Genomic DNA, 57,671 nt, shown 5'->3' on the forward strand with positions numbered 1-57,671 from the left:
CCTCTTGTTGTGCCAACACCAATAGCACTTCGTTAAAACTGCGCTTGGTAAAATTAATCACATAAATACCGCCGTTATATTGTATGGCCGTTGGCGACAAGGAAGCGAGTTTTGCCGCCAAATTTTGCCGATCTAATGAAGTGTCTAATTCAATTACTAATTCATCCGGATGCGACTTGCCCAAGCCTAATGCCGAGTCGGGTTTACCGTTCCGCAAATAAATTACCCTGTCCGATACTTTTTCAACCTCGTAAAGTTGTTGCGAGCTAAGTACTACGGCAATAGGGTTGGTTGCCGATTTGGCAATTGACTTAATGTCTTCGAGCACCACTTGTTGCGCCAGCACATCTAAATTAGCCAAAGGCTCATCTAACAGCATAATTTCGGGTTTGCGCAACAGGGTACGCGCCAGCTCAAACCGCATTTTATACCCCGACGACAACTCCGCCCAATTTAAATTTTTAAAAGGCCATAGTCCCATTCGGGCAATCATCATCAGCACAATTAGCTCGTTATGCTGCCCTGTGTATCCATAGTGGGTAGCCACCATTTTTAAATTATCTTTTACGCTGCCGTAACGTTTGGGCGACCGGTGCCCTATATAAACTAATTCAGTGCGCAGCGTATATTGGCTTGCGTCAGGGGGTAAAAACGAATACACAAAATTGCCTTCGGTTAGTGCTAAATCGGAGGCCAACAAGCGAAGCAAGGTAGTTTTGCCATTGCCGTTCTCGCCAACCAAGCCATAAACACCGCCCCTTTCAATATTTAGCTGCACAGGACCTAATTTAAATTTACCTACACCGTAACTTTTAGTAATTTGATTGGCTGTTAAAATGGTTTGCCCCATTAGTTTGGGGTTTGGCATGGGTATAGAAGCCATTTCGGCTAATATTTCGTTGGCCGTAGTTAAAAACTGCTCGGTTTTGTTGGCATATTTATAGTCGGTTAGTGTAATTGCTTTCTGATAAAGTGCAAGGCTTTCGGTATCTAAAACAGCATCAAGCAGTTTTCGAAAGCCAAAATCGTAGTCGTTGGCCGAAAATAAATAATTAATGTCGGCAATTTGTTGCGTTACGCTCATGGTTTATTAAGGTTGTTGTTGGCGCTTGGTTGGTGCGTTAGGCAGCATGAAATAAATAGCATTTAAATACAGATGTGCTATATTTTTGTATGATTGGCTGGGCAAAGCTACTTATTTTTTTTCTCCTATTTTACTATCCGGAAAAATGTATTTTACAGCTCTCCCATAATCTAATTAAAAATAGCGGCAAAGGTAAATTTGTCCGAAAAAGAGGCAAAAAATAGCATCCATACTAAGCCATAATTAGCTTGGTTTTAGCCTTAAAAATTTTGGTAGTGGCGCATGAACAGTTTAAGGCGCAATTATGTTTTTTTTCTACCTTTGTACTATTGCTACACACTTATTTAATTTTCGTATTTTTAGCTCCTCTTTAATTTAAACTCACACTCATTTAATCATTTCTTATTGTTATGTTATTGCGCACCGATGCTTTGGTAAAAAAATATGGTGCCCGGACGGTGGTAAACAACGTGTCGGTGCAAGTGGCACAAGGCGAAATTGTTGGCTTGTTAGGGCCTAATGGTGCCGGAAAAACCACTACCTTTTATATGGTAGTAGGCCTCATTAAACCCGACCAAGGACATATTTATTTAAACGACACTATAATTACCCACCAACCTATGTACAAAAGGGCGCGCTTAGGTATAGGCTATTTACCCCAAGAAGCATCGGTATTCAGAACCCTAAGCGTTGAAGACAATATTAAGGCCGTGCTCGAAATGAAAAACTATACCAAAGCCCAGCAAACCGAAAAATTAGAACTGCTACTAAGCGAGTTTGGCCTACAACATGTGCGCAAAAACAATGGAAATGTGCTGTCGGGCGGTGAGCGCCGCCGTACCGAAATTGCCCGCGCCTTGGCCGCCGACCCCAAATTTATTTTGCTCGACGAGCCTTTTGCCGGCGTTGACCCTATTGCCGTTGAAGATATACAACTTATTGTGGCCAAACTTAAATACCGCAATATTGGCGTGCTTATAACCGACCATAACGTACAAGAAACCCTTTCAATTACCGATAGGGCCTATTTGCTTTTTGAAGGCAATTTGTTAAAAGCAGGCACCGCCGAAGAGCTTGCCGCCGACGAACAGGTGCGCCGTGTTTATTTAGGACAACAATTTGAACTCCGGCGAAAACAAATTATTATTTAAAACAAGTTCCCTATTTATAACTAACTCAAACAAAAACACAAAAATATGTTTTGTTTGTTGCACACCGCCGATTGGCATATAGGCCAACGCCTGCACGAAAATACCCGAGACGAAGAGCATAGTTTGTTTTTCAACTGGCTGTTGGAACAAATACAAACCCATCAACCCCATGCTTTGGTAGTTGCCGGCGATGTGTTCGATACGGCTTACCCTGCCAATAGTGCTTACAAGTTGTATTACAATTTTTTAAGTCAGGCACACCAAATTTGCCCACATATAATTATTGTAGCAGGCAACCACGACTCGCCGTTCACCCTAAACGCGCCCAGTCAGTTACTTAGCAGTTTTAATATTTCGGTAGTAGGTAATTTTAATAGCCAACAGCCGCAAAACACCATTATACCTGTTAAAAACCACCAAGGCAACGTAGTTGGCGTAGTAGGCGCAATGCCGTATATACGCATGAGCGATTTGCCCGCACCAACAAGCAGCAACGAAGATTATGCAGCCCGTATTGAGCGCATAAAAACGGGTATTGAGCAATATTATACACAAATGGCCGCTTTACTGCAACCTTATCACGAACAAGGCATCCCAGTGGTTTGTACAGGGCATTTATTTGCCGCTGGCGATTCGATTGAAGCTCCCAGCGCCGAACACGATATTTATATTGGCAACGAAGGCAAAGTTGGCAGCCATGTTTTTCCGGATATAGCCCAATACATTGCTCTTGGCCATATTCACAAGCCTCAAATGGTAGCACAAAATGCAAATATCCGCTATTCAGGCTCGCCCATCCCCCTCGATTTTACCGAACATGCCGACCCCAAGCAAGTAGTATTGGTAAAAATTGAAGGACAAAATCCGCCATCAATTACGCCCTTACTTGTACCAACTAACCGCCCTTTGTTGCGTTTTAAAGGCAACGAAACGCAAATACAGCAGGGTATAAGCCAAGCCCCCGCTAATCAAAGTTCATTAACGGCTTGGGCTGAGGTAATACTCGAAACGCCACATGGCTTAGTTTCGGGCAATTTGTTAGAAGAAATAAAACAAGACCTTAAAAATAAAAACATCGAACTGTTTGCCCTAAAAATCATCCGGATGCAGCCCATTGCTGAAAACGATTTAACTCCGGATGAAACTGAAAACCAAACATCATCCTACCTTAACGAAAGGTCGCATCATGATATTTTTAATCTGCAATTATCGCGCTTGACAGGCTCAGAAGAGGACAAAACCCAGCTTACACAAACCTACCTCGAATTATTAAACTGGATGGAAGAAGAAGAAGCAGGTAAGTAATTGATAAGCCTGCCTGCCTCTTTCTTTGTTTAACTGTTTATTTTGGTTTTCCTTTTAAGTCAAGTGCATATTTGACGGTAAACTGGCGGGGCGAATCCATAAGAGCAGGGCGCATGGCATATTCGCGGTTAAACAGGTTATTACACAAAAAAGACAAGGTGCTGTTTTCGCTAACATGAAACAAAATGCGTGCATCAACAATTAGGTCGCCGGTATTGTGTTCTTCGCGGAATTGGCGAACGCCGGGTAAAAACACGGCGAATGCCTCGTCAATGGCTTCCATAAAACTAAAATAACGCACGCCCAAACCAAAGCTAAGCTTTGAAATTCGGGTTTCGGCATCTAATTTAGCGGTATGCCTAAAACGATATTTTAGTACGTTTTCGTCGCTCGATGAAAGCAGTTTTTCAACTTTGTCAAAATCCTTAAATTTGGGGTTTGTCCAGGTGTATCCGGCTAAAAGTGTGGTTGGCGCGCCAAATAAACTGCCCTGCCCTACTACCGAGGCATCGAGGCCAAAAATGCGTGTATCGCCAATATTTAACGATTGGAAACCAACGGCTATTCCATTGGGGTCGGGCAGTACAATTACGGTTGTGTCGTACTCGGGCCAATATAAGCTTTGTACTAATTTTTGCACAATATTACTAGCCCCAAAAGTAAACTCCATCATGTTCGAATACTCGTTAATAAATGCGGCCACATCAACCAAGCCCTTCCACTCGCTAATGGCAAAGCCTTGTTTAACGCCTAATTCGGCGCTCCATCCGGTTTCTGATTTTAAGCTTGGGTTAGGAAAAATACCTATCGGAACGGTTAAAGCGCCAACGTTTACACCACCTAATTGCGTATCAACAAATTTTTCGGCAATCGTTGGAAATCGGTAAGCCTGCCCATACGAAGCACGTATATAGGTGTACTCGGCAGCCTGGTAATTTACGCCTGCTCGCAACACGGGTTTAGCTTCGCTTTCGCTTTCAATGGTGTTGCGCTCAAAACGTGCCCCCAGCGATAGGTTTAGCTTTTGGTAAAATTTTTTGTCTAACTGAACATAGCCTGCCAAATTTGTAGCCTGGTATTTGCCTTTATTTATAGTATCAGAAGCGTACAGTTCGGCATTAGTTTTTGCAAGGCTGTAAGTAATACCGGCGGTGGTTGTTAAATTTAATTTGGGAAAGCGTTTTTGAAATTGGCCTTCGGAGTAATAAAAATCAGATAAAGTACTTTGATTTGTGTCGTTGCGGTTATGGTTGATGTAGTAGCGGCCTAATAATTTTATCCGGATATTATTCCTTGTAAAATACTCTATAAATGGGTCAACAGATAGTTTTCGGCCTTTGTTGTTAATTTGCGGTGTGTTTGTCCAAAGCTGGTAAGCACCGGCATCGCCCACGTAGCCCGGTTGGCCTGGTTGGCCGTTATTTCGGTTCCATATTAAAAAGCTGGTACTGCGTGTTATCATGGTGTTGAGGTTTAGGCCAATAGCCAGCCCTGGCACAGTGGGTACGCGGTAGCGCAAATTAATATTGGCACGTGCGCGGCGGCTAAAATCGGTTTGGCGATGCGAGTCGCTTGAAAGCAGGTATAGCCCCGACACAAAATCTAATTGTTTAAATTTTTGCCGGTGCCCAAACGAGAAGCCCGTTTCAAAGGGTATTTCGCCGCCCCACCATGCTTTTTTTTGAAAGGCAGTATCGCCATTGGCCAATACGACTGGCATGTTGTTGGCATCGTACAGAATATCGTTTGTTAGGTTAGCTGGTGGGTTGCCCAAGGCGCTGGTAAAAAATGACAATTTGGTTTCGGGTTCGGTTTTAGGGTAGGCAGTTCGCAAATTGACGATGCCGTTCATAGCCGACGAGCCATATAAGGCCGATGAAGCTCCTTTTATAATTTCAATTTGGGAAATATTTTCGACTGGCAAAAAGCTCCAATCCGGAAAGCCAGCATCGGCAGTTAAAATTGGCAAATCGTCCATTAGCAGCATAACACGGCTTCCGGCACCGTAGCTGTAACCACTGCCACCTCTAATATTTGCCTGCCCATCTATTACATCTACCCCTGGAACTTTTTGTAGTGCATTATCAATGGCGGTGGTATTACTATTTTCTATTAGTGAGGGTTTAATCACCTCGAGCGATACAACTTGTTCGCCTAATTTTTGTTCAAATTTGCTACTGGTAATCACAACCGTTTCCAAAATTTCTTTTTTCTCGGTCATTTCTATATTTAGCGTTAAGGTTTGAGCAGCATTTAGCGCAACTACTCTTGTTTCGGTATTGTAGCCCACTACTGAAAATTGTAAAGTGTGACTTCCTGGTGGGAGTTCGATGGTATAATTGCCATCAAAATCGGTTTGTGTACCTGTTAAGGCATCATTTATTTTTGTCGTAATATTGACAAAAGGTAAAATTTCTGTCGTGGTTATATTTTTAATATTTCCTGTCACAATCGCATTTTGCGCCTGTAAAAAATGAAGCGAAAACAAGCACAAAATAAGAACAAAAAGTAGTTTTTTTGACATTGATTTGTTTTTTATAGGGGGTAACTTTTTTAGAAAAATACAAATATTTATGAAGGCTTATTTAATTACAAACCGTATCAAGGCATGTTTTTTAAGAATTATGTTATTTCTTAATACATATAAAGTAAAATTCGTAAATTTTGAGCAAAACTAAGCTTTAAAGCGGTACTAAGAGACTGTCTAAAAATTAAAAATTGGCATGCCAGTCCTAAAAATTGATAGGAAAAAAGTTATTAAAAGAGATGTGAATAAAAGACTATCAGTTTGACGTTTAAATAATAATTCATAGCTTTATGAAAATCAAACACATAAAGTAAAATGAAAACCTACCCAAGCAGTCTCACCGATAGTCAATGGAGTGCAATATTAGGCATTTTAGACGACAAACGGAAACGAAAACACAGTTTAAGAGAAATTTTTAATGCGCTGTTCTATTTGCTTAAAACTGGCTGTCAATGGCGCATGCTGCCGTTCCATTTTCCGTCATGGAAGCTTGTTTACTACTATTTTACCAAGTGGAAGAAGGATGGGACGATAGAACTCATCCATGAAATACTCAGGGATAAGACTCGAAAGCAAGCAGGCAGGGCTTCATCGCCAAGTGTTGGTATAATTGATAGCCAGAGCGTAAAGACAACAAGCGTCGGAGGCTTGTGCAGAGGGATTGACGGGGGTAAAAAAGTTAAAGGCAGAAAGCGGCATATTATTGTAGATACAATGGGACTACTTTTAGCGGTTGTGGTTCATGCGGCAAATGAGCATGACAGTAAATCAGCCCCAATGGTTATAGCTGACCTCAGAGGCAGGTTTTGCAGATTGGTAAAGATAGTAGCTGATGGCGGGTATAGAGGCGAGTTAATTGAAAATACCCGCAAAACGTTTGGGTGGGTGGTTGAGGTTGTAAGTAGATCGAATACAGCCTCGAAATTCGAAGTATTGCCAAAAGATGGATTGTTGAAAGAACTTTTGCATGGCTCGAAAGCTATCGAAGATTGAGTAAAGACTTTGAGTTCCAAACCGAAACGAGCCAGACAATGATCCAACTTGCCATGATAAAATTGATGCTTAATAGAATTAGAAAATAAAATTTAGATAGGCTCTGAATTGCAAGAAGATGGAAGAACTTTTTACAAACCGAATCAATCTTTACTTACTTCAATGCACATTTCAATTTTGTTTGCCATTTCAGAATTAGCGACAGAAATTAGAGAAGAAAAATTCCCTATGATTTTTGATGCACCTACATCTTCATTTGGGGAAAATAAAACAAAGCAATTCTTAAATTTGATTTACCAAACAGGAAACCAGAAAATTCTATTGATTAAAGATTTTCTACACATAGATAAAGACTCGAAAGTCTTTTCAATTAAAGACGAATTTAATAACGTTAAAAGAGATAAAGCATTTTGGGTAAAACTTGAGAGACCTTTTAACCCAAATAATTTGAAAACAATTAACTCACAAGTAATTACTTTGTAATATGGAAAACTTATTTGACAAATGGAAAACCAAAATTCCAAAATACAGTGAAGTACACAAAGAACTTTTCTCTTCGCTTTCACAGAAATTTGGTGCGGAAGGCGAAAAAAAAATAAATCTTGGAAAGCATTTTAGTACAAACTACGAATTGTATATGTATGCGTTTTTTTTAGGCTTGTATAATAATGAGTTTTCTCCAATTCCAAACGGAGAAAAGAAAATAGATTTCAGCCACCACATTCAACATTGGGGGAGTAAAACAACAACTTCCTATCGAAAAGACTTTACAAGTCTGCAAGAAAACATATTTATTGCTTTGGTTGCTAAAACAGAAATAGACATTCTTGCCTTAGAAAAAGGCGAAATAGAAGAAGACGAAATTGTTAAGCAACTTATTTACACAATGGAATCATATACAAACGGAGGTTTGATTTTGATTAAAGAAAAGATTGACGAAAATCCGAATTACTTTCTGCAACCAACTTCGTTTTTGGATATGATTTTGGATAGTAAAATAGAGAAATAAAATGCCGGCACCAATTTGCAAGCACATTGCCAATTCGCACAAGCCAACACACAGGCCAAAGCTTGCAAAAGAGTGTGGCTGCCCAACCCAAAAAGAATTTCAAAATATTATTTTCCTTGCTTTTTAAAAAATTAAAACACCCGACACACAAGCCAATAATGCAGACAGTTGACACATTTGGACACGACAAAAGGAAGACTGAAAAAAAGCCCGAACCGCTAACATGGGTAACCGTTGCACAACCTAAATTTCCTAAGCGGGTTTTTGGGCTAAACTGCCTGCCGTAGCTACATTTGCCGCGTTTTAGGCAAACCTCAATTTTGGGATAAATAAATTGCTGCCCTACATTTAAATACCCTCAACCGAGCCAATTGTTTATTCGGCGGTAAAAATTATCTTCCAGAACTAATTGGTCTAAACTTAGTTGGTAAAATAGTTGTGGGGTCAGTTGTTTTCGTCCTTGCATAATGCAGGCAAATGTACTACAAATTATTGAGTTTTCCTATTCTTTTTAAAAATATTTCACCAAATTTTTTTGTATATTAATTTTTCACTACCTTTGAGTTGTGCAACAGGCACAATGGCTTTACGGTTAGGCGGGCGGAAGTATTATTTTCAAACTAAAATTTTTATATAAAAGCTGAAAACTTATTGTAAATTTGTGCTTTGCCGATAAGCAATGTATAAGCCTGCAGGCAAGTATATAAAGTAAATTATCGAAACAAACCAGAATATCGTTAAACTAAAAAGTAATAAGACTAAAAAATGGAGCTAAAAGAAGAAATCGTGCAGATTGTGGACAAATTACCCAGTAATGTTTTGGGCGAACTTTTGCAATACCTTCGTCAGGTAGAAAAAACTACTGCGGAGAAAATGCGTCTTTCGCTCAACTTGAATACAATTTTGACGGAAGACCGAGAGCTACTTGAAAAATTGGCGAAATGATTGGCTATCAAGAAGTTCTTGAAATTCATCAATTTTTGATCCGCGAATTTGGCGGTTCACAAGGTGTGAGAGATGAAAACGGTCTAAAATCTGCACTCGAAAGACCTTTCAGTGGATTTGGCGACACAGAATTCTACCCAAGTCCCGAAGAAAAGGCAGGAGCAGTTTTGGAAAGTATCGTCACAAATCACCCTTTTATAGACGGCAACAAAAGAACTGGCTACGTTTTGATGCGTTTGGTTTTGATGAACTTTGGCAAGGATATAGAAGCCACACAAGACGAAAAATACGACTTTGTTGTCGCTATTGCATCAGGACGAATTGACTTTCAACAAATTGTAACTTGGGTAAAGCAAAGGATTGTGATCCGATAAAAGCAAAAATATCATTTTTTCCGGAAAATTTACAACTTGGAAATAAGCCGTATTTTAAGCATTTTGTTAAGCGAAAACGAAGGTCTCCAAACATCCACACCGCTGCCAACAATGGTAACCGTTGCACAACTCAAATTTTATTTAGGTGATTTTTGGGCTAAACTGCCCGCCGTAGCTACATTTGTCGCGTTTTGGGCAAACCTCAATTTGGGGATAAATAAATTGCTGCCCTACATTTAAATACCCTCAACCGAACCAATTGTTTATCCGGCGGTAAAAATTATCTTCCGGAACTAATTGGTCTAAACTTAGTTGGTAAAAAAGTTGCGGAGTAAGCTGTTTTCGTCCTTGCATAATGCAGGCAAGTATACTACAAATTATTGAGTTTTCCTATTCTTTTTAAAAATATTTCACTCAAATTTTTTTGTATATTAATTTTTCACTACCTTTGAGTTGTGCAACAGGCACAACGGCTTTACGGTTAGGCGGGCGGAAGTATTATTTCAAGGGAAGAATTTTCTAATAAAACTAAAAAATGTATTGTAAATTTGTCCTTCGTAAACCGCCCAACGCAAAGCCTTTTCCGTTAGCGGCTACTATAAAAAGACACAGTAACAAGACAAAGACATAAAAACGAAATGGCATTATTTAACATAGACAACAAAGACAAACTTGACCAGATAAAAGAATTACCTTTTAAACTTGAAAAAGAAATTCAAACTTTAACTGAACAAAATTTGACGGCTATTTTCGGACTTAACTTTGTGCGTTCTGAATTTTCTCTTGGCAATTTTCGCATTGACACATTGGCGTTTGACAAAGACGCATCAAGTTTTGTAATCATTGAATACAAACGAGACAAAAATTTTAGCGTAATTGACCAAGGCTATGCTTATTTATCTTTAATGCTTAACAACAAAGCCGACTTCATTCTTGAATACAACGAAAACAACAAAAATACATTGAAACGTGATGACGTTGATTGGTCGCAATCACGAGTTATTTTCATTTCGCCAAGTTTTACGACATACCAAAAAGAAGCAATAAACTTTAAAGACTTACCAATTGAACTTTGGGAAGTTAAACGCTACGACAACAAGACAATTAGCTACAATCAAATTCAGACTTCGGGTGCACAAGAAAGCGTTAAGACAATCAGCCGACAAGACGACACGATTGAAAAAGTTACACGAGAAATTAAAGTGTTTACAGAACAAGAACACTTGGACGGAATGTCGGACGAAATCAAAGAGCTTTACGAAAAATTCAAAAATGCAATTCTCAATCTTGACAGTTTAGAAGTTAAGCCGAAAAAACTTTATACCGCCTTTGTTGCTAACACAAATGTCGTTGACATTCGTTTGCAAAAAAATGGACTTAAAATGTGGCTTAACTTACAACACGGACAACTTGACGACCCGAAAGGAATTTGCCGTGACGTTTCGCAGACAGGACATTGGGGAAATGGCGACTATGAATTACAAATAAACTCAGACGACAATTTAGAATACATTTTAAGTTTAATAAAACAATCATTAAAAAGAAACAAAAAATAGCGAACCGCTAACAAAGGTAACCGTTGCACAACCTCCCTTTTCCTAAGCCGTTTTTTGGGCTAAACTGCCCGCCGTAGCTGCATTTGCCGCGTTCTGGGCAAACCTCAATTAAATGGAAGTCCCTTTTTTTGGATGCCTTAAAATGAACCTAATAAAGCCTGATAAAGTGAATTTTGAAAAAACCACCTTATTATTTCCGGATGATGATATATTTGGGCGTACATTTTTGGCATTATCCGGATAAATTTTAACAGTTTCTTCAAATTATAACTCAAAGCCGCCATTAAAACGTGTTTATTGGCTTGGGCCATTCCTCGTGCATTCACTCGTTTCATGTTGTGATGATTGATAAGCGTTCCCAGCACCGGCTCAACGGTTGAGCTTCGGCGTTTGGTTAAAAATCGGGTGTAGTTTTTGTCTTTGTTGAGTTTGCGGTGCATCTTGTCGTACAAGGGTTTGTGGATGCTGTCGTCTAACTTTTTGAATTTGCTTACCGCATCGCAACACAAGGCTCTGAGGGGGCATTTGCCACAATCGCTTTCGCTGCTGCGGTAAACGTTTTGCCCCGGCATGACTGTATATTTTTCTTCCTGCGTGCAACAAAGTTGTTTACCTTGCGCATCGTTACTTGAATACGCTAAACAAAACAAACCGTTAATAGGGCTTGGTGTATGTTTCGATGCTGTTGTAACTATACCACTTAATTTTAAGCAAGACCGAATAAAGCTACCGCGAATAAAAATTATATTCGTAATAACCTACAAAAACAGTTGGTTTTATGCAATAACAAGATTTGTATTGGTATTCTTTTGTAACATTGTGCAAAATAAAAGTTGGCATTGATACCCCCGCCAAAAACAAGACGTGTATAGTTTACGAGAGAAGGTAATTTAAGCCAACAGCGGGAGTTTCATCAGTATTGCAAATTGCCTTTTAACGTACAAACTTGATATAGAAGGCCAAAATGGATTTAAGAGTATGAAAGGTTTAAAAAAAATGGATTTAAGAGTACGAAAAGTTTAAATCACCTGTATTTTATGAAAAAGCTTGTGTTATTTATTTTAGTTTTATGCTTGGCTGCTTGCTTTAAAGAGTCATCAACTGTAGAAATAGATAACAACTATCTTATTGTAGAACAACCTTATAGAGCCTACTCGCCTGCCTGTGATAACGAGTTTAATGCAATCCTAAATACAGCAGCATTGTTTTATGGCAATACATTTAAGACTTTTGCAAAAGTAAAGAATAAAAATTTAGAGAAGTGGATTTTTCCTAACTGCGACCAAGGCGCAGAAGTTATTATTCCTTGGAACATGCCCTTGCCTCCGGATATGTATATTGGTATTCTAGTTTAAGAAGAAGATGCAATGAAACTAAAATGGATAAAGTCATTATAAACGATAATATAATATTAAAATAAATCAAATGGGCGAGTCAAACAAATCAAAAAGTAGGCTTTGTCCTATGTTTAAAGATCCAAAAACTATGAGAGCTTTTATTATTTTGCTTCTACTTTTTTTGGGAGTATCTTTCCGGACCTTTGCACAAAACGAAGGAGAAACCATTTTTAAATCTACTTGTTCGGCTTGCCACAAAGCCAGCAATGAACGCCTGGTTGGGCCAGGTTTGGCAAATGTTCACAAAAAACGCACCGAAGAGTGGTTTATCAATTTTGTCAAGTCGTCACAGGGCATGGTTAAAAAAGGCGACCCCGATGCTGTTGCAATTTTTGAAGAGTTCAATAAAACGGTTATGCCCGACCAAAACCTTACCGATGCACAAATAAAATCAGTGCTGGCCTATATTGTTGAAAACAGCCCAGCCGAAGCAGATGCAACAGCGGCCACCACAGATTCGAAAGCACCCGCCCAAGCAGCCGCAGCGCGCGTAGCAACAGCAGAAGACATAGTGGCAGGCCAGAATTTATTTATGGGCAAAACAAAATTTGCTAATGGCGGCGCTACCTGCAATTCGTGCCACCACGTCAAAAATGATAATGTGCTTGCGGGCGGCGCTTTGGCAAAAGACCTTACAGACGCTTATGGCCGACTCACCGCTGACGGGGTGAAAGGCATTCTGGGTGCGCCACCTTTTCCGGCAATGAAACAAGCATTTCAAAATAACCCGCTGACAGAGGATGAAATTTTTAAACTAACCGCTTTCATGCAAAGTGCTAATGATGAGCAGGGTAAACAACATCCAGTAAATTATGGAAGGTGGATGCTTTCTGCCGGACTCATTGGTGCTTTCATGCTTATGGGCGTTTATCCGGCATTATGGTTCAGAAGGAAGAAAAGAACTGTCAATACCCGGATTTACAACCGACAAGTTAAATCCAATAATTAATAATATATTATAAATTTACAAATAAATAAAGATAACATGAGTTGGATTGAAGACATTATCTCCCCTAAAACTCGCAAGTGGGAAGAATTTTACCGCAACCGTTTCCAGCACGACCGCATAGTTCGAAGTACCCACGGTGTTAACTGCACCGGAGGTTGCTCGTGGCAAATTCATGTGAAGGACGGAATTGTAGTGTGGGAAACCCAGCAATTGGACTACCCACTTCTTGAGGATTCGCTTCCACCATACGAACCACGTGGCTGCCAGCGCGGTATATCTTATTCGTGGTATTTGTACAGCCCATTGCGCATTAAATACCCGCTTATTCGTGGTACATTGCTCGATTTTTACCGCGAGGAAAAGAAAAATGCCGGAGGCGACCCGCTTAAAGCTTGGGAGAACCTGCAAAACAATAAAGAAAAACGCAAACGCTACCAATGGTCGCGTGGAAAAGGCGGATTCCGCCGGACATCGTGGGATGAAGTGCTTGAAATTATGGCTGCCGCAAATATTTATACGGCAAAAAAACACGGCCCCGACCGTGTTGCAGGCTTCTCGCCCATTCCAGCCATGTCTATGCTGAGCTATGCCGCCGGTGCGCGTTTCCTTCAACTATTCGGTGGGTTTAATTTGAGCTTCTATGACTGGTATTGCGATTTACCCACACACTTCCCCGAAATGTGGGGCGAGCAAACCGACGTGTGCGAAAGTGCCGACTGGTATAACTCCAAACTGATAGCCGACATGGGAGCATGCCTCAATATGACACGTACTCCCGACTGCCACTTCTTTGCCGAATCACGCCATAATGGAACAAAAGCGGTAGTGTTCTCACCCGACTTTAGCCAGGTGTGTAAGTATGCAGACCAGTGGGTGCCTGTGCATCCGGGTACTGATAACGCTTTCTGGATGGCTGTAACACATATCATCCTAAAAGAATATCATCACGAAAAACAGATACCTTATTTTATTAACTACACCAAACAATATACCGATAGCCCTTATTTAGTAAAACTTGAAAAAGAAGGCGACCATTTTAAACCCGGAAGATTAATACATGCCAACGAATTGGCAGAATGGAAAGATATTGAAAATGGCGACTGGAAATTCCTAAATATTGACGCTAAAACAGGCAATTTTGTTTCTCCTAAAGGCAGTATGGGCTACCGCTGGGATAAAGCTGGCGGCAGGTGGAATATGAAATTAGAGTGCGGCGAAACCGATAAATCATTTGATCCGGTGCTTACCATGCTTAACCAAAATGATGGCGTACTACAAACCGAATTTATTGAATATGGCCTTAACAAAACATTCTTGCGCGGTGTACCAGTAAAATATGTAGATACCGTGAATGGCAAAGTGCCAGTTGCTACAATTTATGACTTGCTGATGGGCCAGTATGGTGTTGACCGCGGTCTTGCGGGTGATTATCCGAAAGACTATACCGATAAAGATGCCTCTTACACCCCAGCATGGCAAGAAATATTCACCGGAATTGATTCAAAAACCGTTATCCAGTTTGCACACGAATGGTCAAATACTGCCGAGGTTACCAAAGGCAAATGTATGGTAATTGTCGGCGCAGGTATTAATCACTGGTATCATGCCAATCTTATTTACCGGTCTGCTGCCATGGCTTTGGCCTTGTGCGGCTGCGTGGGCGTTAATGGCGGTGGACTAAACCACTACGTTGGCCAGGAAAAATTAGCTCCGGTTGATTCATGGGGTGCTATCACATTTGCAAAAGACTGGGTGCCAACAGCAAGGCTACAGCAAGCTCCGCTTTGGCATTATATCAATACCTGCCAGTACAGATATGATGGCTTCCATTGGCATTACAACCCGGTGCCCGACAACGAATGGACAAAAAAACACACGGCAGATACAATTTTTACCGCAGTAAGAAACGGATGGATGCCTTACTACCCGCAGTTCAACAAAAACCCCTTGAACCTTCATAAAGAAGCCGCCGCCGCCGGCGCTAAAACGAATGAAGAGTTTATCAATTGGACAGTAGAACAGTTGAAAAACCGTAAACTTGAATTTTCTATCAACGACCCCGAATCGGAAGACAATTTCCCGCGTGTATGGTATATTTGGCGCGGAAACGCCATACACGGCAGTATGAAAGGACACGAGTATGCCTTTAAGCATTACCTTGGAACACATACCAATGCCATTGCAACAGATGCAGATGATAAAACGGAAGAAGTAAAATGGCACGATATTGCCCCGGTTGGCAAAATGGATTTGGTAGTGGATTTAAATTTCCGGATGGATTCATCAGCACTCTATTCAGATATTGTGTTGCCAGCCGCTTCATGGTATGAAAAAACTGACTTGAACAGTACCGACCTGCACTCTTTCATCCACCCGCTTGGGCAAGCTGTTGCGCCGGTTTGGGAATCAAAAACCGACTGGGATATTTTCAAACTTATTACCAAAGCAACCAGCGAATTGGCAAAAACTCATTTTTCTGAATTGCAGACCGATATTGTGATGACACCATTATCGCACGATTCTAAAGATGAAATTTCGCAACCCAATATCAAAGATTGGTTTAAAGGGGAATGTGAGCCAGTTCCGGGAAAATCAATGCCTAAATTTACCGTGGTAACTCGCGATTATACCCAGCTTTATGAGAAATTTATTACCCTGGGCGAAGGTATCCGCGAAAAAGGATTGGGTGCGCATGGCAACCATTATTTCTGCCAAGAAGAGTACGATGAAATGTGCGTTTCGCATCATTTCCCAAAAAGAAAATACGGCGACAAAGTTTTACCAAGTATCCAAGAAGATGAATGGGCAGCTAATGCAGTATTGCATTTATCTACCCTTGCCAACGGCAAATTGAATGTAGAGGCTTACAAAAATATGGAAAAGAAAACCGGACTTGTATTAGCTGACTTGGGTGAAGGAAGCAAAGACCTTAGGTTGCGTTACACCGACCTTTCTGCTCAGCCGCGCAGGTATAATACCTCGCCTTTATGGTCCGGATTGATGAACAACGGCAGGGCTTATGCAGCCTACACCTATAATGTAGAGAGGTTAGTTCCGTGGAGAACACTTACCGGCCGCCAGCATTTTTATCTTGACCAAGAATTGTACATCGCTTACGGCGAGCATTTGCCAACTTACAAACCGGCCCCAAGACCCGAAGTATATGGCGATTTGCGCGAAACATGGAAGAAAGGAAAAGCTCTGGCGCTCAATTATATTACACCACACGGCAAATGGCATATTCACTCTACCTATATGGAAAATTTAAGGATGCTAACTTTGTCTCGGGGTATTGAGCCTTGCTGGCTTAGCGAAGTTGATGCCGAAACATTAGGCATCAAAGACAACGACTGGGTAGAAGTTCACAATGACCACGGAGTTTATGTTACCCGTGCGGTTGTGAGTTCCAGAATTGCGCCGGGAATGTGTATTGTGTATCACGTTCCGGAAAGAACAATCGTTCCCAAATCGCAATTGCGGGGAAGGCGCGGCGGCGGACACAATAGTGTTACCCGCACGCACTTGAAGCCAAACTACTTAAATGGTGGCTACGGGCAATTCTCTTACCACTTTAACTATTGGGGGCCAATTGCACCAAACCGCGACTCTTATGTAATAGTACAAAAGATGGAAAAATTGGAATGGTAATTGGGTTAAATCCCCAAAAAAGTAATTTTTAAATTTTAAACTCGATAAATAATATGGACGTTCGTTCACAAATATCAATGGTGTTTCACCTCGACAAGTGTATCGGTTGTCACACTTGCTCTATAGCGTGTAAAAATATCTGGACTGACCGCAAAGGCGCAGAATACATGTGGTGGAATAATGTCGAAACAAAACCCGGTACTGGCTACCCAACAAAATGGGAAGACCAGGGCATTTACAAAGGCGGCTGGGAAAAGAACGGCAACACTATAAACCTGAAAGGCGCAGGCAAACTGCGCGGATTGGTTAATATTTTTCACAACCCTAACCTACCGGTAATTGACGACTATTATGAACCGTTTACTTACCGCTATCTCGACCTTATTGAGTCGCCCGAAATGGATGACCAGCCATCGGCACGCCCTATCTCATTAATTACCGGAAAACCCATTGATATTAAAATGGGTCCCAACTGGGATGATGACCTTAGCGGTACGCCCGACTACGCCCGCCAAGATCCGAACTTTAAAAACCTTACTCCTGCCGAACAGGAAGTAATGTTTCAATTAGAAAGAATGGCCTTTTTCTATTTGCCTCGTATTTGCAATCACTGTCTTAATCCGGCATGTGTTGCTGCTTGCCCTTCGGGGGCTATTTATAAAAGGGGCGAAGATGGCGTAGTACTCATTAATCAGGAAGTGTGCAGGGCGTGGAGAATGTGTGTAACCGCCTGCCCCTACAAAAAATCATATTATAACTGGCATACCGGAAAGTCTGAAAAGTGTATTCTGTGCTTCCCGCGTCTTGAAGCAGGACTTGCCCCCGCTTGTATGCACTCTTGCGTTGGTAGAATTCGCTACCTCGGAGTTTTGCTATATGATGCTTCTAAACTTGAGACGGCAGTAAAGGCCGATGAAGCTAATTTGATTAGCAGCCAGCTTGATATGATACTTGACCCGTTTGATGAAGAAGTGATACAAGCCGCAAAAAGAAATGGTGTTGCCGACAGTACCATAAGAGCCGCGCAGTTTTCGCCTGTTTACAAATATGTGAAAGAATGGAAACTTGCCCTGCCTTTGCATCCCGAGTTTCGCACCATGCCAATGTTGTTTTATGTACCACCATTGTTGCCGGTAATGGCGTCACTTAAACAGGTTGACAATAGCGCACAGGCCGAGAAAATGAACCCTATTGCCAAATATTGGGACGACAACTGGCTTTACGATACCAGCACAAAAGAACTGTTTGGCACACTTGACCAAGTGCGTTTCCCATTGAAATATCTTGCAAGTATGTTCAGTGCAGGCGACGAGTCGCTTATCAAAGACAAATGGAAAAAACTGATGGCAGTTCGTATCCACCGCAGACAGGTTACCGTTGGCGATATAACACCAGAGCGTGCAAATGAAGCCTTGCGCGAAGCCGGACTAACCGCTGAGCAGGCAGAAGGAATTTTTTACCTTACCGCATTGGCCAAATTTGACGACCGTTTTGTAATTCCACCGGCACACCGCGAGCAAGCCGTTGAAATGCTCGAATTTACCGGCGACACTAAAGGTGACACAGGATTTGGATTTACCCTAAAACCAACAAGAGGCGCGTAAATAAAATAGAAATTATGAAGAACATTAATCATTATGCCATACTGGCAGATTTGTTTGAATATCCCGGTCCGGATTTTCCGGATAAAGTAATGAAAGCACAAGAGGTGCTAAATGAAAAATATCCGGATGCTGCTAACTTACTTCAGCCCTTTACCGAGTTTATTTCAAAAGCAACCTACCGCGAGCGCGAAGAACTGTTTACCCGCTCTTTCGATGTGCAGGCAGTTACTACGCTTGATTTGGGCTATGTGGTTTTTGGTGAAGATTACAAAAGAGGAGAGCTATTAGTAAACCTTAACCGGGAACACCGCGATGCCGGAAACGACTGCGGTACAGAACTTGCCGACCACCTTACCAATATACTGCGACTATTGCCGAAGATGAAAGAGGAAGCAATTCGCAACGAGTTGGTAGAGAAAGTGCTTGCATCTGCCGTAAGAAAGATGGTAACTGATTTTGACCCGAAAAATATTGAAGAAAAAGAAAAGGTGTATAAAAAACACCACAAAACACTGATAGAAAAATCGGAAAATCATTACACCGTTTATCAAAACACATTGATGGCACTTTATAGCGTTTTAAAAACAGACTTCGACCTTGTTGAGCCGGAGAACAAACAAGAAACCTCTGAATTTTTAAAATATGTTTACACAGAAATAGAACTTGAAAAAGATTAAAAACTTAACAACTAAATCTCATAAAAATGGATGGATTAATTAACGCACTAAACAATTTTCTACTAATCGGCTTGCCGTACATGGCTTTGCTGGTGTTTTTGGTAGGCTCTATTTACAAATATACCCAGGTAAAATTCCAGTATTCATCGCTGTCGTCTCAGTTCTTAGAAGGAAGACAACTGTTTTGGGGTTCGGTGCCGTTTCACTGGGGAATTCTCATTCTGTTTTTCGGACACCTGACGGCGTTCCTAATCCCCCGACAAGTATTATTGTGGAACAGCCATCCGGTTCGGCTAATTGTTATAGAGGTGGCCGCATTCATTTTTGCCATTGCGGTGCTCATCGGCCTAATCAATTTGTTTACCCGCCGAACAACCAGCGACCGAGTAAAAATGGTAACAAGCAAAATGGATATTTTTATCGAGTTGTTACTAATCGCGCAGGTAATTACCGGACTATGGGTTGCCTATAATTTCCGCTGGGGTTCGTCTTGGTTTGCTTCGGTACTGACACCTTATTTGTGGTCAATTTTTAAACTACAGCCCGACACCGCCGCCGTGGCAGCACTTCCATGGGTAATTAGGCTGCACATAGCCGGGGCTTATCTTATTGTCCTTTTGATTCCGTTCTCAAGGCTTACCCACTTCTTGGTTTACCCTTTAAATTATTTGTGGAGACCATACCAGCAGGTAATGTGGTATTGGAACAGAAAACAAGTGCGAAGCTCGGATACCAAATGGACAATGCAAAGGCCAAAAAACAACTGATTAGTTAAATTGAATGGAATTTTGTGTTGTGAAGAATATTGAATTTGAGCAAAGATTTTATGATAGTTCAAACGCTGCTTTTAAATATTGTTGCCGATTTGGAACTGACAGCTTCTCAGGCAGTCAAGTTTATTCTGATGCTAATTCTTTTAGCCGCAGCGACTCTTAATGTTTACAAAGCCTATAAGGCAAACACAGCACAAAAGAAAACGATAAAAATAGGTATAGCAGCCATCCTTATTTTAATTATACTCCCCATTAAAAGGTGGTATGATATTGAGGGCGATTTGCTTAACCACCCCGAATACACCACTGGTGTTACGATTAATTATTGTGACGAATTTGCCAAGGGTGCCGCTGTTGAGTTTTCGTATGAAGTAGATGGAGTGGAGTATCGCAATTGCAATGCCTATCATCCCGTTCCAAAGGAACAAATAATTTTTTCCGGAGGAAAATATGCCGTGCGATACTCTAAAAAATATCCGGATAAAGGACGAATGGATTTTAAACAACCGGTTCCTTAGCCGTAGTTTAAAAAAATAGTAGATCCAAAAATTATACTGCTTAATCGCAAAAACACGCAAGTATTAAGGCAGATGAAATTGCTTTGCTTATGATTTTGTATTTCTTTTAACTTTAGTAATCTAAAATATTGAAAGTGAATGACAGAAAGCTATCAAAAATTACTGCGCAATAACCAAGAATGGGCCGCCGAAAAATATGCAGCAGATGGCGACTATTTTAATAATCTTGCAAAAGGGCAGTCTCCGGAATATTTGTGGATAGGTTGCTCAGACAGTCGTGTTTCGGCCAATGAAGTTACGCAAACACAGCCAGGTGAAATTTTTGTGCATCGAAATATTGCCAACGTAGTAATTCAGACAGATATGAATCTGCTTAGTGTACTGTATTTCGCTGTTGATATTTTGCGCGTGAAACATGTAATTATTTGTGGACATTATGGCTGCGGAGGTGTAAATGCCGCCATGCAAAACAGAGATTTCGGTTTTGTGAACAATTGGTTGCGCAGTATCAAAGAGGTATATGTCAAACACAAAAAAGAATTGGAAGCTATTAAGGATTTGAAAAGCAGAGAGAGGCGGCTGGTAGAATTGAATATAATTGAGCAAACCAACAACCTCGCAAAAACGCGCATTGTGCAACGCGCATGGAAAAAAGGCTCACTCCAAATACACTCGTGGGTTTTTGATTGCAAGATAGGGTTGATAAAAGAGTTGAATAACAAGGTAAGCTCCCTGCAAGATGTGGAGCCTATATTCAGATATGAATTATAAAAATAAATATCTGCAATAATTCTAAATTAAAATTAAAAATAAACATCTATGGAAACTAAAGAAAATAATATTTCAAACCGCATTTTGTTTCTTAGCACACTATCTTTCATAGTTTGCTTTGCCGCCTGGATGCTGAATGGCGTTTTAGTAACCTACCTTGTCAATAATGGAATTTTCAAATGGAGTCCTGTTCAAATTGGCTGGCTACTCGGTGTTCCGGTGTTGGTGGGTTCTATTTTTCGTTTGCCGGTAGGAATAATAACTGACAAATTTGGAGGAAAATGGGTTATGGGGGTTCTTCTAATATTTTGTGCCGTACCTATGTTTTTTTTATCGCAAGCTAATGATTTTAACTCATTTCTGCTTTTAAGCTTTGGTTTCGGGTTGGCAGGAAGTATTTTTGCCGCAGGTGTGGCTTACATTTCTCTTTGGTATTCAAAAGAAAAGCAAGGTACAGCCTTAGGTATTTTTGGTGTAGGTAATTCAGGGGCTGCGCTAACCACTTTGTTTGCGCCTACGCTACTCAATCAATTAACCGAACATGGGAAAAACCCTGATGGATGGCGAACCTTACCCCAACTTTATGCAGCCGTATTGGTAGCAATGGCTATTGTTTTTCTACTCCTGACGAAAAATAAAAAACCGCCTGAAATTAAAACCATGGCACAGCGATTAGCTCCATTAAAAGAGGTGCGGGTATGGCGCTTTGGCCTGTATTATTTTTTTGTATTCGGAAGCATTGTTACTTTGGCGCAGTGGCTTATTCCATATTACGTGAACATCTATTCTCTATCCATAGTAACTGCTGGTATGATGGTTTCGGCTTTCAGTTTACCTGCCGGATTAATTCGGGCTTTTGGTGGCTGGCTTTCCGACAAGGTAGGAGCACGTACCGTTCTTCTCTGGGTTTTTGGCGTAAGTATTGTATGTTTGATTTTCCTTTTCCCTCCACGGATGGAAATCAGAGCGCCAGGCCAAGGTATTATGGCAGGTGTGCAAGGTACCGTTACGGCTGTTTCTGAGACGGAGATTGTAATTGACGATACAAGATATGCACTGCAAGCCAAAAACGACGGGTCATCTCAAACAGAAATACGTTTGGGGATACATCATGATAGTGAAAATGATTTTACTCCCTTGCCTACTTCTTCTTTTTGGCAAGAACCGCAGGTGAAAGTGGGAGATACCGTAGCAAAAGGACAATTGCTTGCCAAAGGATATACACATATCTACTTTCAGGCAAACAAGTGGATACTTTTTACTTTAATTTTTATTCTGGGAATTATGATGGGTATTGGAACTGCTGCCGTTTTTAAACACATCTCAGATTATTATCCTACCAGTATAGGAACAGTAGGGGGTATTGTAGGCGTGATAGGCGGTATTGCCGGATTTATAAACCCTATCCTCTTCGGTTATCTACTTAAAGGAACAGGAATATGGACTTCTTGCTGGATATTTCTTGCCGTTGTGGCCGCTCTTTGTATCATCTTCCAAAGTTTTGCCATTAAAGCAGCTAAATTATCAGAAGCACAAAGAAATGAAATTGCCAAAAGATTGCAATGATGCAAAAACAACAGCTATCTAACTGAATGCGATGAACAATTTTCCTACAAATGCAGGTCATAGTTTTTCTCATCCGGAAAAAAACCAACTCATAGCCAATTTGAAGGAGATTATAAAACGTTTAGCTCCGTCCTATTTCGCTATGGTAATGGCTACCGGAATTGTTTCCATCGCATCCGGACTGTATAAAATGCCATTGATAGCCATAGGCCTGTTTTGGCTGAATAATTTTGTCTATTTGACTTTGTGTGTTGCATTTGTATTGCGCTTTGTTTTTTTTAGAGCTGAATTTCTGCATGACTTGTTTGACCACGCCCGAGGCCCCGGTTTTTTTACCACCGTAGCGGCAACCTGCATACTTGGAACACAGTTCATTGCATTGCAAGAAAATTATGAAGTGGCCGTTGTTTTGTGGCTATTTGCTATTTTGCTTTGGTTAATTATTACTTATACGGTTTTCACTACCTTTACCATTAAAGAAAATAAACCACCCCTCGAAAAAGGCATCAACGGAGCCTGGCTGCTGGCGGTTGTATCAACGCAGGCGCTCGCTGTTTTGAGCGCCAGATTATCTGACCATTTTGACTCGTATAGGCTAATCATCAATTTTTTTGCCCTGTCTATGTGGCTGTGGGGGGGTATGCAGTATATCTGGATGATATCACTTATTTTCTACCGCTACACATTTTTTAAATTTTCACCCGCCGATTTATCACCGCCCTATTGGATAAATATGGGCGCTATGGCCATTTCTACCTTAGCCGGCTCGTTGCTGATTACAAATACACCACATGCGCCATTTTTATTATCTGTACTGGCATTTCTAAAAGGGTTTACCGTTTTTTATTGGGCAACCGGCTCTTGGTGGATTCCAATGCTTTTCATCCTGGCTTTTTGGCGACACCTCTATAAAAGATTTCCTTTAACCTACGACCCGCTGTACTGGGGGGCAGTTTTCCCCTTGGGAATGTACACCGTATGTACCTATATGATGGCTAAATCGATGGAATTAGAATTTCTGTTGCCTATTCCGGAATACTTTATTTACATCGCGTTGTTTGCGTGGGCGGCTACCTTTATCGGTTTTATAAGCAATATTACGAGGAAACTTTTTTTGAAAACTCAAGCGGAAAAAGAATAAATAAAGACGAAACAAAAGGCAGTATTTATTTAAAAAGAGGAGTTTTGTCGTTTTTCACAAAATAGACCGTTAAAGACCGGATTGATTGTTTGATAAAATAACTTATAACTTATGAAAACATATTTGAAAATCGGGTTTATTTTTTTGCTGGTTCTCACATTTTATTTTGAGGGAAACGCTCAATTTATTTTAAATGGCGAAATTCGACCCCGGCTCGAGGTGCGAAACGGCTATGCCACCTTTGCCACCGAATACGACAAGCCAGCGGTGTTTTTTACGCAGCGTTCACGGCTTAATGTAGATTATAAAAATGATCATTTCAGAACTTATATTTCGCTGCAAGATGTGCGCACCTGGGGCGATGAGGATCAGGTAGTAGATGTGCCGAGCACCGCTTTGCACGAAGGCTGGGGCGAATTATTTTTCAACAAATTATTGAGCCTGAAAATGGGCAGGCAAGAATTGGCCTACGAAGATTACCGTCTATTGGGCAATGTGGACTGGGTGCAACAGGCCCGTAGCCATGATGCCGCAGTACTGAAATTTAACAAGAACGGGTGGCGTGCTGACGCAGGCGGCGCTTTCAATAACCTAAGAGAGAATGATTTTAAAACCGCTTACCTACTCAACAACTACCGTGTTCTGCTTTTTGGTTATGCCAATAAAACCTTTAAAGAAAAACTTACCGTAAGCCTTTTGCATATTACCGATGGTTTTGAGGAAGTTGACAGCCTGAGCGATACTATTAATTATCGGCACACATTTGGGCCAATACTTACCTACAAGTCGGGTAAACTCGAATTGAACGGTTCTTTCTTTTATCAATTTGGCAATTTGTCAGATAAAGATATCCGGGCATTTATGGCAACCTTCAGTGCTCAGTATAAAGTGAACAAGCTGACCCTCCGCGCAGCCGTGGATATTGTATCCGGAACTAATGCACTCAATACTTTAAACAAGGAGAACAACTCCTTCAGTACCCTTTACGCCACTAATCACAAATTTTATGGCTTCATGGACTATTTCACAAACCTGCCTTTACATACTGCAAATGGTGGATTGATTGACCCATACCTTCGGCTGAATTACAAGTTTTCGGAAAAGATAAACGCTTATGCCGACTACCATTATTTTATGCTCGAAAATAATGTGGCCGACCTCATGAACCCTTCGGTAGCCATTAACAAAGAACTTGGCTCTGAAATTGATGCCGTCTTAAACTACAATATTTTTCCTCTGGTTAACCTTCAGGCCGGCTATTCTATGATGTTTGGCACTTCTTCACTCGAAACGCTGAAAAAAAGACAAAAAGGGGGCCACCAATACTGGGGGTGGACGATGCTCACTTTCAAGCCCGAGTTTTTCCATTCTGAAAAATACAAAGTCAAACAATAGATGAGTTTACAACCGGCAATTCGCCAAAAAGGAAACTTAAAAAGACATTTATTATTGCCTCTGTTTTAATATATTTTGTAACTTTGTTGCTAATGAAAAAAGCAAAAGAAACACGCCCGAAATGGCATTACTGTCTCTTTGATAAAGAATTTGAAAAATCTTAAAATACAAACATTATGAAAGAAATCTTTGATGATATTAACAAAGCTGACCCGCTCAAGCGTTTAGTAGAACGCGAAACAGAACAAACAGAATTATCGCCGATGGACCCGCCCGATGCGTACGCACCTCCGGTGATGGAAAACATTGCTTATGAAGAAATGCATCCGGTATTGCAGCGCTTAATGGATGAACATAAAAACTGCCTTAAAGAACTTGAGGCACTCGAAGAAACGCTGCTGCAAATACAAAAAGAAGGAATGTCAGTAGAACGTAATAAAAAATTAGGTGCATTTTTTAGTTTCCTCGACCAAACTATTGTAGCGCATAACTTAAAGGAAGAAAAAATATTATTCCCATCCTTGCATCAAAAATTACTCGAAAATGGTATTCATAGCCACGGGCCGGCGGCTACAACCGGCGTAGATATGCTTGAAGATGACCATGTTAAACTGATGCAGTTGTCGGCTGTTGCTTTTAACTTTTTTAGTTTGGCCGGACGTTTACCCGATATTGCTTCGCGGGCTATGGTGCTCGATGCGGCAGTAGAGCAGGGCAAGGCATTGGTAGAAATGTTACAACTGCACATCTTCCGCGAAGATAATGTAGTATTTGCCCAGGCACAGCAATATGTAGCAAAAGATGAGCTGGATGATATGCTACAGCGATTCGAGGCATTCAAGAAATAAAAACACATGAAAGCATTGGTAGACCGGTTCGGCAGGGCACACGATTACCTGAGAATTTCTCTTACAGACAAATGCAATTTGCGTTGTAGCTACTGTATGCCCGAAAATGCAGTATTTATGCCCGAAGCCGAATTGCTTTCAAAAGACGAAATACTTGAGATTGCTACCGTTTTTGTTAAAGAGTATGGCATCAGAAAAATTCGCCTCACAGGGGGCGAGCCTTTGGTAAGAAAAGATTTTGCCGAAATTGCCGAAAACCTTTCCCATCTTAAAACTGAATTATTGCTGACTACAAACGGAATACTTATAGATAAATATATTGATGCAATTTTATTGGCAGGCATTAACACAATTAATGTTAGCTTAGACTCGCTGAACAGTGAATCATTTTATCAAATTACCAAACGAGATAAGTTTCAGCAGGTTTGGAATAATATTTTATTGTTGCTGAAAAATAATATCCGGGTAAAAATTAACGTAGTTGCTGTTAAAGGTGTCATCGAAAACGATATATTTGACTTCATCAACCTAACCAAAGAACTTCCTTTGCATATACGATTCATAGAATTTATGCCGTTTGCAGGAAATAAATGGGATAATAGCAGCGTAGTTACAGCATCGCAAATGCTCGAGTTGGTTGAACGTGAATATGATATTGTAAAACTGAAGGACGAACCACATGCTACCGCAAGAAAATATAAGGTTGTGGGGCATAATGGAACGCTGGGTTTTATTACAACAATGAGTAATCAATTTTGTGGCGACTGCAATAGAATTCGATTGACTGCAGAAGGTAAAATGAAAAATTGCCTTTTTGGAAAAGATGAAATAGACCTGCGTGCCGCTTTAAGACAAGGCGAACCCATTGCCCCGCTTATACGCTATTGTATTGAAAATAAACATGCTGCCTTAGGAGGGCAATTTGACAACAACTATAAAGAAATTAATGCAGATGCCATCATAAATCGAAGTATGACCTCGATTGGTGGATAATTTGTAGTAATAAAACTTCACTGTTTTTTAAGAGATATTGCCGATATAGCCACTAATTTCCGGAAAAGATATTTATCTCCGGAATGATTAGTCAATCGTTATCGTTTCTTGAAAATACTTGCCCGAGTCGTTTTTCTAATCAATAGAACAGCGACTCGGGCAAGTGCTTAAAACTCCGGAGGAAACCAACTATAACACCTAAGAAAAGGTTAGGCGGTAACGGGCTCTTCCTCTTCTTCTTCCTCTTCAACTGGTGGCTGAATATCGGCACCTGCCAACTCTTCAATTTTGTTTGTTTCAGGGGTAGTGGCTTTTAGCGAGCCGGCCCTTGTTACGATAAACCATGCAAGCGGAATAACGCCACCAAAAAAGAACACCGTAGCACCAATGCCGCGCAACCAGGTAAGCGATTTAAAAACACCTTGCCCAATAAAGGCCTCAGAGCGGGCAAACCAAAGCCCGTTTTCAACGATGGATTGGAATTGAAAGGCGCCAGCCGGAAACAAATCGAGCATAACCATTAACATTAGGCCGGCATTAATAGACCAGAAGGAAAACTTTACCAAGCCTTCGCGCCAGCGGTTCGGTTTAAGCAATAGCCTTGAAGCAAAAAGCAAAGCAGCCAACGAAATATTGCCGTAAACGCCCATTAGTGCGGCGTGTGCGTGGTTTATGGTTAGGTACGAGCCATGTTCAAAATAGTTCATGATGGGTAAATTTACGATAATACCCATAACTCCGGCACCAAAAAAGTTCCAGAAATTAACCGCCACAAGAAACAAAAAAACCTCCGGAAATCCGAAATTACCCAACTGTTTGTGTTCAATGCCGTTAACTGCAAACCGGGGCATATTTTTAAACCGCCAAGCTTCTACGGTAAGAAGAATTAGCGGCACAAATTGCAAGGTAGAGAATACAGAACCCAAAGCCATAGTGGCCACCGGCTTTGCATTCCAATAGAAATTGTGCGAAATACCGAGTAATCCGGTGCCCAAAAAAAGGATAGTGGCAAAATATACCACCCGTATAGCTGCCTGGCGACTAACCAAACCCATTAACACCATTAAGTAACTGACAATAACGGTAATAAATACCTCAAAAAATGCTTCAACCCACATGTGAATCACCATCCAACGCCAAAAGTCGGCAATAACAAAATTAGTTTCGGGTTTGCCTACAAATCCGGATAGAAATAACAACGGAATGCCCAATACAGAATAAAAAATCCAGTTGGGCAGGTTCCATGCTTCTCCTTTAACAAATGCCGGTTTTACGCCCCGATATACGATTACGCCCCACAAAACAAAAATCACCATCAATAATCCCTGATAAATTCTGCCAAAATCAACATATTCCCAGCCCTGATGCCCTAATAAATGCCACCAATCTCCAAAAACTCCCTTCGGGCCTAAAATCATCCCCGCAAGCGAGCCGCCGGCCAGTACAATTAGCATGGCAAACAAAATATTAATCAGTGGCAATTGTCCCGAGATTTCTCTTTTGGCCAATATTGGCAAGATAAAAATCGAAGAGGCAATCCAGCAAATTGAAATCCAGTAGAGCGATAGCATAAGGTGCCAACTGCGCGTAATAGTGATGGGCAAAGCCTCGGATGTGTGTATGCCAAAGAAGCCCAAAAAATTAACAAAGTCGTTGATGGTAAAAATTCCGCTCAATACTTGTAGAAAGAAAAGCAGTACAGCTACCAGAAAAAATTTATAGGTTGCCCGTTGGGTTTTTGTAGGCTGAAAATTAGCCACGCGCTCGGCAGTGAGTAAAGATTTGCTGGAGGGCTTAAAGAATTTGTTGGGCAACTGATTGTATTGCCCTATAAAATAAAGCACAATGCCACACACCAAAACAAAACCCATTAGACCAAGTACACTCCATAGGATAACCGGAGCGGTAGGAGTATTGCCGGCATCGGGGTCGTAAGGCCAGTTGTGGGTATAGCTAAAATTGCTGCCCGGACGCTCGGTAACGCAAACCCAAGCACCCCAAAAGAAAAACGAGGCTAAATCTGCTACTTCCTTCCGGTCTGTAATATAATCTTTTGGCGGAAAAGATCCATGAGGGTTATTGTCAATAAAAATATCTGTGTAGTATTTTTTCAATTTTTCAAGGGCATAAGCCTGGGCATCAGAAACAACTACAATATTTTCTGCTGCGTTATATTTGTTCTCTTTTAGTGCTCTTTTTACATTATCGCCAATTATTTTCTTTTCCATATCGCTTGCCTCCCGGCCGTTCTCCTTTTGAAAGGCCTCAACATAGTATTCGTTCATGTTGAGCGTGATTTGGTGCAAGGCTTCGGCAGTAAAATCCGGACCTCTTTGTGCGCCGTCTCCAAAATAAGATCCATACTCCATAAGAGCGTATTTATGAAATACGATTTGGCCTCTTTCAATGGTAGATTTGTCCATCAATACCACTCCGGCATTGGTTTTGAACCCCGTCATGGGTGGTGCATCTACGTAGGTTTGGTAACCTATCATGCCAACTCCTGCCACACTTATAATTAAAATGAACAAGAGCGGTTGCCACCAGTTTTTGGTGTTCATAAGGTAGCTAATACTCTTTGAAGCCCCGGTTGGGGCATCTTGTTCTTTTGTTGGCGGTGTATGTTTTGAACTCATTTTGAAAAATTTATTTTGAGTGAAACAGCATTAAGATTAAATAGCTTTTTGTCTTAAATATACTTAAAAAGCAAGCCCAAAGCTTAATCGCTGTTTAAGGAATCAAACGAAAACGGTTTTCGCGTATTGCTTTGCCAAGCTGAGCCAGGGTGGTGGTTTCAAATTCTGTTTTTAGGGAAACTTTGATTGTTTTCCAAAAATGGTGCATAGGGCAGGGGTTTTTTTCGCCACAGTTGGGCAGACCGAGCAAGCACTTGTCAAAAAAGTCGTCACCTTCCATGGCCTTAATCAAGTCGGTCAATAGAATATTTTCCGGAGGAATTTGAAACGCGATCCCGCCGTTAGGGCCGCGATAGGAATGCAAAAAACCTTTTTGTGTAAGAGTTTGCAAAATTTTAGTCAAAAAATGGAATGATATGTCCAATGCTTCCGCCATACTTTTGATATTCACAAATGGCTCTTCGCTTCGATGAGCTACCAAGTATAACAAAGCGCGCAACCCATATTCGCTTGATTTGGAAATAATCCGCATACAGTTTCCTGTCTAAGAGTTTTTAATCTGCAAATATAACACCAATTATTTTATCCTTTGTACTGTTAGTAGTTTAGGTTGTAAAATGTCTTTTATGCGACAAATTTATGCGCTTCAAGCCAATTCCATCTATTTTTGAACCACAACCAAAATTTGTTTGTAGGTTTTATTTATTCTTTTGCGAAGGTAAATTGCCCGCCGCCTTGTTTCAAAATCATTGTTTTTTCTACCGGATTAAAAACCATTACAACGCCTGCCTGGTCAAATTCAAATACATCTTTTTCGGTTGCTGTGAGTGGAAATGACGATTGCCCTGTTGCTTGGGCGATTAGGGTTGTGTTGTTTTTTGTAATTGTAATTTTTAAAGGAATTTGTTTAGAGGAATAAACGCCTAAATAACTATCTAAATCGTTTGTGTCGAAGGTATAAGTTTTAAAATCCGGAATATTGTACGGTTTGTTGTAAATGGCACTTAAAACAGCAATTGAAATATTATTGTTATTAAAATTAGTCCCATTTGAAGTTAAGGCATAAGAAATATTTCCATCCGGAAAATAAGAGAAAACAGTGCTAAACCCGTCAATGCCTCCTGTATGGCCGTAACCAATTTTGTCGTAAAAGGGTATTTGAATCAAGCCAAGTCCATATTTGTCTTTTATGGTTTTCATTAGCTCAAGGCTTTCATTTTTTAATAGTTTTCCGGCAAATAAGGCATCGCTAAATTTTACCAAATCGCTTGGTGTAGAAATTATACCACCCGCCCCTAACGGAACAGACATATCCGTTTCAGGCTCAAGCTCCCACGCTTCCAAAAAGTGGTACAACTTAGATTCATTTTTACTACTATCAATTTTTTTGCCAAAGCAAGTGTTTGTTAAGCCTAGAGGTTGCGTGATGTATTCCTCAAGTAATTCCGGATATTTTTTCTTAAAAGTTTTTTCAAGAATATACGTTAGAAGAACATAATTAGAATTGCTGTATATTGCCGTCCTGTCTGGTTCAAAACCGATGCCGGCTTTAACAATTATTTCTATCATTTCTGCTTCGGTTTTAGGTTGGGTGTTCCAGGTCAAATAGTCTTCGGCATCGGTAAAATTATTAATTCCGCTTCGGTGGCTAAGTAAGAGACTGTCTAAAAATTAAAAATTGGCATGCCAGTCCTAAAAATTGATAGGAAAAAAGTTATTAAAAGAGATGTGAATAAAAGACTATCAGTTTGACGTTTAAATAATAATTCATAGCTTTATGAAAATCAAACACATAAAGTAAAATGAAAACCTACCCAAGCAGTCTCACCGATAGTCAATGGAGTGCAATATTAGGCATTTTAGACGACAAACGGAAACGAAAACACAGTTTAAGAGAAATTTTTAATGCGCTGTTCTATTTGCTTAAAACTGGCTGTCAATGGCGCATGCTGCCGTTCCATTTTCCGTCATGGAAGCTTGTTTACTACTATTTTACCAAGTGGAAGAAGGATGGGACGATAGAACTCATCCATGAAATACTCAGGGATAAGACTCGAAAGCAAGCAGGCAGGGCTTCATCGCCAAGTGTTGGTATAATTGATAGCCAGAGCGTAAAGACAACAAGCGTCGGAGGCTTGTGCAGAGGGATTGACGGGGGTAAAAAAGTTAAAGGCAGAAAGCGGCATATTATTGTAGATACAATGGGACTACTTTTAGCGGTTGTGGTTCATGCGGCAAATGAGCATGACAGTAAATCAGCCCCAATGGTTATAGCTGACCTCAGAGGCAGGTTTTGCAGATTGGTAAAGATAGTAGCTGATGGCGGGTATAGAGGCGAGTTAATTGAAAATACCCGCAAAACGTTTGGGTGGGTGGTTGAGGTTGTAAGTAGATCGAATACAGCCTCGAAATTCGAAGTATTGCCAAAAAGATGGATTGTTGAAAGAACTTTTGCATGGCTCGAAAGCTATCGAAGATTGAGTAAAGACTTTGAGTTCCAAACCGAAACGAGCCAGACAATGATCCAACTTGCCATGATAAAATTGATGCTTAATAGAATTAGAAAATAAAATTTAGACAGGCTCTAAGTGTTTTATTGCTATTTTATTGGCGTTTTTAATTGTCGGGAAATAGCCTTCAATTGTTTGATTGAGGTCTAATTTTCGGTCTTCAACGGCTTTTAAAATTAATACTGCGGTAAACGTTTTTGATATTGACCCAATTCGGTATTTAGTGTTTTCGTTGGCTTTTGTTTTATTTTCAAGATTAGAAAAGCCAATTGTTTTGGCGTAAATAATTGCACCGTTTTGCGAAACGGCTACACTTCCCATAAACTTGTTGTTAATTTCAAGGGCATTAAAATAGTTGTCTAATTTGGTTTGGTCAAAGTTTTGAGCTAATCCAGTTTGGGTTAAACCTGCCACAATTAATAATGTTGTATAGAATAATTTTGCCATAATATTAATGTTTGTATTTGTATTGGTAATGTGATAAAGCGGGCGAAGTTACAACGCATTTGTAATATTTTAAAGTTCCGGTCTTTGCCCTATTATTGCCATTAAGTTCCGTTTGAAGTGCAAAAATTTATCACCCCACCCTTAAAACCATCCGAATTTTTTCGTTCAACCGAAGGGTTTTCCTTATTTTAGTTTCCTAAAAAAGCCTATTTTTGCGCCTAAAGCCTTGGTTCATGGAGATTGCAATTGTTTTAGGGTTATTAGCGTTGGTTATTATTTTATTCTCAACCGAATTGCTGCCCCCCGATGTAGTAACGTTAGGGGTATTGGTAGTGCTGGGCGTTATGGGCATATTAAGCGTTAAAGAAGTATTTGCCGGCTTTGGTTCTGACTTTATAATGATGTTGGCTTCTATTTTTGTCCTTTGTGCCGCCTTGCAACAAAACGGCATGATTGATTTACTTATTGAGCGCATGAGCCGGCTAAAATCAATGCAATTATGGGTGGCAGTTAGCCTTGTAATGTTGGTTACAGGTTTTGTATCGGCGTTTATGAATAACACCACCGTAGCTGCTGTTTTTGTTCCGGCAATGGTGGCTTTGTCTCGCACCATCAAAGTAAGTCCCTCAAAATTGTTAATGCCTATGGCTTTTGCGGCTCTTTTAGGAGGTACTTGTACCTTAGTAGGCACCTCGACAAATGTGGCTGGCAGTGGATTTTTTACCAAAATAGGTTTGGGAAGCATTGGCTTATTCGAGTTTTTACCCGTAGGCTTGGTTTTTATGGCTGTTGGAACGCTATTTATGGCTACTATTGGTCTCAGGATGCTGCCTAATAAAGTGGATAATAGCTATATCGAAAAATATGATATCCGGAAATATTTAAGCGAAGTTCTTATTCTTCCCAATTCAAACCTGATTAATAAACCCATTTTTGAGCTAAACCGAAGTATTGATGGCATCCGTATTTTAAAAATGATACGAAACAAACAAGAAGAAATTTTCCCTAACACCACCACCATTGCTAGAGTTGACGATTTAGTATTGGTAGAGGCCGACCGCATTGCCTTAGCAAACATTAGACGCCAACAAGGAATTGAAATTTTAGGGGCAACCATTCAAGACGAAAACTTAGAATCATTACAAATAAAATTGGCCGAGGCACTTGTTTTGCCTAATTCATTCTTGGTTGGTAAATCGGCTAAAGAAGCCGATTTTCGAAAGCGGTACCACTTGTCGGTATTGGCTATACACCGCCATGCCCAAAATTTAAGCCAAAAAGTGGGTTCGGTGCCTTTAAAAGCGGGAGACGTGCTGTTGGTACAAGGCCCACAAACCTATATTGATTTGCTTCAACGCGAAAAAGATTTGCGCGTAATCAGCGAAATTGACCACCACAGCCCACCGCGATTAGCCAAAGGATGGCTTACCTTGGCACTTTTTGGTTTAGCTGTTTTGTTGAGCGCTTTTGACTTAATTCCGGCCGGAATTACCTTCTTAGCTGCCTCCGTTCTTGCCATTATAGCTAATTGCATTGAAAAGGAAGCAGCTTATAACGCTATCGAATGGCATTTATTAGTGCTTATAGGTGGTATGGTAGCCTTTGGCGAAGCCATGCAAAAAACCGGAACCGACCTATACTTAGCCGAACATATTGTTAGTTGGTTGGGGCAATTAGGGGTAAAAGCGGTGCTGTTTGGTTTTATGTTGCTAACCGTTTTGCTAACCATACCCATGACCAACGCCGCCGCCGCCTTAGTGGTATTGCCCATTGCTATTGCCACGGCCAACACATTGGGGGTAAACCCTCGCACGTTTGGCATTGCTGTAATAATTTCGGCCTCAATTTCGGTTGTTGCGCCTTTTGAACCTGCCTGCTTATTGGTATATGGGCCTGGGCAATACCGCATTAAAGACTTTATAAAAATAGGCGGCATTTTAACAATTTTGCTGCTGGCCGTGTTATTAGTTTTGGTGCCTATTTTTTGGCCTTTGTAAAAAACATATTAAAGTTTATTATAAACTCACCGCGAAGTATAAACTTATTTTTAATTCTTATCCGAACCATAACACTTTTAGTCGTGTTTACTTTAAATACGCTACTGTTTTTGCCTAAGCAAACAACCCTCGGCCTTTAATTTTTGATTAACCCTAAAAAAGAAACAAAAGCTATTCTTTAATCATGGAAACTACTCCTAAACAGAGTTTATTGCAACGCATAGAAACTTCACTTGACAGCGTTCGGCCACATTTAATTGCCGATGGGGGCAATATTGAGGTAGTGCAACTCAGCGATGATAATGTTTTAACGCTAAGGCTTACCGGTTCGTGCGGAGATTGCCCCATGAGTGCCATGACGTTTAAATTAGGTATTGAACAAGCAATAAAAATGGCAGTCCCCGAAATTGTCAGTATTGAGGCTTTGTAAACAAGGCGTGTACTTAGAAACAATAAATACTTTCCCAATAAAAATTGAGAAAATGGAGGCTTGATTTACATTCATTATTTCCGGATTTTTTTGGTTAGTTAATCAACTACCGTATTAGGCAAATAATGTAATACCGAGCAGTTTTCTTTCCGGAAAACCTCTTTTGCCTCCTCTTGCAAATCATTTATTGTAATGGCTTCAAACAAATCCATTTCGGTATTAAATAGCTCAAGCTGGTTGTTGGCGTGATAAAATGCCAAGTTAAAAGCTTTTTCGGTGAGGCTTATTTCAGAGAAGGCCATAATTCCATGTGTTTTGTTGAGGGCTTTTTCGCGCTCGGCTGCTGTTACCGGATGTTCTTTTAGCGCATCTAACATGGCCCAAATAGCTTGCTCGGCAGTAGTTATGGGTATATTAGGCAAAGGTTGGCCTTCAATAATTATCAGTCCGTCATCTAAGGTATAACTTAAACTTGAGTACACCATCGAAAACATTGGGTTGTTTTTAACCAACTCGTTGTAAAACCTCGAAGAGGTGCCGCCCGATAAAATTTCATTTAACAAGGCACAAGCATAATAGCTTTTGCTAAAACGTTGCCCCATGTGAAAAGCCATATACAGCATAGCTGCCGGCACTTCGGCACAAATGGTTTGGTTACGTTGGGCAGTTTGTTTGGGTTCGGGAGGTAAATTGTGTTGGTAGGCTTCGCCGGTGGGTATATCGCCAAACCATTTTTGGGCTAAGCTAAAAATATGCTCGGATTTTACCCCACCCACTACCGACAAAACAGCATGGTTGGGCAGGTAATGTTTTTTGTAAAATTGTTTCACATATTTTAAAGTGGCCTTTTCAATATGGGTAAAATCGCGGCCAATTACCGGCCAGGCATAAGGGTGGGTGTGGTAAGCCATTGCCATCAAAGCATGGTAAGCATCGCCGTAGGGTTGGTTTAGGCAGGTTTCTTTAAATTCTTCGACTACTACCCCTTTTTGGGCTTTTAACGACTTGTTCGACACGTTAAGTGCTAACATGCGGTCGCTTTCTATCCAAAAAGCCGTTTCAATATTTTGGGCGGGCAATTGCGCGTAAAAATTAGTAAAATCGCTGCTGGTATAAGCGTTGCTTTCGCCATTAGCCGCGTAAAGGGGTTGTTCAAAATCGGGAACATTGGCCGAGCCAGCAAACATGAGGTGCTCAAAAAGATGGGCAAATCCGGTATGAATAGGCTCTTCATCGCGCGAGCCAACATCGTACAACAAATTAAAAACTGCCAGCGGTGTAGTTGGGTCTTCGTGAACAACAATTTTAAGACCGTTTTGTAAGGTGGCAGTGGCAAATTTTATCATAAGGCTGCAAAGTTACATGTTTTAGGCAGTTTATAACCGATGATTTTACTTATTTTGGGTATCTTTGTTCCATTCATAACCATTTGCTTAAAAAAAATAAAATGGGCAACAATTTTTTAGAGAGTGCAAAAAAACAATTTACCTATTACAAACTACTTGGAGAAAAAACTTTTTCGCAACTTAAAGACGAAGAACTTTTTTGGCAATACAACCAAGAAACTAACAGCATTGCAATTATTGTTCAGCATTTGTGGGGCAATATGTTGTCGCGGTGGACGGACTTTTTAACAACAGACGGCGAAAAAGAGTGGCGGCAACGCGATGCCGAGTTTGAAAATTACCTCGAAAACAAAGCGCAACTCTTAACCAAATGGAACGAGGGCTGGGCTTGTTTGTTCAAGGCGCTTAATATGTTAACAGAAGCCGATTTAAACAAAACAATTTTTATCCGGAACCAAGGCCACACGGTGTTAGAAGCCATAAACAGACAGTTGGCTCATTACCCGTATCATGTAGGGCAAATTGTTTTTATTGGCAAAATGTTGCGCAATAAAGAATGGACTTCGCTTTCTATCCCCAAGGGAGAATCGGTAGCCTATAATGCTAACAAATTTTCGCAACCCAAGCATAAGGCCAATTTTACAGACGAGCAATTTAACAAATAAGTAAACAAACAAGAAACAAACAAGTAGTGATAAAATTATGAAGGCAACCAAGTTATTTAGAGAATTTTTTGAAAGCGAAAAAGCCGGAGGACTTATTTTAATTGTATGTACCATCCTTTCACTAATATTGGCTAACTCGGCATGGGGCGAGTCGTATGCGCATTTTTGGCATAACCCCGTCATGGCTGGCAAATCCATAGAGTATTGGATTAATGATGGACTAATGGCCATTTTTTTCCTACTTATCGGTTTAGAAATTGAACGAGAAGTTTATACCGGCGAGTTGTCAAACATTAAAAATGCACTTTTGCCTGTTTCTGCGGCTTTGGGTGGCATGCTTTTTCCGGCCTTATTTCATTTTGGGTTTAATTATGGAACAATATACCAAAGCGGATTTGGCATACCCATGGCCACGGATATAGCATTTTCGCTTGGTATTCTTTCACTATTAGGAAGCAAAGTGCCAACTTCGTTAAAAATTTTTCTCACGGCATTGGCAATCATTGACGATTTAGGGGCTATTATTGTAATTGCCCTTTTTTACTCAAAAGGCTTTTCGTTGGTTTATTTTACTTTGGCCTTATCTGTTTTTGGGGCAATGTTGCTATTGAATCGCTATAAAATTATGGCCATTTGGATTTATATAATTATGGGTTTTGGCATGTGGTATTGCATGTTAAATTCGGGCGTTCATGCCACAATTTCGGGTGTGTTATTGGCCTTTGCAATACCATTTCGAAAAAATCAAGAGTCGTCGCCCTCGTTCAAATTACAACATTTACTACACAAACCTGTTTCGTTTTTTGTTGTGCCCTTGTTTGCCTTGGCAAATACAGGCATACTTATACCGGCAAACTGGGCGAGCGAATTAACTTCGGGCAATAGTTTGGGTATTTTAGTGGGGTTAATCTTAGGTAAACCTTTGGGTATTGTTCTTTTCTCGTTGCTGGCCGTTTCAATTGGGCTTTGCAAAATTCCTGCCGACCTGAGTAAGAAACACATTATTGGCGCAGGAATATTGGCAGGCATTGGTTTTACCATGTCTATATTTATAACTATTTTAGCCTATACCGATTCGGGCATTATTATTTCGTCAAAAATTGCAGTTTTTATTGCCTCATCATTGTCGGGCATAATTGGTTTTGTTTACTTGAAACGTGTTTTAATACAACAAAAACTGCCAATACCAAACTTTGATGAAGATGAATAAGTAGCCAACAGATTTCCGGAAAAAATTTTAACCCCAATGCTTTCTGCGGTCAAAAACTTAGCGGCATTAATGTATTTTCCGGAAAAAAACTGGTTGTCTCTCTCGACTTCCAAATAGTTTTAATGCTAGAAAGGCATAAATTTTGCCACCTTCCTTTAGTGTTGGTGTCCGCTGTGCAAGCTGTTGTTTTGGCGATTAAATTCTGCTTCGTTGTAGTGGCCTTCGTCTTCAACATCGTCGCAATGATACATTTTTTGGGTAGGGCTACCACCTTTTTGAGTTTGTTCGCCTTCGTTTTTTGCCTTTAGCATTTTTTGAACAATTCGATTGCGTTCCATATTAATTTTTTCGCGCAGTTGTTTGTCGCGTTCTATATCAAAATAGCAAACGCCGTCCACATAGGTTTGTTCGGCTTTAGCGTAGATGCTTAGCGGATTATCGCTCCAAAGTACAATATCGGCATCTTTTCCTACTTTTATGCTGCCCATGCGGTCGTCTAAATGCAGCATTTTAGCGGGGTTAAGGGTAACAAATTTCCATGCTTCCTCTTCGCTAATACCACCGTAGCGCACAGCTTTAGCTGCTTCTTGGTTGAGACGGCGTGCCATTTCGGCATCGTCTGAGTTAAATCCGGTATTAACACCTACCTTATTTAAAATAGCTCCGTTGTAGGGTATGGCATCATAAACCTCGTATTTATAAGCCCACCAATCGGCAAAAGACGAGGCATTAACCCCGTGTGCTTTCATTTTGTCGGCTACTTTGTATCCCTCTAAAATATGCGTAAACGTGTTTATATTAAATCCAAACTGTTCGGCAACGCGCATAAGCATAGTTATTTCGCTTTGCACGTACGAGTGACAGGTAATAAACCGTTTTTTGTTTATAATTTCTAACAAGGCATCTAATTCAAGGTCGCGGCGCACAGGTGAAGCACCTTTTTTGCCTGCGTTTTTTAGCTTTTCGCCATACTCGTGTGCGCGTGTAAAGTGGTCAACATACACTTGTTCAACGCCCATCCGGGTTTGCGGAAAACGCTCGCGCTGAAAATCGCCCCAATTGCTTTGTTTTACGTTTTCGCCTAAGGCAAATTTAATAAAACCATCGGCGTTGGCTATTTTCATGGCTTCGGGTGCCAGGCCCCAGCGCAATTTAATCATGGCAGCTTGCCCGCCAATTGGGTTTGCCGAGCCATGTAGCAGTTGTGCTGCAACTACGCCGCCGGCCAAACAGCGGTAAATATTTACATCTTCGCTGTTAACAACGGTGGCAATACTTACTTCGGCGCTGCTGGCTTGCGTGCCTTCATTTACACCCCGACTAATGGCAATATGCGAGTGTTCGTCAATTATTCCGGCGGTTAAATGTTTTCCTTTTACATCATAAACTTTGGCGCCATCCGGAATTTTTAAATTGCGCCCAATAGCGGCAATTTTTCCGTTTGATATCATTACATTAGTTCCGGTTATAATGCCTTCGGCTTCGTTTGTCCAAACGGTAACACCTTCAAACACTACGGTTTCGGCTTTTGGCTGCTCGGCTTTGGTGTAGCCATAGGCCATAAACGGATAAAATACTTCGCCTTGAGGTTCGTCAGTTTTTTTAGTGCTGGCCGAAGTTTTATCGGTATCGGTTTTTTTATCCGGATTAGATTTGGCGGCAGTTGTAGCCTCCTCGTTTTTTTTGTTGCTCCCTTCTTCTTTCTCTTTTTCTTGTTTTTTGCGAGGGCGTTCGGCGGTAGGTTCTGCCTCCCATTTTACCCATTTTCCGTTGGGCAGTTGGCCTTCGCCGCGCCAGTGGTTGCCCTCTTTTTCAAGCCACCCCGACAGGCGAATTAGGCCCTTACCTATACGGGTGGTAACCATACTGTCTTTTTCGGCATTAAACTGCAAACTTAGTCCGTTTTCGCGGCGGATATAATCCACATCAATACTTGTGGAGTCGTTAAGCCATATTTTTAATTTAGGGGCTTGCGTAGGCTTTTCGGCTTTGGCTTCTAAATAAAAATTTTCAGTGCCAATATTCAGGGCAAAAAATCCGGCCATATCTTGTTTGGCGGGGTCTTTAATAATATAGCGTTTACCGTTCGACCAGTTTTCGTAAATAATAGTTTTTTCTTTAAATAAACTGTCGGAGGTAATTAAAAAATTGGCAAATTTGTTGTTTTCTAAACTGCCTGCTAAATTGTAAATGCCCAATATATTGGCCGGACTAAAGGTAAGTGCTTTAAGTGCTTGCTCGTGGGTGAGGCCATTTTTTACAGCTTTGGCTATTGCGGCGCTAAACTCGCTTGTTTCTTTAAGGTCGGCGCTGGTAAGGGCAAAATTAAAGCCGGCTTTGGCTAATGCAGCAGGGTTTGTTGGCGCAAGTTCCCAGTGTTTAAGGTCGGTTAGGTTTATGTTTAGTGCATCCCAGGGGTCTTGCACATCATAAGCTTTGGGATATTTAACAGGAATTATAAAAGCGGCATTGGTGGTTTTAAGGTCGTCAAGGCGCATGTATTCGTCTCCGCTGCCTTTAATTATATATTGCGTGCCAAATTCGTCTCCAATTTTATCGGCGCGAAGGGTGGTAAGCCTGTCTGACGATTCAAAAATTTGTGGTAATTTGCCTTGTAGCTGGTTCATTCTGTCGAGCGATAGATTATACTCGGCGTTGCCTTTAGTGGCAGCGTACCATTGGGCATCTAAATAAGTTTGGCGCAATAAAGCAATAGACCCCATTAGCGAGCTGGGGTAATCTTGCCTTGAACTGCCTTTGCTTAACGAGTAATGCGCCGATGCGCGCTCGGTTACAATTACTTTATGGGTGGCATCGTCGGCCAAAAGGGCTAATACGCCTGTGCCGCGCACTATGCCGTCGCGTTGGTGGCTTAGCACTAAACCAAATCCTTGGTTGCGCAGTTCTTTAGCTTTGTCGGGGTTGGCTGCAAAAAGCTCGGCGGCATTTATTTCGGGTTTTATGGCTTGGTTCCAGTTGTAGGCGCCCTGTTTTTTGCTTAACATTTGTGGGCCAAAATTACCACCATCGTCGCTGGGTTTTACCTCGGGCAGTCCATAAGTGGTATAAAGGTCAATAAACGAAGGGTAAATGTATTTTCCGGATAAATCGTAAACTACTGCATCTTTTGGGATGGCAATTTTAGTGCCTACGGCTTCAATCTTTCCTTTCCGGATTACTAAACTGGCTTTCTCAATTTTTGTATTGTAATTGATAAAAATGGTGGCGTTCGTAAACGCATACACTTCGGCTCTTTCGTCGAAAGTGCCGTTTACGGGGTAGGTTTGCTGGGCAAAAATGGGGGAAAAAGGTAGTCCTGCGCCTAAAAAAACAAGGACTAAAACAAGGTAAAAACGAGCCATAAAAGCAGCCTTATTAATTAAAAAACAAGCAAATTAAATAAACCCGCAAGTTACGGCTAATAGGTTATAGATGTTTGCTTTTGGCTGTTAAAAAAATATTTTCCTTAGAAAGCCCTATCCCTTTTAAGTAAGCATTGCCTTTTGTGCGGGATTATCATATATAAATTAATTTCCGGAAATTTTTTTATCCGGAAGGTAGAAAAGAATTAATCTATTCGTTTATGGTTTTGAATGTTTTTTCCTGCCAAATCTTTCAGGAAACATATAGGTAATTCCAATACTGGGCTTGGAATCTTCAAATCTTAAATTTGGATGCGATAAATTTGCTGCGTAGATGAATTGAACTTGTAATTTTATTCTTTTCCAGCCTGCGCGAAGTGTAAGCGATGGTTCGAGAAGAACAGATTTTTTATTTTTAGCGATAGTGTCAAGGTAAAAATACTCAAAATGAAGTGTGTCTATGCGATTTTTTATTTTATTGAAAGCTATAAAACTACATCTGTTTGTTAGTGCGATGTCAAGTATTTTGGTTGTTACCCCCACTGAATTTTGTAAAAATATTTTTGTGTATGATAAGTCAGCATTGCCCTTACTAATAGTTGTTCCACCGCTACTTTCACCGTAGCTGTGCTGTTGGTTGCAAAAGCCCATGCCCCCATAGATTTCAAAAATCAGGTGCTTTTCCAAAGGTTTATAATAACCAAATCCTGCGTCAATATAGTTGCCTTTGCCCCCGTCGGACGAGGAGCCGCCATTTCCATGCATAAAGTTTGACATTACGGCAAACCTATTTGTAATTGCGTAGGCTGCCTGTAGGTCGAAGGTGTTAATTTCGTCACCACCGCCTAAAGATGCTGTTGCCCGAATTTCTTTTTTTTCGGTGAATAACGGAATATTTTGAGTTGGCGGAATATAGTAGTAATGCGAACAGCTGGTAAAGGCAAAAAGAAAAACGATTAGGGTAGATATTTTTTTCACGACTTTAGATTTTTTTAATTATCGGTCGTAAAGTTAATATAAATCTTTTTGAAAAATAAGATTATTAATGCCTTATTACTTTCTTTATTTATCCGGATTTTACCTTTCCCGGAAAAAATTATGTAAAGTAGCTTTTGTTAATTACGGATGTCTATATAACCTCAACAACATCAACCATTAACCTCTCCTTCCCATACTTAAAGTTTTGTAAACCAAACAATTTTTAGCCTACCTACAAAACGCATCAAATAATGTACCTTTAAACTTGATACAAATTTTAAACTATCTACAATATTACAGCAAAATATCGCTATGTGATACGTTATTGCACAAAATCAGCCCAATTTGTCTGTAATTACGAATATAACTTGTATCTTGGGGCAAATTTGACTTATGGAAGCCTATATTGAACAATTTGCGGCCATGCTTAAAACTAAGCGGTATAGTTATAAAACCATCAAAACATATACCAATGCACTTAAGCAGTTTTTTATATTTTTTAAATTAGAAAACCCCGAAAGTGTTACACCCAAAATGATAGAAAATTATATCTGTCAGAAGGTAAATGAAAATAGCCTATCGGCAAGTTATCAAAAACAGTTGGTGGGGGCTATAAAATTTTTTTATAGGGAGGTTTTAAATACAGAACTGCCTATTGACCACATCTACCCTAAATGCAAAGAAACTAAACTGCCGGTTGTGTTAAGCCATGAAGAGATAAAAAAAATTTTTGACAGTATTACTAATTTAAAACACAAAGCTATTATTACAGGTTTGTATAGTGGTGGTTTGCGTTTGAGCGAAATTATTAATTTAAAAATAAATGATATAGATGTTAAAAAAATGACCCTGAAAATAGCGGCAGGTAAAGGAAAAAAAGATAGGGAGGTTATGCTCTCTGAAAAATATTTATTACTACTGCGCGAGTATTGTAGATTCCATAGACCTAAAACCTGGCTTTTTGAGGGTGCCGACAATAAACAATACTCAACCCGAAGTGTGCAGGCAATTTTTACCAAAGCACTACAAGCGGCTAAAATTGAAAAGAAAGCTACCGTTTATGCCTTGCGCCATAGTTTTGCCATGCACTTAATCGAGCACGGTACAGATATTCACTTTGTTCAGGAGCTATTAGGGCACGAGTCTATAAAAACAACACAAATTTACACCCATTTAACCGACCATTCAAAAGCAAAAATTAAAAGCCCTTTAGATGAGTTGTAAGTATTGCAGTTTCCGGATAGTTAGTTAGATAACTGATTGCCAAATATTCCGGATAAACCTTTAGTTTTAACAGCACTATCCGGATATTTTTTGTTCTTCAGAGTATTGTAATGATATGGCTTTGTAACCATACTAGGCCAGATATTAATTAAAATGGCGTAGCTTTGTTTGTAGTGCAGTTCTTTGCGCTTGTATTATGTCTTTAATTACCCACCTTTATGGCTTAGTTGGATACCCTCTGAGTCATTCGTTTTCAGGAAAATATTTTGCCGAAAAATTTGCCGCCCAAGGGCTACATCATTGCGCCTACAATTTATTTGAGCTAAATAATATTACCAACCTTGCTAATGTTTTGGCTCAAAATCCTAATTTGTGCGGTTTTAACGTTAGCATACCATATAAACAGGCTATTTTATCGTATTTAAACCAAATTAGCGCGCAGGCAAAACAAATTGGCGCAGTAAATGTAGTGGCGGTTGTCAATAACAATCAGCAAAGGCAGTTAAATGGCTATAATACCGATGCCGACGGTTTTAAACAAGCACTTTTGCCCTTCTTAAAGCCAAGCCGCTACCCTGCACGAGCCTTAATTTTAGGCACAGGTGGCAGTATGTTGGCAGTTAAGTTTGCCTTACAAAGTTTAGGTATAGCGGTAAGTTTTGCCACGCGCTCGCTAAAAAACAGCCATAGTCCCAACAATACTTTTTTATATACACAATTAACTCCTGATATTGTAGCCAAGCATTTACTAATTGTAAATACTACGCCTTTAGGCATGCACCCTCACCTACAAACCTGCCCTAATATACCTTACCACGCATTAACACCCAAGCATATTTGCTTTGATTTGGTGTATAATCCGGCGCAAACCGTTTTTTTACATAAGGCGCAAGAAATGGGGGCAACCGCTTGTAACGGTTTATCTATGCTGCAAAACCAAGCCGAGCTAAGCTGGCAAATTTGGCAAGAATATGCATAGCATTATTTTTTATTCCTTATGTTAGACAAACGTTTTATGTTATAGCCATAATATTAAATTTAAGTTAAACTATTTATTTGAACTGCCTATTTGAAAACAAAATATCGTACCTTGCACCTTAATAAACAAGTAGCTTTGCCCCCTATGCAACCAATATCGCCCGGCTCGCCCCCCTCGTATTTTGCCAGCCTAACACGCCACCAGCGCAAGCGTATTTTAGTAAACCGCGAAATTAGCTGGCTTCGCTTTAACGAAAAAGTTTTACAAGAGGCGGCAGACCCCAGCGTGCCATTGCCCGTGCGTTTAAAGTTTTTGGGCATTTTCTCCTCTAATTTAGATGAGTTTTTTAGGGTTAGGGTCGCTTCGCTTAACAGGTTGGTTGAGGTAAATAAACAAGCTAAAGTCGAAATGGACATGAGCCCCAAAAAAATTCTGCGACAAATAAACAAACAAATATTGGCCATGCAACAGCAATTTGAGGCTATTTACAGCGAAGTTAAAAGCGAGTTGGCCAACGAGCAGGTTTTTATCGTAAACGAAAACGAGCTTACCCAAGCGCAGGGCTATGTTGTGCGCCAGTTTTTTCATGTAGAAGTCCGGCCATTGTTAGTGCCATTAATGGTTAGCAGTTTGCGCAAAATTCCCGATTTAAAAGACGGCGTTATTTATTTGGCCATATCGCTGCGAAAATCGGCACACCCAACCCAAAAAGAAATGGCATTAGTCGAAATACCGTCCGATAAATTGTCGCGTTTCTTTATGTTCGAGCGTTCAAATAATCGCACCTTCGTTATTTTGCTCGACGATGTAATACGGTATTGCCTAACCGATATGTTCGGTATTTTTGGCTTCGACCAGTGTAGTGCATGGACGATAAAACTTACCAAAGACAGCGAAATGGAACTTGATGCGGATTTGTCGAAAACGCAGCTTGAGTTAATAGCATCGGGGGTAAAACAACGCAAACACGGGCAACCGGTGCGCTTTATTTACGACAAACAAATGGACATAGAGGTGCTTAAACAATTAGTGGCTAAAATGGGTATTACCGCCGATAATAATATTTTGCCCGGAGGTCGGTACCATAATTTTAAAGATTTTATGAATTTTCCGCTGATACCAAGTTTGGCGGCAATACTGCCCATGCCACACCGCCCGCTGCCGCATCCGGATATTGACCCGCGCCAAAGTTTATTTTCTTTATTACAAAAAAAAGATATTTTACTGCATTACCCATATCAAACTTTTTATCCGGTAATTGATTTTTTGCGCGAAGCAGCCATCGACCCCAAAGTTAAATTTATAAAAGCAACTATTTACAGGGTAGCGCGCCAGTCGAGCATTATTAATGCACTGCTTAATGCCCAAATGAACGGTAAAAAAGTAACCGTTGTTATTGAACTGCAAGCCCGCTTTGACGAAGAAGCAAATATTCAATGGACAAATACCATGAAAGAGGCTGGCTTAAACATTATACACGGGCAGTTAGGTTTTAAAATACACAGCAAATTATTATTGGTTGGCCGCGAAGAATACGATGAGCAAAAACAAAAAAATACCATTAAACTATATGCTAACATAGGTACCGGTAATTTTAACGAACGAACAGCGCAAACCTATTGCGACGACAGTTTGCTTACGCAGCACGCAGGCATTACCTCCGAAATTGCCAAAGTATTTAAATTTATAGAAACACAACTTCCCAACCAGCCCGTAGATGCCTACCCAGATATTGGCAAATTAGAAAATTTTAAGCACATATTAATATCACCTAAGCATTTATTTAACAAACTAATACAACTTATTGACACCGAAATTGCCCACGCTAAAGCCAAAAAACCGGCATATATAATTTTAAAACTTAACGGCCTAAACGACGAAACTATTATTGGTAAACTATACGAAGCATCGAACGCAGGGGTAAAAATTTGGTTAATTGTGCGCAGTATTTGCTGCTTGGTTCCGGGTGTCGAAAACCACAGTAAAAATATTGAAGCCATTAGTATTGTAGATGAATTTTTAGAACACTCGCGCATTTACTACTTTTATAATAACGGCAAAACGCATTGCTATATCGCTTCGGCAGACTGTATGGAACGAAACCTGCACCGCCGCATTGAAGTTGCCTGCCCAATTTATGACCCACTGCTAAAAAAAGAGCTTGAAACAATATTAACCCTGCAATTGCAAGATAACGTTAAAGCCCGCCTACAAAATTATCCGGATTTACCCCCCAATGGCTATGTGCGCAATGGACTTGAGCCTACCCGCTCGCAACACGCCATATTGCACTTTTTTAACCAACTGTTAAAAGGCAATGTCCAATATAAAGCCCTACCCTTTGAACAATTAAATAAACTTGTAAATATATAAGCAATATACACCGTATTTATTATGAAACTTGCCGCCGTTGATATTGGCTCGAATGCAGTACGCTTGTTAGTGGCCGAACTTAGCATAGCCGATAAAAAAAAACCTACCGAAATTAAAAATAAGAAATTAAAAATGTACCGGATTCCTGTTCGCTTGGGTGTAGATACATTTTCGGGCGGGCATATAAGCCTTTCAAAAATAGACCAGCTTTGCAAATCCCTCGAAGCATTTAGGTTAATTGCCGAGGTGTACGAAGTACAGGACTGGGCAATTTGTGCTACATCGGCACTGCGCGAGGCTACCAATGCGCGCCAGGTTGCCGATGTGGTTAAGCAGCGCACAGGCTTAAACATACAATTAATTGACGGCGACTCGGAGGCTGCACTTATTTTATCGAACAAACTATTTACTATGGATATTTTAGACCACCGCTTCAGTCACTTATATGTTGATGTTGGAGGCGGTAGCACCGAGGTTTCCTTAGTGAGTTTGCGCGGTATTGCGGCTTCAAAGTCGTTTAAAATTGGCACTATCCGGATGTTTCAGAACCACGTAGCTCCACAAGAGTGGCAAGCCTTAACCCAATGGTTGGTACATACTATAAAACCTAAAAAACCTTTATCAATAATCGGCTCGGGGGGCAATATTAATAGGCTTTTCAAAATTTCTGAAAGCCATAAAGGGCAACCTTTGCCTTACCGCTACTTAAAACAAGAGTATAACCTGTTAGCACCCCTTAGCATTGAAGAGCGGGTAACCCTGCAAGACCTTACCCCTGACCGCGCTGAAGTAATTGTTCCGGCCTTAGAAATATTTTTGCATATCATGGAAAAAACAGGTATTACCCAAGTTATGGTTCCTAAAATTGGCCTTTCAGATGGCATTGTTTTAACCCTTTTTCAACAAAAAATGGGTATGATACAGCCAATAATACAAAGCGCAGCTTTAAAGCAGGATAATGGGTTTAAAGACTTGTAAATTCTGTACTCATACAGTTTTATAAAAAAAAACCGCCTTTTACAATTCTGGTAAAAAGCGGTTCTATTATTTAACTTTACGGCTTAACTCGGAAGCACACCTTTATAATATATATAATATAATTAAGGTTTAACAACCAAATACAATGTAAAAAATAATTTTGTACTACTGCAGTGCCATTGATTCAAGTTTTTGTATATTGCGAATAAGTAAACGGTGGCGGTTAAAATAAACCAAATTGCTTTTGCGCATCTCGTTTAAAATTGTGGTTGCCGTTTGCCTTGATGTGTCGGTAAGTTGTGCAATTTCTTTATGGGTATAAAACTGGCTTATTAATATTTCATAACCGATGGCGCGACCATAATCGTGTGCTATATCAACAATAAACTGTAGCACCCGGTTTCGGGCATTTTTAAAAACCAACATCTCAAGGCGTTGTTGTGTTTTTTGTATTTTTGAACCTAACCAGTTCATTAATAAATTGGCAAATGAGGCATCGCTGGCAATACGATCGCGTATATCTTGTACCGATATTACATACAGTTGTGTTTGTTCGAGGGCCTGGGCAGTTTCATTTCGCATTTGGCTGTTGTAAATGGCCGATTCGCCAAAAATTTCGTTGCTTATCAATATTGCCTTAATTATTTCGCGCCCATCATCAGAGTGGTTGCTTAATTTTACACGCCCTTCTTTAATAATGAAAATGTTGTTTGCTTGCTGATTATTTAAAAAAATGGTTTCGCCTCTTTTAAATTGTAGCGTGGCGGTAAAACTTAAATCGTTTAGTAAAATATCGGCAAGACTTGGCTGGGCTGGGGCAGCCGCTGTGGCGTTGCTTACAAATGATGAATTAGCGGGTTGCATGACGTTTAATAATTAGTGCAAAGGTGCAAATGAGTAAAATTGTTTTTATAATTAGAAGAGACGGGTAAAACTTGGGTTGGATGTAATAGACTGAAATGAGGGAATGATATTGCGTTTTGTAGTGCAAAAATATTTTGTTTTGTTAGCCCATAAAAGTACATTTTTTTTGCTTTTTCGGAAGTTTTCAAACATAAAATATAATAGTTTTTGAACAGCATTTTTTATAAATGATTGGTTATCAGCGTGTTATGATGCGTAAAATGATTTTAAAAAGATTATTTTCCGCACTTTTATCGACAAAGTGAATAAATTTTCATTTACTTCCGGATAAAAAATAAAATACTTCCGGAAACAAGCTTTTCCGGAAACACAAAAAAATCATACAGATGTATAACGCTGGTATTTATTAAAGCACAAAATCTTTGCAAAACAAGGCGCTGCTTAGGTAGTGCCTTTTAATTGCTACCAAATATAGGTCAAACTTTCGGTATTAAGCCACCCCTCGCGCAGGTCGGGGAGTTGCACTTGTGCCCATCCCTCAGATTGTGCTTTTACCGTTAATTTAATACCTGCCGACAAGGTGTCTATGGGGGTAGCATTAGGGTTTGGATTGTCATTGAGGGGGGTATTATTTTGCATCACAATAGCTTCGGAATGGTTTACCTCAAAACGGTAGCGAGCCCAGGTGCACAATAAAAAAACCACCGAAACAACAAGCAAAGCCAAAACTGTTTGCTGTTTTTTAGGTGAAATTATACTTACCCTGCTCTTATTATTTTTATTCCGGATAACAATTAAAAGGGCAGCCCAAATTGTTAATAAGGCTAATCCTGCCCAAACATCGGCAGGCAATAGGTTGTAAACGGCAGCCGACCATTGGCTATAAAACGGAGGGGGTAGTTGGACAATTGGTTTTTCAATTAGTGTTTGTGCAAATTGTAAGTTGTGGGCTATATCGGCATTGTTAGGCTGGGCGCGTAATGCCCGCTGATACCACAAAATAGCTTGCCCTGGTTGCTTAAGCTGGCAATAAATATTACCTAAATTATATGGTATATCTCCGCCTACAAATCCTTGCTTTAGTAAACGCTGGTAATGGGTTAAAGCCTCTTCATATTTTCCGGCGGCATAAGCATCGTTTCCGGCCTGCATGGCAATTCGCCAATCAAATAATTCGGTTTTAACATTCTTATTATTAACGCTATCGTTAAGTGGTGCCGAGGCGTTAGTTTGGCTGGCACCTAAGGGTAAAATAAGGCTGCCTAACAAAAACAACAACAAGCCTATTACAAGCAAGTAAAACCTAAATTGGTGTATAATATAAACTTGTTTTTTCATGCGGCAAAGAACTTAACCTAATGCTTGTATTTGTAATAACAGCAAAACAGGCCTTAATTTTTTCCTTTTTTATGTTTACAACCTATTCTCCTTTTTTTCTTTTTTTCCGTTTTCTTTTGGGCAGGGTTGGGCTCTTCGCCGGCGGCATAAATACTACGAACTAACAAAGGTGTGCCGATAGCCCGCACATTGGGTGGTATTGAGCCAATTACACCAGTAACCGTTACCTCTAAATTAGGTTTTTGGTATTTAGCCGGTAGTTCGGTAGTAGGGTTATACCGGGCATTTTGATTGTCAACGGGCACTAATACGTGTTTTTCGGCTACTATTTGCACCGTACACTTTACTTGGTTTAAGTAGCCCACCGAGTCAATATTGCCTCCGGCAGCCTGAGCCTTTAAATTAAAGGTCAGCGCCCAGTTGGCAATAAAACATAGTACTACAAGCGCAAAAGCTCTAAAAATAGTTTTCATGGATTATGGATGATAAAATAAAATAAACGGCAATATTGTGCCACCCCTGAAATAGACAACAAATAGTTTGCAAAGATACAACAAGCCATTAAAAAATTTATCCGGATGCTTTAGATGAATACTCCTTTTAAATAAAACTTATCTCGCGTTCATGCAACGCTTGCAAAGCCAATAACGTCATTCACAACTTAGCCTGCGAAGTCAAATTAATAGATTGATGTTTTTTGATTTAAAAAAATACTACCTTTGCTAGGCAAATTTAAAGTACTATTTGGTTTTTTCCGGAAAAAACACCATTTTTGCATAGCATAAGCATCTTATTAACACAATTACCGTTACTTTAACGAGTTAGTTTTACACCTAATTGCCCCGGATGGGCTTTATCCGTAGTTATTTTAGCCAAACACGTTCATTTTTTTTAAAAAAAATGTTTGATGTTTGTCGGGGTTTTTTTATTTATGTGTTAAATTAATTTGTTTACTGTAAACGTTATTGTATCATTCAACATTATGATGAATTTTTGTAAATTTTGTTGCTGTTTTTTAGCAACCGTTTTTGCCTTGGTTTTAACAATGCCCGCGCAAGCACAAATTGGAACAGGCGACACTAACGGCAGCGACAGCCTTAGTTGTTCAAATATTGTAGGCACGGCAATACCTTTTTTGCGTATTAACCCCGATGCTGCTACAGGCGGTTTGGGCGAGGCCGGCATTGCCACTATGCCAAACGCTGCGGCTATATACCACAATGCTTCAAAATTGGCATTTATTGACAACCAAGCCGGCCTAACGCTATCATACACCCCTTGGCTAAAACAATTAGTTGATGACATTTTTATAGCGCATCTTGCCGGATATTACAAAGCCGATAAACTGCAATCATTAGGGCTTTCGTTGCGGTATTTTTCGTTGGGCAATATAACCTTTACCGATATTGGCGGCAATATTACCGGACAATATAACCCAAATGAGTTTGCCATTGACGTGGCTTATGCTCGCAAACTTAGCAACGATTTTGGTATGGGTATAACCCTTAAATACATCCGCTCCGACCTAGCAAAAGGACAGGAAATTAACTCGGGTAATATTGCACGTGCCGCCCAAGCCGCCGCCGCCGATATCTCTATGTTTTACCGCAAAAAAGCAAACTGGTTTGGCCAGGGCAACCAGCTTAATATAGGTGCAGCACTTACTAATATTGGCAACAAAGTATCGTACTCCGAAGAAAATGTAAAAGATTTTATACCCATTAACTTAGGTGTTGCCGCCGCCCTAAATACCGAAATTGACGACCATAACAGCATTTTGTTTACTACCGAAATAAACAAACTAATGACGCCTACCCCTACCGCCGAATTAGCCGGCGGCGACCCAAACGTCCCCGACTGGAAAGAAAAATCACTGTTAAGTGGTATGTTTGGCTCGTTTAGCGATGCACCCGACGGTGCCGGCGAAGAACTTTCAGAGCTTATGTACTCAGTAGGTCTTGAGTATTTGTATAATAAACAATTTGCCTTACGTGCCGGCCATTTTAACGAAAGCAAATGTAAAGGCAACCGCAAATATTTTACCCTTGGTTTGGGCTTAAAATACAGTGTTTTTGGCTTTAATTTTGCCTATATTATTCCAAGCGGTAGCGGCACGCTTAACAGCCCCTTAGATAATACACTTAGGTTTGGCTTTACCTTTGACTTAAATGATAAGGACGACAAATAATAAAATAATATGGTTAGTTTATATTATTGGTTATGCTTAAGGTGCAATCAATAAATCATACGGCCAACTAAACCAAAAACCCACTTCGTTTGCGAAGTGGGTTTTTGGTTTAGTTTTTTATAGCCCTTAAAATTTGTCGCTTGCCAGGTGGGCCGGGTAGTTTTTGGGTATGCCATCCGGCACACTGCAAGGCGCGCCGCACCACCCCTTTAACACAATAGGTAGTAAATACCCCCTGCGGTGCAGTGGCCGTATATAGTGCCTCAAATACATAGGGGTGCCAAAGTTCAGGTTGGGCATTAGGGTCAAAAGCATCGAAATAAATAAGATTGTAATGGTTTCGGGGCAGGCTTGGCAAAACTTGCTGTAGTGTAGCATGGTGTTTAAACAGGTTAAAGTGTACACCCGTTTCGGTTGGTATTGTTAAAGTTTGCCATTTATTGCTTGGGCAGCTATGCAGTTGGCTAAAAAAGGTCGGCGCATTGGGTACAACCTCTTTGTAAAAATTTGCATAGTTAAGCTGGGCCGTTACATGTAAAGGTAATGGATGAGCTTCTACGGTTTCGTAAAAAATGGTAAGTGGCGGTTTCTTTTTTAGTGTGTTTTGCTTTTGCTGTTCCAACAGGGCGATAAAGGTTAAAAAAGCATTTAATCCGGTGCCAAAACCCATTTCAAAAATCCGGATTACAGGCTGCTCTTTACTCAGAACGAACTGCTCCAAAAAATAACCAAGTCCGCAGTTTATAAAAACGTGCTGCGACTCTTGTATGGCACCATGTATCGAATGGTAATGTGTTTGGTATTGTTTACTGTAAACCGTATGCGAAGCATCAGCCGAAAGGTGTAAAATATTGCTCATCGGTAATTTTGCCGTACATTTGCCCGTTGAAATATTATAAAACAGTTAGAAGCAGGCGAACCTTACAACAAAACTACCCAAAAACAATCAATTATTGACAAATTTATTTTATGCCAAAACAAAAAGTTGACGAGAGATACGTAGTAAAACAATCGCTTAAAGTGTTTAGAAGCAAAGGATATAACCATACTAGTATGCAAGATATTGCCGATGCTTGCGAATTACAAAAGGGCAGTTTGTATCATTATTTTAAAAGTAAAGAGGCATTAATGCACGCAGTAATTGAATATATGCACACTTATTTCACGCGCGAGGCTTTTAAACATGCTTACGATGAAACTTTGGGCAATAAACAAAAATTACAAATTTTGGCCGATATTTGTGAAACGCAATATTTTACCTCCGAAAGCGGTTGCTTATTTGGCAATTTAGCCCTTGAAACGGCAGGCACAATTCCGGAATTATCGAGTATGGTAAAAGATTTCTTTACCGAGTGGGTAAACGCTCTGCAGCACATATTTTCATCTAAATTTGATGCCGCCACCGCACAAACAATGGCACAAGACAGCCTTGCCGAAATTGAAGGCGCTGTTATGATGATGCGTATTTTTAACGACCGCAATTATTTGCGCCGCGCCAATGCACGTATTGTTGCAAAGATAGATTAACCTTGTTGTAGTACCCTAACAAAAAAATATCCGGATAAAAACAACTGCCGCACTAGAAAAAAATGGTTAATTTTGTTGCTAAATTTCTAATACGCAGCGTTAGAGAAAAGAAGCGTATGAAATTCGGTATATCCTTTACCAACAAAGAGATTACGCCATGGGGCGGAATGGTATTTTTGCAGCAAATGTTGGCAACAAATTGGCTTTGGCGCACAAGTTACAAATTGCAGTGATTTACCGACTCAAAATTCAAATTGGGGTCATAGTTTAGCGGTGCTATTAGAGGCATTTATAACAAGCGTTTGATGTGGTTATAATCCGAAGGGAAAAGGCAGATTAAGCCATCATCCAATTATTGCCTTTGTAAACGAGGTAAAAATGGTAGCCAATTTTTGACTACGGAGCAGCGACAGTAGTTCGGCGAACAATTTTGTAGGTTTTTTGGCCAAAACCTTATCTGATTCTGGAGATAAAACCGTAGGACTAATTACGTTTAGGCAGTGGATTTTGTCAAAAATAAGCGTTTGATTTTTCAAACAACTTCGATGAAAAAACCTAAGGGCGAAGATAGTTAAAGCGTTGACTACGGAGGCAGTTCTTAGGTTTTTATAAATTGGGTTGGTAAATCTTTTTCCGGATATTTGTCTGCAAGCGTTGGTTGGTTTGAAAGAGAGGTTTTTAAAATAGTTGTTTTTTTAGCTATATTTGTCAGGTAAACTTTTTAAAACTTTATCTATATGGGTCGGTTTGGCGAAAAAAATACAGATACAAAAATTCCTAAAACTTTTTTTAAAAGTAATAGTTTATTGGAAATAAGTAGTAAGGCTTTGGGTGCTACCCTTTTTATTGCCGTTCCTTATCCCACACTTAATCGCGACTTCAACACTATAAAAGTGATGTGTATTACAAATGAGGTATTGCATAAATTGATTTCTACTTGTAATGACACTGAGGAAGCAATATCAAGAATATTTTCTTTCCGATTTGAAGGCAATTGTGGCAGCAAACTCATGATTGGCTTTGTTGGAATTTATCCTTACGGTCAAAACCCCAAAGAGAAAAAGAATGCAGTAGTAAATTCATTTTCCGATTTAATAACAGTTGAAGTGGCCATAGAGAAAAACCTAAAAAGCCTTTTTGGTGAAAGCTTTACAGACTTCGAAACAGCACCCGGATTAATAGACGGCGATGCAGTTGGGCAATTTACAGAAGATGGAAGAATTTTATTATCTTCTGACAATTATGTTACTGGAGCGGAATATCACGAAGCATTTCACAGAGTTTGGCGTAGGTTTTTAACTGATGCACAAAGAGATGAATTAATACAAGAATTTATTGCCGCAAATCCTAAAATAAAAGAAATATTAGATTATAAACGTTCTCAAGGATATGGTGGGTCGGATGCAAGTTTAATTGAGGAAATATTTGCTGAAGAGTTTCGTATGTTTATGTTAATGCCTGAATATTATATTAAACAAAACAGGAGTGAGAAAAATAAATTTGAAAGAAAGAAAATGAACTTATTCCAACGTTTACTAGCGCTTATTAAAGGGTTTTTAGGAATTAGAGAAACCTATTTTGATGCAGAATATGCAGCTTTAAATGTGCAACTCTCTGATAATATTCTTAACCTATTTCAGGAAATAGGTGCAGGTAAATTTTCTAATTCTGTGCAAAGTAGCGATATTATTCATGGTGCTGCAAACATGGTTTTTTTAACTGCTTCGGATTATGTAAATAAAAAAGGAGAAATTACAGATGCTAATTTTAATTTTAATCTAGATGCTACACAAATTAATCAAGCAATAGCATCTGTTGCTGGTATAGTTGTAAATAAACTTTTACCCTCAATAAAATCATCTTTTTATAACAGGGAATCCCTAGAAATTAATAGTGTATTTGAGGAAGCTTTGAAAGAGTTTGTTGCCACAATGTTTTTTGTGAGAACAGATGCCCTAGAAAAAGCCAAAGTAAATAAAGAATTAACTGCTGAAGAAATAAAAAATAACGCTTTATTTTATTACCGCCCCGAAACGATAAAGGCGACACACCTTTATAATTATATGGCTAGCTATATTAATAGTAAAGACAGCAGGGACAAATTTGAAATAGATTTTTTTGAAGAAGTTAAAAAGGAAATTAATGCAATTGTAGGGCTTAAAGTAACCTTTAAAAATGCTGCTGTAATTACAGAAGACGATAAAATTGAAAATCCCGCTGCAGATGAAGTTATTACAAATGAAGACGAAATTATAGAAGAAGCTGATGGTGTGGAAAATAGTAATGAAGCAAATTCTAAAATAGCACAAGATAATACTGCAGAGCAAGATAATTATGAAAACCAAAGAAAAAAGACAGATTTTACGATTCAAGCAACAATAGACCCTAGAACTACCATAAATCAGAAAATAAAACTTTTACTTTATGGTATATACAATAGTTCTAACCAGCTAAGAAACATAGACCACAATACAACTGGAATATTTGGGCTATATAACCCAAAAGATTTTAATAGGTTTTTAGCCTCATTATTAGAAGATTTATCATCAACTCCACCTGAACTATTTGAAACAAAACTTTCTGCACTTGCCAAACGCAAAAGAAAAAATTATCGTATATTTTTAGAAAATATTAACCAATTCTTTTTCAAAGATGAAGAAGCAGACGATTCTTTAAAAGCTTTATTTATACAATCTTTTTCTAATTTTAATTATACTTATATGATTACTGCTTTAAACGGCAAAAATATATATCCAATAAATGAAAATAAAAACACAACCAGAGAATTAATTAGGACAAAAATTAAAGCAGAATATTTAAAAAAAATAGCTGCTGCCAAAGATAAAAGAAATCTACGGACTATATTTGGCATTCGAATATTTGATAGTGCTGACATAACAGATAAAGTTATTGATGGATTAACCGTAACTTCACCCAAAACTAGAGCAAACTTAATTGAATTTTTTAATTCCTTAAACCTGTATATACCAGATATGGCGGTATATAATATGGCAGATAAAGGCGTTGTAGAGTTAGCTAAGAGCATTGACGGATTTACTGGGCATGTTAAACAAAATATTGGTGATAGTGCTGATTTTGAAAATGCTTTAAAGTTTTTAAATTATATTTTTGCTGTTAAAGATGGCGGTATAAAACAAGGCGTAAGCGGTAGAATTAATGATATTGCTGATGTGATTGAACCTATGTATGAACGAATTACAAATGCTGTAAAAGGGCCGGATGGAAAAACTTATTTTTCTGTATCACAATATACATATCAAACTTTAATTGTGTCAAAATTAAAAGCTTTTGATTTTTATAACGATGTCGAGCTAAACGAAATTATAGATAATGATATTACAAAAGAAAAATTACTGTTTCAAGTACAATTAAGG

At 39.8% G+C, this 57,671-nt stretch carries 46 protein-coding genes and 2 pseudogenes (2 of these 48 cut by a window edge); 34 read left to right on the top strand and 14 right to left on the bottom strand.

The window, feature by feature from the left end:
* Window positions 1–1,084, bottom strand: the 5' portion of a protein-coding gene (locus tag IPI59_06160) for an ABC transporter ATP-binding protein (protein ID MBK7527128.1). It extends 59 nt beyond the left edge of the window; the window shows 1,084 of its 1,143 coding nt (coding positions 1–1,084); it begins with the start codon at window positions 1,082–1,084; the stop codon falls past the left edge of the window.
* A gap of 410 nt (window positions 1,085–1,494) precedes the next feature.
* Between IPI59_06160 and lptB the strand changes: the two genes are divergently transcribed.
* Both lptB and sbcD read left to right on the top strand, forming a co-directional pair.
* Window positions 1,495–2,235, top strand: coding sequence for an LPS export ABC transporter ATP-binding protein (gene lptB, locus IPI59_06165; GenBank protein ID MBK7527129.1), 741 nt, complete (start codon window positions 1,495–1,497; stop codon window positions 2,233–2,235).
* A gap of 45 nt (window positions 2,236–2,280) precedes the next feature.
* Entirely contained in the window at window positions 2,281–3,540 is a 1,260-nt protein-coding gene (sbcD, locus tag IPI59_06170) for an exonuclease subunit SbcD (GenBank protein MBK7527130.1), read from the top strand.
* Window positions 3,541–3,577: 37 nt separating this feature from the next.
* Here sbcD and IPI59_06175 read toward each other — a convergent pair whose 3' ends face one another.
* Entirely contained in the window at window positions 3,578–6,064 is a 2,487-nt protein-coding gene (locus tag IPI59_06175) for a TonB-dependent receptor (protein MBK7527131.1), read from the bottom strand.
* Between the two features lie 318 nt (window positions 6,065–6,382).
* On the opposite strand from IPI59_06175, the pseudogene IPI59_06180 reads away from it, so the two are divergent.
* The 7 genes and pseudogenes from IPI59_06180 to IPI59_06210 all read left to right on the top strand — a co-directional run bounded on the left by IPI59_06180 (window position 6,383) and on the right by IPI59_06210 (window position 10,944).
* Window positions 6,383–7,149, top strand: a pseudogene (locus tag IPI59_06180) (IS5 family transposase).
* 73 nt (window positions 7,150–7,222) lie between these two features.
* Window positions 7,223–7,543 carry a hypothetical protein gene (locus tag IPI59_06185; protein ID MBK7527132.1) on the top strand — a complete coding sequence of 107 codons (321 nt, stop codon included), beginning with the start codon at window positions 7,223–7,225 and terminating at the stop codon, window positions 7,541–7,543.
* Between the two features lies 1 nt (window position 7,544).
* Window positions 7,545–8,069, top strand: a complete 525-nt coding sequence (locus IPI59_06190; GenBank protein MBK7527133.1) for a hypothetical protein — start codon at window positions 7,545–7,547, stop codon at window positions 8,067–8,069.
* A 765-nt stretch (window positions 8,070–8,834) separates the two neighbouring features.
* The gene (locus IPI59_06195; GenBank protein ID MBK7527134.1) at window positions 8,835–9,014 is read left to right on the top strand and encodes a hypothetical protein; all 180 of its coding nucleotides are present in this window, start codon (window positions 8,835–8,837) and stop codon (window positions 9,012–9,014) included.
* Complete coding sequence (locus tag IPI59_06200; GenBank protein ID MBK7527135.1) at window positions 9,011–9,388, top strand: type II toxin-antitoxin system death-on-curing family toxin; 378 nt, start codon at window positions 9,011–9,013, stop codon at window positions 9,386–9,388. The genes IPI59_06195 and IPI59_06200 overlap by 4 nt, the downstream gene beginning before the upstream one ends.
* 36 nt (window positions 9,389–9,424) lie before the next feature.
* Window positions 9,425–9,628, top strand: coding sequence for a hypothetical protein (locus IPI59_06205; GenBank protein MBK7527136.1), 204 nt, complete (start codon window positions 9,425–9,427; stop codon window positions 9,626–9,628).
* 398 nt (window positions 9,629–10,026) lie between these two features.
* A complete protein-coding gene (locus tag IPI59_06210) occupies window positions 10,027–10,944 on the top strand; it encodes a hypothetical protein (GenBank protein MBK7527137.1) in 918 nt (305 codons plus the stop codon).
* Between the two features lie 242 nt (window positions 10,945–11,186).
* On the opposite strand, the pseudogene IPI59_06215 reads toward IPI59_06210, so the two are convergent.
* Window positions 11,187–11,507 (bottom strand): annotated as a pseudogene (locus tag IPI59_06215) (transposase).
* A 474-nt stretch (window positions 11,508–11,981) separates the two neighbouring features.
* Here IPI59_06215 and IPI59_06220 point away from each other — a divergent pair.
* The 13 genes from IPI59_06220 to moaA all read left to right on the top strand — a co-directional run bounded on the left by IPI59_06220 (window position 11,982) and on the right by moaA (window position 27,224).
* Complete coding sequence (locus IPI59_06220) at window positions 11,982–12,299, top strand: hypothetical protein (GenBank protein ID MBK7527138.1); 318 nt, start codon at window positions 11,982–11,984, stop codon at window positions 12,297–12,299.
* 148 nt (window positions 12,300–12,447) lie between these two features.
* Window positions 12,448–13,290 (top strand): c-type cytochrome, encoded by an 843-nt coding sequence (locus IPI59_06225; GenBank protein MBK7527139.1) that lies wholly within the window; start codon window positions 12,448–12,450, stop codon window positions 13,288–13,290.
* Window positions 13,291–13,326: 36 nt separating this feature from the next.
* Window positions 13,327–16,938, top strand: a complete 3,612-nt coding sequence (locus IPI59_06230) for a nitrate reductase subunit alpha (GenBank protein MBK7527140.1) — start codon at window positions 13,327–13,329, stop codon at window positions 16,936–16,938.
* A 53-nt stretch (window positions 16,939–16,991) separates the two neighbouring features.
* A complete protein-coding gene (narH, locus tag IPI59_06235; protein MBK7527141.1) occupies window positions 16,992–18,542 on the top strand; it encodes a nitrate reductase subunit beta in 1,551 nt (516 codons plus the stop codon).
* Between the two features lie 14 nt (window positions 18,543–18,556).
* A complete protein-coding gene (locus tag IPI59_06240; GenBank protein ID MBK7527142.1) occupies window positions 18,557–19,219 on the top strand; it encodes a hypothetical protein in 663 nt (220 codons plus the stop codon).
* A 26-nt stretch (window positions 19,220–19,245) separates the two neighbouring features.
* Entirely contained in the window at window positions 19,246–19,986 is a 741-nt protein-coding gene (gene narI / locus IPI59_06245; protein MBK7527143.1) for a respiratory nitrate reductase subunit gamma, read from the top strand.
* A 59-nt stretch (window positions 19,987–20,045) separates the two neighbouring features.
* Window positions 20,046–20,510 carry a hypothetical protein gene (locus tag IPI59_06250; GenBank protein ID MBK7527144.1) on the top strand — a complete coding sequence of 155 codons (465 nt, stop codon included), beginning with the start codon at window positions 20,046–20,048 and terminating at the stop codon, window positions 20,508–20,510.
* A 138-nt stretch (window positions 20,511–20,648) separates the two neighbouring features.
* Entirely contained in the window at window positions 20,649–21,281 is a 633-nt protein-coding gene (locus tag IPI59_06255; protein MBK7527145.1) for a carbonic anhydrase, read from the top strand.
* A gap of 48 nt (window positions 21,282–21,329) precedes the next feature.
* On the top strand, window positions 21,330–22,847 hold the full coding sequence (locus tag IPI59_06260; protein ID MBK7527146.1) for a NarK/NasA family nitrate transporter: 1,518 nt from the start codon (window positions 21,330–21,332) through the stop codon (window positions 22,845–22,847).
* 31 nt (window positions 22,848–22,878) lie between these two features.
* Window positions 22,879–23,988 carry a tellurite resistance/C4-dicarboxylate transporter family protein gene (locus tag IPI59_06265; GenBank protein ID MBK7527147.1) on the top strand — a complete coding sequence of 370 codons (1,110 nt, stop codon included), beginning with the start codon at window positions 22,879–22,881 and terminating at the stop codon, window positions 23,986–23,988.
* A gap of 111 nt (window positions 23,989–24,099) precedes the next feature.
* On the top strand, window positions 24,100–25,383 hold the full coding sequence (locus IPI59_06270) for an alginate export family protein (protein ID MBK7527148.1): 1,284 nt from the start codon (window positions 24,100–24,102) through the stop codon (window positions 25,381–25,383).
* A 176-nt stretch (window positions 25,384–25,559) separates the two neighbouring features.
* The gene (locus IPI59_06275) at window positions 25,560–26,231 is read left to right on the top strand and encodes a hemerythrin domain-containing protein (GenBank protein MBK7527149.1); all 672 of its coding nucleotides are present in this window, start codon (window positions 25,560–25,562) and stop codon (window positions 26,229–26,231) included.
* A 6-nt stretch (window positions 26,232–26,237) separates the two neighbouring features.
* Window positions 26,238–27,224: a GTP 3',8-cyclase MoaA gene (gene moaA, locus IPI59_06280; GenBank protein ID MBK7527150.1), complete on the top strand. Its 987-nt coding sequence runs from the start codon at window positions 26,238–26,240 to the stop codon at window positions 27,222–27,224.
* A 209-nt stretch (window positions 27,225–27,433) separates the two neighbouring features.
* On the opposite strand, the gene IPI59_06285 is transcribed toward moaA, so the two are convergent.
* The 3 genes from IPI59_06285 to IPI59_06295 all read right to left on the bottom strand — a co-directional run bounded on the left by IPI59_06285 (window position 27,434) and on the right by IPI59_06295 (window position 31,495).
* Window positions 27,434–29,860, bottom strand: a complete 2,427-nt coding sequence (locus IPI59_06285; protein ID MBK7527151.1) for a cbb3-type cytochrome c oxidase subunit I — start codon at window positions 29,858–29,860, stop codon at window positions 27,434–27,436.
* Between the two features lie 94 nt (window positions 29,861–29,954).
* Window positions 29,955–30,392, bottom strand: a complete 438-nt coding sequence (locus IPI59_06290; GenBank protein MBK7527152.1) for an Rrf2 family transcriptional regulator — start codon at window positions 30,390–30,392, stop codon at window positions 29,955–29,957.
* A gap of 170 nt (window positions 30,393–30,562) precedes the next feature.
* Window positions 30,563–31,495 (bottom strand): beta-lactamase family protein, encoded by a 933-nt coding sequence (locus IPI59_06295; GenBank protein ID MBK7527153.1) that lies wholly within the window; start codon window positions 31,493–31,495, stop codon window positions 30,563–30,565.
* A gap of 167 nt (window positions 31,496–31,662) precedes the next feature.
* Between IPI59_06295 and IPI59_06300 the strand changes: the two genes are divergently transcribed.
* The gene (locus IPI59_06300; protein ID MBK7527154.1) at window positions 31,663–32,430 is read left to right on the top strand and encodes an IS5 family transposase; all 768 of its coding nucleotides are present in this window, start codon (window positions 31,663–31,665) and stop codon (window positions 32,428–32,430) included.
* A gap of 3 nt (window positions 32,431–32,433) precedes the next feature.
* Here IPI59_06300 and IPI59_06305 read toward each other — a convergent pair whose 3' ends face one another.
* Window positions 32,434–32,817: a beta-lactamase family protein gene (locus IPI59_06305; GenBank protein ID MBK7527155.1), complete on the bottom strand. Its 384-nt coding sequence runs from the start codon at window positions 32,815–32,817 to the stop codon at window positions 32,434–32,436.
* A 233-nt stretch (window positions 32,818–33,050) separates the two neighbouring features.
* Between IPI59_06305 and IPI59_06310 the strand changes: the two genes are divergently transcribed.
* On the top strand, window positions 33,051–34,814 hold the full coding sequence (locus IPI59_06310; protein MBK7527156.1) for an SLC13 family permease: 1,764 nt from the start codon (window positions 33,051–33,053) through the stop codon (window positions 34,812–34,814).
* 184 nt (window positions 34,815–34,998) lie between these two features.
* Entirely contained in the window at window positions 34,999–35,244 is a 246-nt protein-coding gene (locus IPI59_06315) for a NifU family protein (protein MBK7527157.1), read from the top strand.
* Window positions 35,245–35,342: 98 nt separating this feature from the next.
* On the opposite strand, the gene IPI59_06320 is transcribed toward IPI59_06315, so the two are convergent.
* Complete coding sequence (locus IPI59_06320; GenBank protein ID MBK7527158.1) at window positions 35,343–36,590, bottom strand: insulinase family protein; 1,248 nt, start codon at window positions 36,588–36,590, stop codon at window positions 35,343–35,345.
* 101 nt (window positions 36,591–36,691) lie between these two features.
* Here IPI59_06320 and IPI59_06325 point away from each other — a divergent pair, with 101 nt between their 5' ends.
* The gene (locus IPI59_06325; protein MBK7527159.1) at window positions 36,692–37,255 is read left to right on the top strand and encodes a DUF1572 family protein; all 564 of its coding nucleotides are present in this window, start codon (window positions 36,692–36,694) and stop codon (window positions 37,253–37,255) included.
* Between the two features lie 37 nt (window positions 37,256–37,292).
* Window positions 37,293–38,465: a Na+/H+ antiporter NhaA gene (gene nhaA, locus IPI59_06330; protein MBK7527160.1), complete on the top strand. Its 1,173-nt coding sequence runs from the start codon at window positions 37,293–37,295 to the stop codon at window positions 38,463–38,465.
* Between the two features lie 155 nt (window positions 38,466–38,620).
* Here the strand turns inward: nhaA and IPI59_06335 are convergent, their stop codons facing one another.
* Entirely contained in the window at window positions 38,621–41,827 is a 3,207-nt protein-coding gene (locus IPI59_06335; protein ID MBK7527161.1) for an amidohydrolase family protein, read from the bottom strand.
* 219 nt (window positions 41,828–42,046) lie between these two features.
* A complete protein-coding gene (locus IPI59_06340; GenBank protein MBK7527162.1) occupies window positions 42,047–42,805 on the bottom strand; it encodes a hypothetical protein in 759 nt (252 codons plus the stop codon).
* A gap of 393 nt (window positions 42,806–43,198) precedes the next feature.
* On the opposite strand from IPI59_06340, the gene IPI59_06345 reads away from it, so the two are divergent.
* The 4 genes from IPI59_06345 (at window position 43,199) to IPI59_06360 (ending at window position 48,359) form a co-directional block, all read left to right on the top strand.
* Complete coding sequence (locus tag IPI59_06345) at window positions 43,199–44,029, top strand: site-specific integrase (GenBank protein MBK7527163.1); 831 nt, start codon at window positions 43,199–43,201, stop codon at window positions 44,027–44,029.
* Between the two features lie 196 nt (window positions 44,030–44,225).
* Window positions 44,226–45,008 (top strand): shikimate dehydrogenase, encoded by a 783-nt coding sequence (gene aroE, locus IPI59_06350; protein ID MBK7527164.1) that lies wholly within the window; start codon window positions 44,226–44,228, stop codon window positions 45,006–45,008.
* 111 nt (window positions 45,009–45,119) lie between these two features.
* On the top strand, window positions 45,120–47,381 hold the full coding sequence (gene ppk1 / locus IPI59_06355; GenBank protein MBK7527165.1) for a polyphosphate kinase 1: 2,262 nt from the start codon (window positions 45,120–45,122) through the stop codon (window positions 47,379–47,381).
* Between the two features lie 21 nt (window positions 47,382–47,402).
* The gene (locus tag IPI59_06360; GenBank protein ID MBK7527166.1) at window positions 47,403–48,359 is read left to right on the top strand and encodes a rod shape-determining protein; all 957 of its coding nucleotides are present in this window, start codon (window positions 47,403–47,405) and stop codon (window positions 48,357–48,359) included.
* Between the two features lie 165 nt (window positions 48,360–48,524).
* Here the strand turns inward: IPI59_06360 and IPI59_06365 are convergent, their stop codons facing one another.
* From IPI59_06365 to IPI59_06375, 3 genes are all read right to left on the bottom strand, one after another.
* Window positions 48,525–49,223 (bottom strand): Crp/Fnr family transcriptional regulator, encoded by a 699-nt coding sequence (locus tag IPI59_06365; GenBank protein ID MBK7527167.1) that lies wholly within the window; start codon window positions 49,221–49,223, stop codon window positions 48,525–48,527.
* A gap of 462 nt (window positions 49,224–49,685) precedes the next feature.
* Entirely contained in the window at window positions 49,686–50,561 is an 876-nt protein-coding gene (locus tag IPI59_06370; protein MBK7527168.1) for a tetratricopeptide repeat protein, read from the bottom strand.
* 53 nt (window positions 50,562–50,614) lie between these two features.
* Window positions 50,615–51,034: a hypothetical protein gene (locus tag IPI59_06375; GenBank protein ID MBK7527169.1), complete on the bottom strand. Its 420-nt coding sequence runs from the start codon at window positions 51,032–51,034 to the stop codon at window positions 50,615–50,617.
* A gap of 572 nt (window positions 51,035–51,606) precedes the next feature.
* Between IPI59_06375 and porV the strand changes: the two genes are divergently transcribed.
* Complete coding sequence (gene porV, locus IPI59_06380) at window positions 51,607–52,749, top strand: type IX secretion system outer membrane channel protein PorV (protein ID MBK7527170.1); 1,143 nt, start codon at window positions 51,607–51,609, stop codon at window positions 52,747–52,749.
* A 109-nt stretch (window positions 52,750–52,858) separates the two neighbouring features.
* Here the strand turns inward: porV and mnmD are convergent, their stop codons facing one another.
* Window positions 52,859–53,608, bottom strand: coding sequence for a tRNA (5-methylaminomethyl-2-thiouridine)(34)-methyltransferase MnmD (mnmD, locus tag IPI59_06385; protein MBK7527171.1), 750 nt, complete (start codon window positions 53,606–53,608; stop codon window positions 52,859–52,861).
* A 110-nt stretch (window positions 53,609–53,718) separates the two neighbouring features.
* Here mnmD and IPI59_06390 point away from each other — a divergent pair, with 110 nt between their 5' ends.
* Together IPI59_06390 and IPI59_06395 are read left to right on the top strand one after the other, a co-directional pair.
* Complete coding sequence (locus IPI59_06390; GenBank protein ID MBK7527172.1) at window positions 53,719–54,276, top strand: TetR/AcrR family transcriptional regulator; 558 nt, start codon at window positions 53,719–53,721, stop codon at window positions 54,274–54,276.
* A gap of 737 nt (window positions 54,277–55,013) precedes the next feature.
* Window positions 55,014–57,671, top strand: partial view of a hypothetical protein gene (locus tag IPI59_06395; protein MBK7527173.1) — the 5' portion only. 315 nt of this gene lie beyond the right edge of the window; only the first 2,658 of its 2,973 coding nucleotides appear in the window; its start codon is at window positions 55,014–55,016; the stop codon falls past the right edge of the window.

The organism is Sphingobacteriales bacterium (genome assembly GCA_016706405.1).
Lineage (GTDB): Bacteria > Bacteroidota > Bacteroidia > Chitinophagales > UBA2359 > BJ6.

Excerpts from the sequence above, each read along its gene's own strand:
- IPI59_06370 (MBK7527168.1), bottom strand. The coding sequence starts at position 50,561 with ATGAAAAAACAAGTTTATATTATACACCAATTTAGGTTTTACTTGCTT.
- mnmD (MBK7527171.1), bottom strand. The coding sequence starts at position 53,608 with ATGAGCAATATTTTACACCTTTCGGCTGATGCTTCGCATACGGTTTAC.
- IPI59_06285 (MBK7527151.1), bottom strand. The coding sequence starts at position 29,860 with ATGAGTTCAAAACATACACCGCCAACAAAAGAACAAGATGCCCCAACC.
- IPI59_06325 (MBK7527159.1), top strand. The coding sequence starts at position 36,692 with ATGGGCAACAATTTTTTAGAGAGTGCAAAAAAACAATTTACCTATTAC.
- sbcD (MBK7527130.1), top strand. The coding sequence starts at position 2,281 with ATGTTTTGTTTGTTGCACACCGCCGATTGGCATATAGGCCAACGCCTG.
- IPI59_06320 (MBK7527158.1), bottom strand. The coding sequence starts at position 36,590 with ATGATAAAATTTGCCACTGCCACCTTACAAAACGGTCTTAAAATTGTT.
- narI (MBK7527143.1), top strand. The coding sequence starts at position 19,246 with ATGGATGGATTAATTAACGCACTAAACAATTTTCTACTAATCGGCTTG.
- moaA (MBK7527150.1), top strand. The coding sequence starts at position 26,238 with ATGAAAGCATTGGTAGACCGGTTCGGCAGGGCACACGATTACCTGAGA.
- IPI59_06290 (MBK7527152.1), bottom strand. The coding sequence starts at position 30,392 with ATGCGGATTATTTCCAAATCAAGCGAATATGGGTTGCGCGCTTTGTTA.
- IPI59_06190 (MBK7527133.1), top strand. The coding sequence starts at position 7,545 with ATGGAAAACTTATTTGACAAATGGAAAACCAAAATTCCAAAATACAGT.
- IPI59_06335 (MBK7527161.1), bottom strand. The coding sequence starts at position 41,827 with ATGGCTCGTTTTTACCTTGTTTTAGTCCTTGTTTTTTTAGGCGCAGGA.
- IPI59_06345 (MBK7527163.1), top strand. The coding sequence starts at position 43,199 with ATGGAAGCCTATATTGAACAATTTGCGGCCATGCTTAAAACTAAGCGG.
- lptB (MBK7527129.1), top strand. The coding sequence starts at position 1,495 with ATGTTATTGCGCACCGATGCTTTGGTAAAAAAATATGGTGCCCGGACG.
- IPI59_06265 (MBK7527147.1), top strand. The coding sequence starts at position 22,879 with ATGAACAATTTTCCTACAAATGCAGGTCATAGTTTTTCTCATCCGGAA.
- IPI59_06305 (MBK7527155.1), bottom strand. The coding sequence starts at position 32,817 with ATGGCAAAATTATTCTATACAACATTATTAATTGTGGCAGGTTTAACC.
- IPI59_06255 (MBK7527145.1), top strand. The coding sequence starts at position 20,649 with ATGACAGAAAGCTATCAAAAATTACTGCGCAATAACCAAGAATGGGCC.
- IPI59_06360 (MBK7527166.1), top strand. The coding sequence starts at position 47,403 with ATGAAACTTGCCGCCGTTGATATTGGCTCGAATGCAGTACGCTTGTTA.
- IPI59_06230 (MBK7527140.1), top strand. The coding sequence starts at position 13,327 with ATGAGTTGGATTGAAGACATTATCTCCCCTAAAACTCGCAAGTGGGAA.
- IPI59_06275 (MBK7527149.1), top strand. The coding sequence starts at position 25,560 with ATGAAAGAAATCTTTGATGATATTAACAAAGCTGACCCGCTCAAGCGT.
- IPI59_06175 (MBK7527131.1), bottom strand. The coding sequence starts at position 6,064 with ATGTCAAAAAAACTACTTTTTGTTCTTATTTTGTGCTTGTTTTCGCTT.
- IPI59_06240 (MBK7527142.1), top strand. The coding sequence starts at position 18,557 with ATGAAGAACATTAATCATTATGCCATACTGGCAGATTTGTTTGAATAT.
- aroE (MBK7527164.1), top strand. The coding sequence starts at position 44,226 with ATGTCTTTAATTACCCACCTTTATGGCTTAGTTGGATACCCTCTGAGT.
- IPI59_06375 (MBK7527169.1), bottom strand. The coding sequence starts at position 51,034 with ATGAAAACTATTTTTAGAGCTTTTGCGCTTGTAGTACTATGTTTTATT.
- IPI59_06195 (MBK7527134.1), top strand. The coding sequence starts at position 8,835 with ATGGAGCTAAAAGAAGAAATCGTGCAGATTGTGGACAAATTACCCAGT.
- IPI59_06310 (MBK7527156.1), top strand. The coding sequence starts at position 33,051 with ATGGAGATTGCAATTGTTTTAGGGTTATTAGCGTTGGTTATTATTTTA.
- porV (MBK7527170.1), top strand. The coding sequence starts at position 51,607 with ATGCCCGCGCAAGCACAAATTGGAACAGGCGACACTAACGGCAGCGAC.
- IPI59_06200 (MBK7527135.1), top strand. The coding sequence starts at position 9,011 with ATGATTGGCTATCAAGAAGTTCTTGAAATTCATCAATTTTTGATCCGC.
- IPI59_06220 (MBK7527138.1), top strand. The coding sequence starts at position 11,982 with ATGAAAAAGCTTGTGTTATTTATTTTAGTTTTATGCTTGGCTGCTTGC.
- IPI59_06315 (MBK7527157.1), top strand. The coding sequence starts at position 34,999 with ATGGAAACTACTCCTAAACAGAGTTTATTGCAACGCATAGAAACTTCA.
- IPI59_06260 (MBK7527146.1), top strand. The coding sequence starts at position 21,330 with ATGGAAACTAAAGAAAATAATATTTCAAACCGCATTTTGTTTCTTAGC.
- IPI59_06300 (MBK7527154.1), top strand. The coding sequence starts at position 31,663 with ATGAAAACCTACCCAAGCAGTCTCACCGATAGTCAATGGAGTGCAATA.
- IPI59_06390 (MBK7527172.1), top strand. The coding sequence starts at position 53,719 with ATGCCAAAACAAAAAGTTGACGAGAGATACGTAGTAAAACAATCGCTT.
- nhaA (MBK7527160.1), top strand. The coding sequence starts at position 37,293 with ATGAAGGCAACCAAGTTATTTAGAGAATTTTTTGAAAGCGAAAAAGCC.
- narH (MBK7527141.1), top strand. The coding sequence starts at position 16,992 with ATGGACGTTCGTTCACAAATATCAATGGTGTTTCACCTCGACAAGTGT.
- IPI59_06250 (MBK7527144.1), top strand. The coding sequence starts at position 20,046 with ATGATAGTTCAAACGCTGCTTTTAAATATTGTTGCCGATTTGGAACTG.
- IPI59_06210 (MBK7527137.1), top strand. The coding sequence starts at position 10,027 with ATGGCATTATTTAACATAGACAACAAAGACAAACTTGACCAGATAAAA.
- IPI59_06185 (MBK7527132.1), top strand. The coding sequence starts at position 7,223 with ATGCACATTTCAATTTTGTTTGCCATTTCAGAATTAGCGACAGAAATT.
- IPI59_06365 (MBK7527167.1), bottom strand. The coding sequence starts at position 49,223 with ATGCAACCCGCTAATTCATCATTTGTAAGCAACGCCACAGCGGCTGCC.
- IPI59_06270 (MBK7527148.1), top strand. The coding sequence starts at position 24,100 with ATGAAAACATATTTGAAAATCGGGTTTATTTTTTTGCTGGTTCTCACA.